At 63.9% G+C, this 56,359-nt stretch carries 49 protein-coding genes, 1 pseudogene and 1 riboswitch; of the genes and pseudogenes, 28 read left to right on the forward strand and 22 right to left on the reverse strand.

Going from position 1 to position 56,359, the window contains the following annotated elements; genetic code table 11:
• Nucleotides 1-250: 250 nt before the first annotated feature.
• The 6 genes from OO306_RS17415 (at nt 251) to OO306_RS17440 (ending at nt 6,369) form a co-directional block, all read left to right on the forward strand.
• A complete protein-coding gene (locus OO306_RS17415) occupies nt 251-1,417 on the forward strand; it encodes a DUF1624 domain-containing protein (RefSeq protein WP_265969452.1) in 1,167 nt (388 codons plus the stop codon).
• A 28-nt stretch (nt 1,418-1,445) separates the two neighbouring features.
• A riboswitch (cobalamin riboswitch) is annotated at nt 1,446-1,645 on the forward strand.
• Between the two features lie 126 nt (nt 1,646-1,771).
• Nucleotides 1,772-2,782 (forward strand): ABC transporter substrate-binding protein, encoded by a 1,011-nt coding sequence (locus tag OO306_RS17420; protein ID WP_265969453.1) that lies wholly within the window; start codon nt 1,772-1,774, stop codon nt 2,780-2,782.
• Nucleotides 2,782-3,798 carry an iron ABC transporter permease gene (locus OO306_RS17425; protein WP_265969454.1) on the forward strand — a complete coding sequence of 339 codons (1,017 nt, stop codon included), beginning with the start codon at nt 2,782-2,784 and terminating at the stop codon, nt 3,796-3,798. The genes OO306_RS17420 and OO306_RS17425 overlap by 1 nt, the downstream gene beginning before the upstream one ends.
• Entirely contained in the window at nt 3,795-4,583 is a 789-nt protein-coding gene (locus OO306_RS17430; protein ID WP_252823472.1) for an ABC transporter ATP-binding protein, read from the forward strand. Before OO306_RS17425 ends, OO306_RS17430 begins: the two co-directional genes overlap by 4 nt.
• Before the next feature lie 17 nt (nt 4,584-4,600).
• Nucleotides 4,601-5,035: a pseudoazurin gene (locus OO306_RS17435; protein ID WP_099453542.1), complete on the forward strand. Its 435-nt coding sequence runs from the start codon at nt 4,601-4,603 to the stop codon at nt 5,033-5,035.
• Nucleotides 5,032-6,369: an OprD family porin gene (locus OO306_RS17440; protein WP_265969455.1), complete on the forward strand. Its 1,338-nt coding sequence runs from the start codon at nt 5,032-5,034 to the stop codon at nt 6,367-6,369. Before OO306_RS17435 ends, OO306_RS17440 begins: the two co-directional genes overlap by 4 nt.
• Nucleotides 6,370-6,435: 66 nt before the next feature.
• Here the strand turns inward: OO306_RS17440 and OO306_RS17445 are convergent, their stop codons facing one another.
• Complete coding sequence (locus tag OO306_RS17445) at nt 6,436-6,759, reverse strand: hypothetical protein (RefSeq protein ID WP_238217782.1); 324 nt, start codon at nt 6,757-6,759, stop codon at nt 6,436-6,438.
• Between the two features lie 132 nt (nt 6,760-6,891).
• A complete protein-coding gene (locus OO306_RS17450) occupies nt 6,892-7,389 on the reverse strand; it encodes a GNAT family N-acetyltransferase (RefSeq protein WP_238217784.1) in 498 nt (165 codons plus the stop codon).
• A gap of 128 nt (nt 7,390-7,517) precedes the next feature.
• Between OO306_RS17450 and OO306_RS17455 the strand changes: the two genes are divergently transcribed.
• The 3 genes from OO306_RS17455 (at nt 7,518) to OO306_RS17465 (ending at nt 10,574) form a co-directional block, all read left to right on the forward strand.
• Nucleotides 7,518-7,997, forward strand: coding sequence for a hypothetical protein (locus OO306_RS17455; protein WP_265969456.1), 480 nt, complete (start codon nt 7,518-7,520; stop codon nt 7,995-7,997).
• 87 nt (nt 7,998-8,084) lie between these two features.
• Nucleotides 8,085-9,668 (forward strand): sensor domain-containing diguanylate cyclase, encoded by a 1,584-nt coding sequence (locus tag OO306_RS17460; RefSeq protein WP_265969457.1) that lies wholly within the window; start codon nt 8,085-8,087, stop codon nt 9,666-9,668.
• Between the two features lie 129 nt (nt 9,669-9,797).
• Entirely contained in the window at nt 9,798-10,574 is a 777-nt protein-coding gene (locus OO306_RS17465; protein ID WP_265969458.1) for a ParA family protein, read from the forward strand.
• Nucleotides 10,575-10,675: 101 nt separating this feature from the next.
• Here OO306_RS17465 and OO306_RS17470 read toward each other — a convergent pair whose 3' ends face one another.
• Together OO306_RS17470 and OO306_RS17475 are read right to left on the reverse strand one after the other, a co-directional pair.
• A complete protein-coding gene (locus OO306_RS17470) occupies nt 10,676-10,981 on the reverse strand; it encodes a Txe/YoeB family addiction module toxin (protein WP_265969459.1) in 306 nt (101 codons plus the stop codon).
• Complete coding sequence (locus OO306_RS17475) at nt 10,959-11,231, reverse strand: type II toxin-antitoxin system Phd/YefM family antitoxin (protein WP_238217793.1); 273 nt, start codon at nt 11,229-11,231, stop codon at nt 10,959-10,961. Before OO306_RS17475 ends, OO306_RS17470 begins: the two co-directional genes overlap by 23 nt.
• A gap of 423 nt (nt 11,232-11,654) precedes the next feature.
• Between OO306_RS17475 and OO306_RS17480 the strand changes: the two genes are divergently transcribed.
• The 4 genes from OO306_RS17480 (at nt 11,655) to OO306_RS17495 (ending at nt 16,653) form a co-directional block, all read left to right on the forward strand.
• The gene (locus OO306_RS17480) at nt 11,655-12,062 is read left to right on the forward strand and encodes a DUF2946 family protein (protein WP_085273260.1); all 408 of its coding nucleotides are present in this window, start codon (nt 11,655-11,657) and stop codon (nt 12,060-12,062) included.
• 66 nt (nt 12,063-12,128) lie between these two features.
• Nucleotides 12,129-14,279 carry a TonB-dependent siderophore receptor gene (locus OO306_RS17485; protein WP_265969460.1) on the forward strand — a complete coding sequence of 717 codons (2,151 nt, stop codon included), beginning with the start codon at nt 12,129-12,131 and terminating at the stop codon, nt 14,277-14,279.
• A 117-nt stretch (nt 14,280-14,396) separates the two neighbouring features.
• Complete coding sequence (locus OO306_RS17490; protein WP_265969461.1) at nt 14,397-15,167, forward strand: hypothetical protein; 771 nt, start codon at nt 14,397-14,399, stop codon at nt 15,165-15,167.
• A 148-nt stretch (nt 15,168-15,315) separates the two neighbouring features.
• Nucleotides 15,316-16,653, forward strand: a complete 1,338-nt coding sequence (locus tag OO306_RS17495) for an MFS transporter (protein WP_265969462.1) — start codon at nt 15,316-15,318, stop codon at nt 16,651-16,653.
• 130 nt (nt 16,654-16,783) lie between these two features.
• Here the strand turns inward: OO306_RS17495 and OO306_RS17500 are convergent, their stop codons facing one another.
• From OO306_RS17500 to OO306_RS17510, 3 genes are all read right to left on the reverse strand, one after another.
• On the reverse strand, nt 16,784-19,930 hold the full coding sequence (locus OO306_RS17500; protein WP_265969463.1) for a CusA/CzcA family heavy metal efflux RND transporter: 3,147 nt from the start codon (nt 19,928-19,930) through the stop codon (nt 16,784-16,786).
• Between the two features lie 16 nt (nt 19,931-19,946).
• The gene (locus tag OO306_RS17505) at nt 19,947-21,146 is read right to left on the reverse strand and encodes an efflux RND transporter periplasmic adaptor subunit (RefSeq protein ID WP_265969464.1); all 1,200 of its coding nucleotides are present in this window, start codon (nt 21,144-21,146) and stop codon (nt 19,947-19,949) included.
• Between the two features lie 158 nt (nt 21,147-21,304).
• Nucleotides 21,305-22,540 carry a TolC family protein gene (locus tag OO306_RS17510; protein WP_265969465.1) on the reverse strand — a complete coding sequence of 412 codons (1,236 nt, stop codon included), beginning with the start codon at nt 22,538-22,540 and terminating at the stop codon, nt 21,305-21,307.
• A gap of 223 nt (nt 22,541-22,763) precedes the next feature.
• Here OO306_RS17510 and aroQ point away from each other — a divergent pair, with 223 nt between their 5' ends.
• Entirely contained in the window at nt 22,764-23,213 is a 450-nt protein-coding gene (aroQ, locus tag OO306_RS17515) for a type II 3-dehydroquinate dehydratase (protein ID WP_027593852.1), read from the forward strand.
• Nucleotides 23,210-24,058, forward strand: a complete 849-nt coding sequence (locus tag OO306_RS17520; protein ID WP_085273256.1) for a shikimate dehydrogenase — start codon at nt 23,210-23,212, stop codon at nt 24,056-24,058. Before aroQ ends, OO306_RS17520 begins: the two co-directional genes overlap by 4 nt.
• Before the next feature lie 54 nt (nt 24,059-24,112).
• On the opposite strand, the gene OO306_RS17525 is transcribed toward OO306_RS17520, so the two are convergent.
• Both OO306_RS17525 and OO306_RS17530 read right to left on the reverse strand, forming a co-directional pair.
• Complete coding sequence (locus tag OO306_RS17525) at nt 24,113-24,628, reverse strand: thioredoxin family protein (protein WP_265969477.1); 516 nt, start codon at nt 24,626-24,628, stop codon at nt 24,113-24,115.
• A gap of 10 nt (nt 24,629-24,638) precedes the next feature.
• A complete protein-coding gene (locus OO306_RS17530) occupies nt 24,639-24,914 on the reverse strand; it encodes a DUF2790 domain-containing protein (protein ID WP_252827350.1) in 276 nt (91 codons plus the stop codon).
• A 219-nt stretch (nt 24,915-25,133) separates the two neighbouring features.
• On the opposite strand from OO306_RS17530, the gene OO306_RS17535 reads away from it, so the two are divergent.
• The 3 genes from OO306_RS17535 to OO306_RS17545 all read left to right on the forward strand — a co-directional run bounded on the left by OO306_RS17535 (nt 25,134) and on the right by OO306_RS17545 (nt 27,832).
• Entirely contained in the window at nt 25,134-25,874 is a 741-nt protein-coding gene (locus OO306_RS17535; RefSeq protein ID WP_099429879.1) for a response regulator, read from the forward strand.
• Nucleotides 25,871-27,157, forward strand: a complete 1,287-nt coding sequence (locus OO306_RS17540) for a HAMP domain-containing sensor histidine kinase (protein ID WP_265969466.1) — start codon at nt 25,871-25,873, stop codon at nt 27,155-27,157. Before OO306_RS17535 ends, OO306_RS17540 begins: the two co-directional genes overlap by 4 nt.
• 165 nt (nt 27,158-27,322) lie before the next feature.
• Nucleotides 27,323-27,832, forward strand: coding sequence for a DoxX family protein (locus OO306_RS17545; protein ID WP_265969467.1), 510 nt, complete (start codon nt 27,323-27,325; stop codon nt 27,830-27,832).
• Nucleotides 27,833-27,885: 53 nt separating this feature from the next.
• On the opposite strand, the gene OO306_RS17550 is transcribed toward OO306_RS17545, so the two are convergent.
• The 7 genes and pseudogenes from OO306_RS17550 to OO306_RS17580 form a co-directional block, all read right to left on the reverse strand.
• Nucleotides 27,886-28,581 (reverse strand): DUF2063 domain-containing protein, encoded by a 696-nt coding sequence (locus OO306_RS17550; protein WP_265969468.1) that lies wholly within the window; start codon nt 28,579-28,581, stop codon nt 27,886-27,888.
• Nucleotides 28,562-29,398, reverse strand: a complete 837-nt coding sequence (locus OO306_RS17555) for a DUF692 domain-containing protein (RefSeq protein ID WP_265969469.1) — start codon at nt 29,396-29,398, stop codon at nt 28,562-28,564. Before OO306_RS17555 ends, OO306_RS17550 begins: the two co-directional genes overlap by 20 nt.
• A 123-nt stretch (nt 29,399-29,521) precedes the next feature.
• Nucleotides 29,522-29,914: pseudogene (locus OO306_RS17560) on the reverse strand (calcium sensor EFh); the annotation flags it as partial.
• 32 nt (nt 29,915-29,946) lie between these two features.
• Nucleotides 29,947-30,507, reverse strand: coding sequence for a DUF4174 domain-containing protein (locus OO306_RS17565; RefSeq protein ID WP_265969470.1), 561 nt, complete (start codon nt 30,505-30,507; stop codon nt 29,947-29,949).
• Nucleotides 30,508-30,735: 228 nt separating this feature from the next.
• Nucleotides 30,736-35,214, reverse strand: a complete 4,479-nt coding sequence (locus OO306_RS17570) for an NEL-type E3 ubiquitin ligase domain-containing protein (protein WP_323055833.1) — start codon at nt 35,212-35,214, stop codon at nt 30,736-30,738.
• 139 nt (nt 35,215-35,353) lie between these two features.
• Entirely contained in the window at nt 35,354-37,714 is a 2,361-nt protein-coding gene (locus OO306_RS17575) for a DNA polymerase II (protein WP_265969472.1), read from the reverse strand.
• A 222-nt stretch (nt 37,715-37,936) separates the two neighbouring features.
• The gene (locus OO306_RS17580) at nt 37,937-39,127 is read right to left on the reverse strand and encodes an MFS transporter (RefSeq protein WP_265969473.1); all 1,191 of its coding nucleotides are present in this window, start codon (nt 39,125-39,127) and stop codon (nt 37,937-37,939) included.
• Nucleotides 39,128-39,246: 119 nt separating this feature from the next.
• Between OO306_RS17580 and OO306_RS17585 the strand changes: the two genes are divergently transcribed.
• Entirely contained in the window at nt 39,247-40,152 is a 906-nt protein-coding gene (locus OO306_RS17585) for a LysR family transcriptional regulator (protein WP_265969474.1), read from the forward strand.
• Here OO306_RS17585 and OO306_RS17590 read toward each other — a convergent pair.
• Nucleotides 40,137-41,057, reverse strand: coding sequence for a LysR substrate-binding domain-containing protein (locus OO306_RS17590; protein ID WP_027593866.1), 921 nt, complete (start codon nt 41,055-41,057; stop codon nt 40,137-40,139). The genes OO306_RS17585 and OO306_RS17590 overlap by 16 nt on opposite strands.
• A gap of 160 nt (nt 41,058-41,217) precedes the next feature.
• Between OO306_RS17590 and OO306_RS17595 the strand changes: the two genes are divergently transcribed.
• The 8 genes from OO306_RS17595 (at nt 41,218) to OO306_RS17630 (ending at nt 46,832) form a co-directional block, all read left to right on the forward strand.
• Entirely contained in the window at nt 41,218-41,994 is a 777-nt protein-coding gene (locus tag OO306_RS17595) for a YqcI/YcgG family protein (RefSeq protein ID WP_027593867.1), read from the forward strand.
• 2 nt (nt 41,995-41,996) lie between these two features.
• Complete coding sequence (locus OO306_RS17600) at nt 41,997-42,623, forward strand: LysE family translocator (protein WP_099429887.1); 627 nt, start codon at nt 41,997-41,999, stop codon at nt 42,621-42,623.
• A 25-nt stretch (nt 42,624-42,648) separates the two neighbouring features.
• Nucleotides 42,649-43,743 carry a hypothetical protein gene (locus OO306_RS17605; protein ID WP_265969475.1) on the forward strand — a complete coding sequence of 365 codons (1,095 nt, stop codon included), beginning with the start codon at nt 42,649-42,651 and terminating at the stop codon, nt 43,741-43,743.
• 156 nt (nt 43,744-43,899) lie between these two features.
• On the forward strand, nt 43,900-44,595 hold the full coding sequence (locus OO306_RS17610; protein WP_027593870.1) for a sel1 repeat family protein: 696 nt from the start codon (nt 43,900-43,902) through the stop codon (nt 44,593-44,595).
• Nucleotides 44,596-44,685: 90 nt separating this feature from the next.
• Nucleotides 44,686-45,387 (forward strand): AzlC family ABC transporter permease, encoded by a 702-nt coding sequence (locus tag OO306_RS17615; RefSeq protein ID WP_027593871.1) that lies wholly within the window; start codon nt 44,686-44,688, stop codon nt 45,385-45,387.
• Entirely contained in the window at nt 45,384-45,698 is a 315-nt protein-coding gene (locus OO306_RS17620; protein WP_099429890.1) for an AzlD domain-containing protein, read from the forward strand. Before OO306_RS17615 ends, OO306_RS17620 begins: the two co-directional genes overlap by 4 nt.
• Nucleotides 45,695-46,528: an AraC family transcriptional regulator gene (locus tag OO306_RS17625; RefSeq protein ID WP_085273250.1), complete on the forward strand. Its 834-nt coding sequence runs from the start codon at nt 45,695-45,697 to the stop codon at nt 46,526-46,528. The genes OO306_RS17620 and OO306_RS17625 overlap by 4 nt, the downstream gene beginning before the upstream one ends.
• A 76-nt stretch (nt 46,529-46,604) precedes the next feature.
• A complete protein-coding gene (locus tag OO306_RS17630) occupies nt 46,605-46,832 on the forward strand; it encodes a hypothetical protein (RefSeq protein ID WP_027593874.1) in 228 nt (75 codons plus the stop codon).
• A gap of 35 nt (nt 46,833-46,867) precedes the next feature.
• On the opposite strand, the gene OO306_RS17635 is transcribed toward OO306_RS17630, so the two are convergent.
• The 5 genes from OO306_RS17635 to OO306_RS17655 all read right to left on the reverse strand — a co-directional run bounded on the left by OO306_RS17635 (nt 46,868) and on the right by OO306_RS17655 (nt 52,401).
• Complete coding sequence (locus OO306_RS17635; protein ID WP_027593875.1) at nt 46,868-47,356, reverse strand: copper chaperone PCu(A)C; 489 nt, start codon at nt 47,354-47,356, stop codon at nt 46,868-46,870.
• On the reverse strand, nt 47,356-47,964 hold the full coding sequence (locus OO306_RS17640; protein WP_027593876.1) for an SCO family protein: 609 nt from the start codon (nt 47,962-47,964) through the stop codon (nt 47,356-47,358). Before OO306_RS17640 ends, OO306_RS17635 begins: the two co-directional genes overlap by 1 nt.
• 214 nt (nt 47,965-48,178) lie before the next feature.
• Nucleotides 48,179-48,763, reverse strand: a complete 585-nt coding sequence (gene nfuA / locus OO306_RS17645) for a Fe-S biogenesis protein NfuA (protein WP_012271640.1) — start codon at nt 48,761-48,763, stop codon at nt 48,179-48,181.
• A gap of 58 nt (nt 48,764-48,821) precedes the next feature.
• Entirely contained in the window at nt 48,822-49,856 is a 1,035-nt protein-coding gene (locus OO306_RS17650; protein WP_265969476.1) for an acyltransferase, read from the reverse strand.
• Nucleotides 49,857-50,091: 235 nt separating this feature from the next.
• The gene (locus tag OO306_RS17655; RefSeq protein WP_027593878.1) at nt 50,092-52,401 is read right to left on the reverse strand and encodes a fatty acid cis/trans isomerase; all 2,310 of its coding nucleotides are present in this window, start codon (nt 52,399-52,401) and stop codon (nt 50,092-50,094) included.
• Nucleotides 52,402-52,567: 166 nt separating this feature from the next.
• Between OO306_RS17655 and metH the strand changes: the two genes are divergently transcribed.
• Nucleotides 52,568-56,275 (forward strand): methionine synthase, encoded by a 3,708-nt coding sequence (gene metH, locus OO306_RS17660; protein ID WP_258703897.1) that lies wholly within the window; start codon nt 52,568-52,570, stop codon nt 56,273-56,275.
• Nucleotides 56,276-56,359: the final 84 nt, after the last annotated feature.

A 56,359-nucleotide genomic window follows, 5' to 3' on the forward strand; every position in this document is an offset into this window, starting at 1 on the left:
CGCGGCCCCTTGGTGCCCACCTTGATATCGCGTCGGACCAACAAGGCGGTCGCGCGCGCAGGCACAGGCGTTACTGGCCCGAAACAACTGTAGGAGCAGCCTTGTGCTGCGAAGCGCCGCGCGGGCGGCGCTCGATCTCATAGGCCCCCCCCTCACGCCATACACCCCCTCCAAATCCCCATTGCTGACCACCCAATTTAAGTTATAAGATAACGTTTCATTTGACACCCATTCCTACCAGCGACCTTCCATGACTAGCGCCAGCGCCACCCCCACCCTGCTTACCCAGCGCCTGCAGAGCATCGATGCCCTGCGCGGCCTGGTCATCCTGTTCATGCTCCTGGACCACGTCCGCGAGACCTTCTTTCTGCACCGCCAGGTCAGCGACCCGATGGCCATCGACGTCACCGACCCGTCATTGTTCTTCAGCCGTACCCTGGCCCACCTGTGCGCGCCGGTGTTTGTCCTGTTGACGGGCCTTTCGGCCTGGCTGTATGGCGAGAAGTACCAGGGCCGTAGCGATGTCTCGGCCTTTCTGTTCAAACGCGGGCTGTTCCTGGTGGCACTGGAGTTCACCCTGGTCAACTTCGCCTGGACCTTCCAACTGCCCCCCAGCGTGATCTACCTGCAGGTGATCTGGGCCATTGGCGTGAGCATGATCGCCCTGTCGCTGCTGGTGTGGTTGCCACGGGCGGTACTGATCGCCCTGGGTGCAATCATCGTCGCCGGGCACAACCTGCTCGACAGCCTGCACTTCGGCGCTGAGTCGGCCCTGCACGTGCCGTGGGCAATCCTGCACGACCGTGGCTGGCTGGCATTCTCCGACCACCTGCGCCTGCGCACCTCCTACCCGGTGCTGCCGTGGATAGGCGTCATCGCCTTGGGCTACGGCCTTGGCCCCTGGTTCGCCCGTGGCAGCGACGCAGGCCAACGCCAGCACCGCCTGCTGCTGGCCGGGGTGATCGCACTGCTTGGTTTTGTCGTGCTGCGCATGCTCAACGGCTACGGCGAGGCACCCTGGAGCGGGTACCCGACGTTGACGCAAACGCTGATGAGCTTCTTCAACATCACCAAGTATCCGCCGTCCTTGCTGTTCCTGGCTCTCACCCTGGGCTGTGGCCTGCTGCTGTTGCGCGCCTTCGAGCGTGCCGGCCAGGCCCGCTGGATCAACGCCCTGGCGGTTTACGGCGCAGCACCGATGTTTTTCTACCTGCTGCACCTGTATGTGCTGAAGCTGCTTTACCTGGCCTGCGTCGCGCTGTTCGGCCACAACCAGGGGGATTACTTTGGCTTCGACGGCATCGGCGCCGTGTGGCTGGGCGCCGCCTTGCTCGCCGTGTCGCTGTACCTGCCGGTACGTAGCTTCGCCCGGCTGAAGGCGCGTCGGCGTGACATCACCTGGCTCAAGTACTTCTGAAAAGCGTTTTCACCCGGCTGCCTGATGGTCTACCATGCCGGCCGCCGGTTTCCACCACGGAATTAATAGGGAATCCCAAGCCCGCTAACGCGGGCCAAACGGAACTGCCCCCGCAACTGTAGGTGCCGAGCCTGCTCCATCGATGCCACTGGATAACCTTGTCCGGGAAGGCTGGAGCTGGGCCATGACGCACCAGTCAGGAGACCTGCCGGCGCAAAAACACCAACCGGCGGGGTGTCCGGGATGGCCATCTCCACCCTTTTCTGGGTGCTGCCCCCTGCCGCGTGCACGGGGCTCGGCGATGCCTGTCCATGCGTTCATTCCGTGAACCCTTCGATAGGAGATCGTCCCCTCATGCTGCCTCGTCTTGCCGCTTTGATCGCCGGCCTCGGCCTCACCAGCCTGGCCCAGGCTGCCGCCACCCACTACCCGCTCACGGTCGACAACTGCGGCATGCCGCAGACCTTCGCCCACGCGCCCGAGCGTGCAGTGACCATTGGCCAGGCCGGCACCGAGATGCTCTACGCACTGGGGCTGGGCGACAAGCTGGCCGGTACCTCGCTGTGGTTCAACAACGTGCTGCCCGAGTACAAGGCGCTGAACGACAAGGTCGAGCGCCTGGCCGACAACGACCCCAGTTTCGAGGCGGTGGTCGGCAAGCGTCCGCAACTGGTGGCCGTACAGTTTGAATGGATGGTCGGCGCACAAGGCGTGGTCGGCACCCGCGAGCAGTTCGACGAGCTGAAGATCCCGACCTACCTGCTGCCGTCGGACTGCGAAGGCAAGGACAACCTGGTGGGCGCCGACGGCACCCGCCTGCAGGCGTTCCAGGTCGAGAGCATCTACAAGAGCGTCAACCAGCTGGCCGAAATCTTCGACGTGCAAGACCGCGGCACCGCGTTGAACGCCGACCTCAAGGGCCGCCTGGACAGCGCCAAGGCACAGTTGGCTGGCAAGGATTTGTCGAACACCTCGGCACTGTTCTGGTTCTCTAGCGCCGACTTGGATATCGACCCCTACGTCGCCGGCCGCCAAGGGGTGGCTGACTTCATGCTGCGTACCCTGGGGGCGCGCAATGTGGTGGAGTCCACCGAAGAATGGCCGACCGTGGGCTGGGAAACCCTGGCCAAGGCCAACCCAACCTGGTTGATCATCGCCCGCATGGACCGTCGCCGCTTCCCGGCAGACGACTACCAGAAAAAACTCGAATTCCTGCGCAACGACCCGGTTACCCGCAACATGGACGCAGTGAAGAACGACCGCATCATCGTCCTCGACGCCGACGCCATGCAGGCTGGCATCCGCCTGTTCCGTGGCCTGCAGACGCTGTCGACGGCGTTCGCCAGCGGTAAAGCAGCCCAGTGATGAGCCGCCTGTTGCCCTACAGCGCCCTGGCCCTGGCAGCCCTGTGTGTCGCGCTGGTGGCCGGCACGGCGATCGGCGAGAGCAACCTGGCGCCGAACGTGGTCTACCAAGTGCTGGCCAATCACCTGTGGCAGGCCGGTTACCCGGTCGACCCGATCGATGCCGGTATCGTCTGGAACTACCGCCTGACCCGCACCCTGGTCGCCGCCGCCTGTGGCGCCGGGCTGGCCACGTGTGGCGTGATCCTGCAGGCGCTGCTGCGCAACCCGCTGGCCGAGCCCTACCTGTTGGGGTTGTCGGCCGGTGCCTCGACCGGCGCGGTGATGGTGGGCCTGCTGGGGCTGGGCAGCGTCGCCCTGAGCATGTCCGGGGGTGCCTTCATCGGCGCGTTGGCGGCGTTTGCGCTGGTGCTGGTGCTGGCACGCGCCGCCGGGCCGAGCAGCAACAACGCCCAGGTGATACTCGCCGGCATCGCTGGCTCGCAACTGTTCACTGCGCTGACCGCGTTCCTCATCACCAAGTCGGCCACTGCCGAGCAGGCGCGCGGCATTCTGTTCTGGCTGCTGGGCAACCTCAGTGGCGTGCGCTGGCCGTCCGTGTGGCTGGCCCTGCCCGTGGCACTGTTCGGGCTGGTGGTGTGCCTGTGGCATCGCCGCGCGCTGGATGCCTTTACCTTCGGCGCCGACTCGGCCGCGTCGCTGGGGATCCCGGTGCGGAGCACTCAGTTGTTGCTGATCAGTTGTGCCGCCCTGGTGACGGCGGTGATGGTGTCCATCGTCGGCGCCATCGGTTTTGTCGGGCTGGTCATCCCCCACGCCCTGCGCCTGCTGCTGGGGCCCGGGCATAGCCGCCTGCTGCCGGCCAGTGCGCTGGGCGGCGCACTGTTTCTGATCAGCGCCGATATCTTGTCGCGCACGCTGATCCCAGGCCAGGTGATCCCGGTGGGCGTGGTGACCGCGCTGATCGGCGCGCCAGTGTTCGCGCTGATTCTGGTCAGCAGAAGGGGGCGCCCATGACCGTCATGGCCAACGTGAAGATTGCTCCCTTGGCCTGCCAGGGCTTAGGGCTGCAACTGGGCGGCAACCCTGTACTGCGCGACATCGAGCTAACCGTTATCCCCGGCGAAACGCTGGGCATCGTCGGCCCTAACGGCTCGGGCAAGTCGTCTTTGCTCAAACTGCTGGCGGGCCTGCGCAAGCCTGATAGTGGCCGTGTCGAGCTGCTGGGCGAGCCGCTCACGCAACTGCCACGCCGGCGCATTGCCCAGGCCCTGGCGCTGGTCGAGCAGCAGGCCGATACCGCTGACGCCATCAGCGTGTATGACGCCGTTGCCCTGGGCCGCACGCCCTGGCTGTCGGCCCTGGCGCCGTTCAGCAAAGCAGACCGCGCCATCGTCGAGCAGGCCTTGGCCGACCTGGATGCCCTGCACCTGCGCACGCGGCTTTGGCATTCGCTTTCAGGTGGTGAACGCCAACGCGTGCACATTGCCCGCGCCCTGGCGCAACGCCCCCAGGTGTTGTTGCTCGACGAGCCGACCAACCACCTGGACATCCAGCACCAGCTGAGCCTGCTGCAACAGGTGCAGGGGCTGCCGGTTACCACGCTGGTGGCCCTGCATGACCTCAACCAGGCGCTGACCTGCGACCGCCTCGCGGTGCTCGACAAAGGCTGCCTGGTCGCCCTCGGCAAGCCGCTCGACGTCCTCACCCCAGAGCGCCTGCTGAGCACCTTCGGCGTACACGCCCACTACCTTACCGACCCCTTCGACGGCGCACGCATTCTGCGTTTTCGCGCCCCCTGAACCAGGAAGTTCCCACCATGCTGTTGCGCCCTGTCGCCCTGCTGCTCGCCAGCACCCTGTTTGCCCCTGCCGCGCTGGCAGACGTGCATGAAGTGAAGATGCTCAACCGCGGTACGCAGGGCGCGATGGTCTACGAGCCGGACCACTTGCGCATCGCACCCGGCGATACCGTGCGCTTTGTGCCGACCATGAGTGGGCACAACGCAGCCAGTGTGCCGGGGTTGCTGCCGCAGGGCGCTGAGGCGTTCAAGAGCAAGCTCAACCAGCCCTACGAGCACACCTTCAGCGTACCCGGCATGTACGGTATCCAGTGCATTCCGCACTTGGCGATGGGCATGGTGATGGTGATCCAGGTGGGTGACGCGGCGCCGGCCACAGTGCCTGCCAGCCTGCCTGCACGGGCGAAAACCCGTTTCGAAGCGCAACTGCAGAAGCTGGGGGCCGGGCAATGAGCCGGCTGTTGCTGGCCCTGCCTCTGCTCGGGCTTACCCCGCTCGCATTGGCTGACTCCGCTCAGTCCCAGAGCAACGGTTTGGTAGAAGACGCCAGCTGGAGCATCCTCAACCGCAGCGTGTTCGACCAGCGCGACTACAAGCATGGCGGGCGCAACAGCAGTGCGCGCAATGCCTACAAGCCACGCGACGAACGTAGCGGCAAAGCTGAGGAATGGGCCTACGGTTTGATGGGGACCTTGCAGTCTGGCTTTACCCAAGGCCTGATCGGCGTCGGTATCGATGCCCACGCTTATCTGGGCGTACAGCTCGACAGCGGCGGTGGCCGAGCCGGCAAGGCGCGCTTGCTGGGCATCGACAACGACGGGCACCCGAAAAACGAATACAGCCGAGCAGGCGCAGCCTTGAAGATGCGGGTGTCGAACACGGTGCTGTCCTACGGCGAGCAGCGGGTGAAAACCCCGGTCTTCAGTTCGTCCGACAGCCGCTTGCTGCCCGAGACCGCGACGGGGTTTTTCCTCACCAGCAACGAGATCGACACGCTTCGGCTGGTGGCCGGCCACTTCAATGAAAACGCGGATCGCAACGCTTCAAGCCACGATCAAGGGTTCGTGGTGAACTATTCCAATGGCCGCCAGGGCAATGCCTTCGACCTGGCCGGCGTGGTCTGGAACCCCGGCGCGGCCTTCAGCGGCAGCCTGTATACCTCGCGCTACGAGGACAGCTGGAACCAGCACTACCTGGGCAGCACCCTGACCCACGCCCTGGATGACCGGCGCAGCTTGAGCCTGGACCTCAACCTGTACCGCACCACCGACACCGGCAAGGCGCTGTCCGGGCGCATCGACAACACCACCTGGAGCCTGGTGTCGCGTTACAACCAGGGGCCGCACGGGTTCAGCCTGGGCTGGCAGCAGGTAGACGGCAATACACCGTTCGACTATGTGACGCGGGGCGCGATCTATATCGCCAACGCCGTGCAGATGTCGGACTTCAACGCACCGAACGAGAAGTCATGGCAGGCGCGCTATGACCTGAACATGGGCGCCTACGGTGTGCCCGGGTTGAACCTGACGGCGCTGTACGTGCGCGGGTTCGATATCGATGGCACGCATGTCGACCCCACCGGCGGCTACGCGTACCTGGGGTATGGCAAGGGTGGCAAGCACTGGGAGCGCGACCTGGAAGCGCGCTATGTGGTGCAGAGTGGCAAGGCCAAGGGCACCACGTTCTCGGTACGGCATAACGCGCACCGCGGGAACACGGCGCAGGCGGAACTGGATGGTGACCAGATCCGCCTGGCGGTCGAATGGCCGCTGGGCGGCGGGTTCTGATCATCGTTCAGGGACCCAGGCTTCGCACCAACGTGCCGGTGACGGGCTGCGCAGCAGCCCCCCGGTTCAAGACGCTGCAGCGGATAGCGGCTGCAAGCCCCATTCGGCTTTTTCCTGCGAGGTCATCGCAGCAACCACTTCCATAAACGTCTGCTCCAATTCTGCGCTGACATTGCCGAACGCCTTGTAGTTGGTCAGCAGGTAGCGCTTCACGGTATTGGGCCAACGCCCTTCCTTGTGCGCCGCATTGATGATGCCCTTGGCGTCGTGGCGCGTGGCACCCCGCCACAAATCCATCAGCCTGTTTTCGAAGTGGCCGAACGACCACGGGTCTCTGCAGTCTTCGAATTCGTCCAGCAGCTTGAGCTTGTACAGGGCCATGTGTGGCATCGGTGAGTCTCCCTTGGGGGCGTTGGGTAAGCCTTGAGGGAGACGGTAAGCAAGCAGATGCGTTATGGAAATGAACGCGTTGAACACGCCACAACAACAGCTGTAGGCGGTTTCTGACCGATTACGGCGACGTCATGCCAGCGTCAGCTGCATATGGGTGGTCTGCCAGACGGGGTCCTGCTCCACATCGATCACCGCGAACCCCTGGCGTTCCCAGAAGGCAATCGCGCCCGGGAGGAACGGGTGGGTGTGCAGGTACAGGCATTCGACACCCGCCTGTTCGGCCGCACCGCGCAAGGCGGCGAACAAGGCGGCGGCGAGGCCATGGCGTCGATAGGCCGGCAACACGAACAAGCGCACCACCTCGACCACGCACACCCGCTGATAGTCGAGTTGTGCGAAGCGATGGTCATAGGGCACATAGCCGATCACGGCCACCAAACGGCCCTGATCGCGGGCTTCGAGAAACACGCCTTCGCCGTCTAGGTAAGTCTCGGCGAAGCGAGCCAAGTCAGGGGGCAACGGTGCGTCGGCAAGCTGCGGGAAAAGTTCGCGGCGGGCGCTGTCGACAAAAACGACCACCTCGTCGATGGCGTCACGCGGGACGGGTTGGATGATCCAGTTCGGCATGTGGGCTACAGGCAATGAGTCGAGGGCAAAGGTTCTACCCCAGCGCGCCGCCCATGGCAAATTCTGGGCTCATCGCGATCAAGACCCCGGTATAATCGCAGGCCTAGACCGCCCAACCAGGCCACCCCATGCCCCGCCTCCAGACGTTGCTACTGCCCCTGCTGCTGATCACCGCCCTCGCCGCCTGCGACCAGCAACCCTCCCGCGAAGCGCAGATTCTGGCCAAGCTGCCGCTGCAGGACGCCTATGAGCACAACATCGACCGCATGGCGTCGTTGCTGGCCCCAGCCCACCCGCAGGTGCCCGAGGCGCGCATCCGTGAGGTGCTGCGCAAACACCTGACGGTCGAAGACCAGCGCCAGGACTTGTTCAAGCTCTACAGCGAAACGAATTTCAGCGACGCTGAATTCGCCAGCATCGTCGAAGCCATGCAGGACCCGGCCAAGGCCCGCGCACTTGAAGAGACTGAGGCCGGCAAGCGCCTGAGCGAAAAACTGACCGCGCTGATGCGCGAAACCGCCCGCGACACCCAGGTGCAGGCTTTGGCCGAGCAGCGCATGCAGCAGGTCGAAGATGAGCTGGCTGAACTGGAAAAAGCAGGTTCCTGATCGACGTAACTCACCGCTACGGCGACAATAACGCACTACACCTACAAGCAGCAGGGTTACTCCCTTTTCGTACCAGTGAGGTCAGGATTGCCACACCCCAAGCACGGATTGCGCCTGGATTTACGCTCGCTCATTCTGATTCTCTGCGCCCTCACCGCGCTGCTGATGCTGTGCGCCAGTTATTTCGCCAGCTACCGGGTTCAGCGTCAGTTGCTGATCGACCACGCCCTGGAGGCCAACCGGGTGTACGCGGCGAAGCTGGCGTCGATCACCGAGACCTTCATCGCCAGTGCCTTGCAGCAGTTGTCGTTCAGTGCCGGCGTACAAGCCCACCAGTTGGCTGATGCCGCCGCGCTGCAGGCGGAGACCGACCGCGTGCTGCACCAGGGCCTGGCCTTCAACTCGACGTTCGTGGTCGATGCCGACGGGATCCTGCGGGCAATCTCCCCTGCCTCATTGCGCCACTACCTCAATACCAAGGTGCAGTCGCCCGGGGTTCAGGAGGCCTTGCAAGGGCGCAAGGCGCTGGTGTCGACGCCCTACCTGTCCACCGCCAACAACCTGGTGGTGGCACTGTCGCAGCCGATCTTCGATGCCACTGGGCGTTACCTGGGCTACGTCGGTGGCAGCCTGTACCTGCGCGAGCGCAACATCCTCAACAGCCTGCTGGGCGAGCACTTCTACAAGGACGGCTCGTACCTCTATGTGGTCGACCGCAACCGCCGCCTGCTCTATCACCCGGACAACCAGCGAGTGGGCACGGTGGTGGAAGGCAACCCGCTGATCGATCAACTGGCGACCCTGGACAGCGGCACCCGCCAGCTGACCAACAGCCAGGGCGTGGAAATGCTAGCAGGGTTTGCCACGGTGCCGAGCGCTGGCTGGGGTGTGGTGGCGCAGCAGCCGCTGGCGCAGACCGTGGCGCCCTTGAGCCACCTTGTGCTCAACGTTATCGGCACCTCGGCCCCGCTGGCGCTGGTGGGCAGCCTGGTGCTGTGGTGGCTGGCGATGACCATCGCTCGGCCACTCTGGCAATTGGCGGCCGGGGCCAGGTCGATGGACCGCGCAGGCACCGCCGAGCGCCTGCATCGGGTGCCGGCTTGGTACTTCGAGGCGGCCGAGCTCAAGCGTGCCCTGCTATTTGGGTTCAACCTGCTTCAGGAGCGCATCGGCCGGCTGAACCACGATGCCCAGACCGACCCACTGACCGGGCTGGGCAACCGCCGCAACCTGGAATTCAGCCTGTCGTTGCTGCAGGCCGAAGGGCGGGCTTTTTCGGCCATCGTGCTCGATATCGACCACTTCAAGCGGGTAAACGACGGCCATGGGCATGAGGTGGGCGATCAGGTACTGCAGCGGCTGGCCGAGCTGATGCGCCGCTGTTGCCGAGAGGGCGACCTGCTATGCCGTACCGGGGGCGAGGAGTTTCTCATGCTGCTGCCGGGGGCTAGCTTGGCGGTCGCGGCAGCGGTTGCAGAGCGGCTACGGGTAACGGTGCAGGATACGCCGGTGGAACCCGTGGGCGCGGTGACGATTTCGCTGGGGGTTGCGCATTGGCCGGGCGGCACCGGCAGCGAGCCTGGCGATGCATTGAGCGAGGCGGACCGGGCGCTGTACGCGGCCAAACAGAATGGGCGCAATCGGGTGTGTGTCGCGCGGGTTCAGCCCTGAAAACCCGCGCAGACCGTCACGGCCAGGCCCTTCGCAAAAGTTGTTACAAGCCTTGTCATAAAACTGTCGTGTTTCAGTCATAGGATTGACCCCAACCTGACATTTTCACTCTTCATGGATGAGCGTCTCATGCGTCGTGTGGTTTTCAATCAGAAAGGTGGCGTCGGCAAGTCGAGCATCGCCTGCAACCTGGCTGCCGCCAGTGCCGCTGAAGGCTATCGGACCTTGCTCGTCGACCTCGACCCGCAGGCCAATGCCACCTACTACCTGACCGGCCTGGTCAATGACGCCATCCCCTCGGGCATTGCCGACTTCTTCCGCCAGACCTTGTCTTCCGCCACCGCGTACGGCAAAAAGCCCCGTGTGGCAATTACCGAGACCCGCTACAGCAACCTGCACCTGATCACCGCCAGCCCCGACCTCAGCGACCTGCAAAGCAAGCTGGAAAGCAAGTTCAAGATCAACAAGCTGCGCAAGCTGCTGGTGGAATTGGCTGAAGACTACGAGCGGATCTACATCGACACGCCGCCGGCGCTGAACTTCTACACCTTCAGCGCCCTGGTGGCCGCCGAACGGCTGTTGATTCCGTTCGACTGCGACAGCTTCTCGCGCCATGCGCTGCACAGCGTCATGGCCGAAGTGGAGGAGCTACGCCAGGACCACAACCCAGCGCTGCAGGTGGAGGGCGTGGTCGTCAACCAGTTCGCCGGGCGCACGGCACTGCACCAGACACTGGTCGATCAGCTGCGCGCTGAAGGGGTTCCGGTGCTGCCGGTGTACCTGAGCAGCTCGATCAAGATGCGCGAGTCGCACCAGGCGTCAGTGCCGCTGGTGCACATGGCACCGCGGCACAAGTTGGCGTTGGAGTTTGCCGACCTACTGGACGTGCTGGAGCGCGCGGCCTGAGCCAAGCGGGGTGGACATAGAGGGAGAATTTGAGTCCTCTGGCGAACGCTCCGCAGCCGAACGCTGGCAGCATGGCTGCGCTCACGACGCGGCGCTACAACTTAGTCATCGTAGTGGTAGCGGCATTGCAGGATGGTGAGTACGTCAGCCTCGAAGAAATAGACTAGGCGGTGCTCTTTGGTGATACGACGTGACCAGAAACCAGTCAGATCGCCCTTGAGGGCTTCTGGCTTGCCAGTTCCAGTGAAGGGCGTGCGGCGACACTGAGTGATAAGCGAGTTGATGTTGTTCAGGATTTTGGCGTCGGCCTGCTGCCAGTGGCAGTAGTCTTCCCATGCTTCATCCGTAAACTTCACCCCTGCGATGGTGCGCGCACTGTCTTTATTACTCTGTTTGTTCTTGCTCATTTGTTGTCAATTCCTTGGTTACGGCTTTGCCGGCCCGGAGCTGAGCAATGGATGAGCGGAGGCGCGAGGCGTTCTTCGACGATCCCAGCAGGTGCAAGGTCTCGTTGATGCCGTTGTAATCCTCAAGAGAGAGCATCACGACAGGTTCGCCACGCTGGCGCGTGATTATGGCGGGCTCGTGGTCCCGGCAAACATCATCCATTGTCTGCTTCAGGTCGGCGCGAGCCTGGCTAAAAGTCAGTACGTGCATAAGTAATCCTCGCTGGGATAACCCCAGACCAGGTTGTTTCCCGAGAGCGCCATCGTGTGTGGCAGGTCCGGGAAGGGTCTCTCCAATGGTCATTAGCCCGCGTCATGGACATGTCCGGGTGACCTGTGAGTGCTAGTGCTACTCCATCAAGAATTCTGGACCAAACGCCGATCCGGCATTTACCAAAAGGCCCAGAAAACGTTACCGATTCGTACCGGCAGCAAGGGAATGGTACAAAACGTTGTACAATCTTGTCAATTCTCAGGTCAGTTCGAACCTTGACATCGTCATCGCTGAGGCCAAGACACTAACCTCGTTGTAGCTCTCTGCGCTTCCGGACAACCAAATCCAGGTGCTTTGCACCCCAGCATTTTGCGTTACCAGGGCTACCCGATCACGCATTCGGGTGATAGATTCGCCGCCATGAAAACCACCCGGCAGACCCGCACGCTGACCGCCTGGACGCTTTATGCCAGCGTCCTGTTCAGCCTATTGCTGTGCGGCCTGCATCACGGCCAGATGAGTGGCCTGCGCCTGGCGGGCCTCGAGGGTGGTTTCTGTTCGATCAGCAGTGACCACGGCCCGGCCATCAACCTGGACAACGCCGGTGGCGACCAGCACATGGCTCAGCTCGACTGCCCTGTGTGCTCCTCGTTCGGCCTGGCAGTGCCGCTTGCCCACACCGGCTGGGCGTTCCTGCCGCCCCAGTCCGGGGCCACCTCGCCCATTGTCGTGCGCAGCTGGGCACAACCGCCCCCGCGCTACTTGCGCCCTGCCCTCAACCCCCGCGCCTCCCCCGCCGCGCTTCCCGCAGCCCTTCTGTTCGCCTGACCTCAAGCGGGTGCGCCTGTGCGCGCTCGCGGTCAGCCATGACTTTTGCGTGGAAGACACGACAACATGATCCGCAAGACCTCCCTGGTGCTCCTCATGGGCACTTGCACCTTCGCCTGGGCCGACACTGCCCCGGTCGAACTCAACGCCACCACCATCGATGGCGAACGCGACGCCCCCTCCGGTGTGCAACTGGACGAGCCGATCCAAACCGGTTCGCGCCTGGGCCTCACCGCACGGGAAACCCCGGCATCGGTCAGTGTCTCGGACCGCCGCCTGATCGAGGCGCACGGCGCCAAGGACAGCCAGGACGTGATCAACGCCATGACCGGCGTCAACGCCTCGGCCAACCCCGGTTATGGCGGCTTCGTCGCCTACCGGGGCTTCACCCAGAACCAGGTCACCCAGCTCTACAACGGCATCAACCTGGGCTACAGCAGTGCCACCCGGCCCGTGGATGCCTGGGTACTCGACCGGGTCGAACTGATCGGCGGGCCGTCCTCTTTCCTGCATGGCGCGGGGGCCGTGGGCGGCTCGATCAACTACATCACCAAGCTTGCCAGCCGCGATCAGCAGATCATCGACGGCCGCCTGCGCTACGGCAGTTTCGATGACTCAGAAGTGGCCTTCGGCATCAATCAGGCGCTGGCCAGCAACCCCGCCGACGCCCGCCACTTCATGCGCCTGGACTTCAGCCGGGGCCAGGGCAACGGCTACATCGACCGTAACCAGCGCAACACCGACAGCCTCGCGTTTTCGGTACTCAGCGACCTAGCGCCCAACCTCACCCACACCCTCGCGCTGGAGTACCAGGAAGACCGCGAAGACAGCCCGTACTGGGGTTCGCCGATCCTGCCGGGCCGCAGCACGATGAAGATCGACAAAAGCCGCCGCTTCGAAAACTACAACGTCGCGGACGGCCGCTACGAACAGCGGGTACGCTGGCTGCGTTCGATCCTCGACTACCAGCTCAGCGACAGCACCAGCGTGCAGAACACGCTGTACCACTACAACGCCCAGCGCGACTACCGCAACGTTGAACGCTACAGCTACACCGCCAATGGCAATGTGCAGCGCAGCAGCCCCTACCTGCAAAGCCACGACCAGAACCTGTTGGGCGATCGCATCGAGTTGCGCCATGACAACACACTGTTCGGCTTCGCCAGCCAATGGTCGCTAGGGCTGGAATACTCGCGCATGCGCCAGACCCTTTACCCGACGTCGAGCAGCTGGAGCGACGTCGTCGACCCCGACCATTTCGACCCTGGCAGTTTCGACGACATCCCCGTGGTGAATGCCGGCCTGACCAAGCAGCGTCGTCACGAAGTCACCAACCGCGCGGTGTTTGCCGAAAACCGCCTGCAACTGACCGATCGCCTGGCCTTGCTGACGGCCCTGCGCTATGACTACCTGGACATGCAAGTGACCAACTACGGAACGGTCTCGCCCACCTCGCCGGCGTTTTTCGAGCGCCGCTGGGAGCCGCTTTCCGGGCGCATCGGCCTGACCTACGCGCTGACGCCCAGTGCCAGTGTGTACGCGCAGTACAGCAGCTCGGCCGATCTGCCAGCCGGCTCACTGGCAGCGGCGACCTACTCCAACGTCGGCCTGTTCGACCTGTCCAAGGGCGAGCAATGGGAGGTCGGCAGCAAGTTCGACTTCCTCGACGGCCGCGGCGCCGCCACGCTGGCGCTGTACCAGATCGTGCGCAAGGACTTTGCCGTGCGTGACTCCAACGATGCCAACCAGACGGTGCAGGCCGGGCAGCAGACCTCGCGCGGCGTCGAGCTGTCAGGGCGGCTGCAGGTCACGCCGAAACTGCTGGCCGAGGCCAACTACGCCTACGTCGATGCGCAGTACGACACGTTCAACGAAGCGGTCAACGGGGTATCGGTGTCACGCAAGGGCAATACGCCGGTCAACGTACCGGCCAGCGTCGCTAACCTGTGGCTGACCTACAGCTTCACGTCCGCGTGGTCGGCGGGGGTCGATGGGCGCTACGTGGGCTCGGTGTATGCCGACAATGCCAATACCCTCAAGGCACCGGCCTACACGCTGTTCGGTGCCTTCGCCCGCTACCGGCTGGATGAGCACACCACAGTGACCGGGCGGGTGCGCAACCTGACCGACGAGGTGTATGCCAAGCAGGCCTACAGCTCCCAGTACTACATGGGTGCTCCGCGTACCTTCGAGGTGGCGCTGGACATGCGCTTCTGATCGAACAGCGCTGCCACGGGGGTTATCCCGTGGCAGCGCTGCCAGTGATAAGCTGCCACGTTCATGACCCGCCGGCTCACGAAGACACCCGGCTACCGTTTCAGCAAGGAAGTTCACGTGTTCAAAACTCTGCCCCCCGCGCTCCTGAGCGCGGCTCTGATTGCCCTGGCTGGCTGCCAAGCGTCCCCGTCCACGGACACTCAGGCAGCCGCCGATGCGCAGGCGTTCAAAACCTTCACTGTCGAGATGCAGCGCGCCTTGGAGCGCAGCATTGCCCTGGCCCCAACCGGCGAGCAGCTGGGCGCCGTCACCCTGCAGGTCACCTTCGACCGGCACAGCGCCCCAGTCGCCTGCAAGGCCAGCAAGGCCCCGTTCAAATACGGCGCGCTGCTGCCCGCCGACGTCATGCCCTCCGACCATCAGGCGTTGGCCAACCTGGTCGAGGCACTGTGCTGGAAGACCATTTACCCGGTCGTGCCTGCGTCGCTGTTCGGCGGCGAGGCAACGCTCGACGTACGCGCACCGATCATCGTCCAGCTGCCCGCGTCTATCCAGGCCCCCGGCAGTGCGCGCCAACGCGCCAACGCCCAGCGCGAGTACTTCTGGCAACAGCTGCTGCGCGATCAGCCGGTCACCAGCATCGGCAAGGCGACGGTGTTCTACCAGGCCAATGCCCAAGGCAAGGTCGAGGGTTGCCTGGTGCAGCTTTCCCCAACCCGCCTGCGTGAAGCGGCCTTCCGCCTGGACGGCAACCTGCAGGCGCAGCTCAACAGCCGTTGCATGAAGCTCGACCTGAGCACGATGCCGGGCTTCAGCACCAATGAGCAAGGCACAGCCGAAGGCTACAGCGAACTCGACTACGCCCCGTGGAAGGTTGGCCGGCAGTAGCCTGCCTGGTTGAAACAGACATCCCAGTGTCGCCCTCGACGAAGCCCCCGCAGGCGCTCATCGATCTACTGGCAAGCACAACAATGATGACGCGGCCCGACCGCGTCACGTTCATTCAGGCTGCCAATGGAAACCGGAGAGCTCCCACATGTCCGCACCTCATGAGGTATCCCCCGCCACCCTGCGCCGGGTGATCGCCGCCTCTGCCATCGGCAACTTCGTCGAGTGGTTCGACTTTGCCGTCTATGGCTTTCTCGCCACGCTGATTGCCAGCCAGTTCTTCGCCAGTGAAGATGCCAGCGTGGCTTTGCTCAAGACCTTCGCCGTGTTTGCCGTGGCATTTGCCCTGCGCCCGCTCGGCGGTATCGTGTTCGGCGCACTGGGTGACCGCCTGGGGCGCAAGCGCATCCTGTCGCTGACCATCTTGCTGATGGCCGGCTCCACCACCTTGATCGGCTTGCTGCCGACCTATGCCAGCATTGGCCTGGCGGCCCCCGTGCTGTTGACCCTGGCCCGTTGCCTGCAAGGCTTCTCGGCGGGTGGCGAGTACGCCGGTGCCTGCGCCTACCTGATGGAGCATGCGCCCAACGACAAGCGCGCGTTCTACGGCAGCTTCGTGCCGGTCTCGACCTTTTCTGCCTTTGCCTGCGCGGCGGTGATCGCCTACGGCCTGGAAGCGAACCTGACGGCCGAGGCGATGAACGCCTGGGGCTGGCGCGTGCCTTTCCTGATCGCCGCCCCGTTGGGCCTGGTTGGCCTGTACTTGCGCTGGCGCATGGAAGAAACCCCGGCGTTCCGCGAAGCCGTGGCCCAGGGCAAAGAACACGAGCACTCGCCGCTCAAGGAGACCCTGCGCAACCATGGCCGGGCCATCCGCAACCTGGGGGCGTTCATCTCGCTGACGGCGCTGTCGTTCTATATGTTCACCACCTACTTTGCCACCTACCTGCAACTGGTCGGCAACCTCACCCGTGCGCAGTCGCTGCTGGTGACCACGGTGGCGTTGTTGTTCGCTGCCATCGGCTGTCCGCTGGCTGGGGCGTTTTCTGACCGGGTGGGGCGGCGCAAGACCATTGGTTTCACCTGCCTGTGGGTAATGGTCTGTGTGTTCCCGGCGTATTGGCTGGCCAGTTCCGGCTCACTGTCCGGGGCGCTGCTGGGGGTGATTCTGCTGGCCGTGGGCGCGCTGTGCAGCGGCGTGGTGACTGCGGCATTGCTGTCGGAAAGCTTCCCGACACGGACCCGCTATACCGCGTCGGCGATTACCTACAACGTGGCCTATACGCTGTTCGGTGGCACTGCGCCGTTGGTGGCGACCTGGTTGATCGGGCAGACGGGTAGCAGCCTGGCACCGGCGTTTTACCTGGTGGTGATTGCGCTGGTGGCTTTGGTGGGAGGGTTGGCATTGCCGGAGACGTCGCGCATTTCGTTGCATGATGAGGCCGGCGTCGATAGCGTGCGGCCTGGGGTGCGGAGCAGCGTTTGAGATTTTTGGGGCTGCTTTGCAGCCCATCGCCGGCAAGCCAGCGCCTACAGGTAGTGCGCCAGCCAGAAAAGGCGCGGTACCTGTAGGCGCTGGCTTGCCGGCGATGGGCCGCACAGCGGCCCCGGCATTATCAGCCTTCCGCCACCTCTTCGCGCCGATACGCCCATTGGTACAACGCCGGCAACACCAGCAACGTCAACGCCGTGGACGACAGGATCCCGCCAATCACCACGGTCGCCAGCGGCCGTTGCACTTCGGCCCCGGTGCCGGTCGCCAACGCCATCGGGATGAACCCCAGCGAGGCCACCAACGCGGTCATCAGCACTGGCCGCAAGCGCGTCAACGCGCCCTCCTCGACCGCCACCCGCAACGTGCGCCCTTCCTCGCGCAGGCTGCGGATAAAGGCAATCATCACCAGGCCATTGAGCACCGCCACCCCCGACAGCGCGATGAAGCCCACCCCTGCGGAAATAGACAATGGAATATCCCGCAACCACAGCGCCAGTACCCCACCGGTCAAGGCAAACGGAATACCGGTGAACACCAGCAAGCCATCCTTGAGGTTGTTGAACATCATCAGCAGCAAGGCCAGCACCAACAGCAAGGCCACCGGCACTACCACCTGCAGACGCTCGGCGGCCGACTGCAACTGCTCGAACTGGCCGCCCCAGCGCGTCCAGTAACCGGGCGGTATCTGCACCTGCTCGATCAGGGCCTGCTCGGCCTGCTGCACGAACGAGCCAAGGTCGCGGCCACGCACGTTGGCACTCACCACCACCACGCGCTTGCCATCCTCACGGCTGACCTGGTTAGGCCCCAGTTGCAGGTTCAACGTCGCGACCTGCGACAGCGGGATGAAACCGATCTGGGCAGCGCCGGCTGCACTGCTCGCCGGTACCGGTATCAGCAGGCTGGAAAGCCCGTCGACATCGGTACGCACAGTCTCGGGCAGGCGCACCACCATGTCGAAACGTCGGTCGCCCTCATACAGCGTGCCTGCCGTACGCCCCCCCACGGCAATGGCGATGGCGTCTTGCACGTCGCCGACATTGAGGCCATGGCGGGCGGCCTTGTCACGGTCGATATCAATGGTCAGCACCGGCAGGCCTGTGGTCTGCTCGACCTTGACCTCCGAGGCGCCCGGCACACGCTGCAGGCTGCTGGCGATTTGCGCGGCGGTCTGGTTGAGCACGTCCATGTCGTCCCCAAACACTTTGACGGCCACATCACTGCGCACACCCGAGATCAGTTCGTTGAAGCGCAACTGGATCGGTTGCGACAGCTCGTAATTGCTGCCCGGCACACTGGCCGCGGCGCGCTGCACTTCGGCAATCAGCGCCTCACGTGGCTTGCTCGGGTCGGCCCATTGCGCGGGCGGACGCAGCATTACGTAGGCGTCAGAGATGTTCGGCGGCATCGGGTCCGAGGCGATTTCGGCAGTGCCGGTGCGGGCGAACACGCGCTCCACTTCCGGCACCTGGGCAATGATCGCCCGCTCCAGGCGCTGCTGCATGTCTACCGACTGCGTCAGGCTGGTGCCTGGCACGCGCAGCGCCTGCAGGGCAAAGTCGCCCTCGCTGAGGCTGGGGATAAACTCGCTGCCCATGCGGCTGGCCATCACCCCGGACAACACCACCAGCGCTGCCGCCCCGGCGAACGCCAGCTTGCGCCGGCCCAACACCCAGCCCAGCACCGGTGCATAGCGCTGGCGCGCGGTGCGCATGACCAAGCCTTCTTCTTCCTTGACCTTGCCGGTCACGAACAGCGCCAGCGCCGCCGGCACGAAGGTCACCGAGAGGATCATGGCACCCAGCAGGGCGATCACGACGGTGAAGGCCATGGGGTGGAACATCTTGCCCTCGACCCCGGTCAGGGCAAAGATCGGCAGGTACACCACCATGATGATCAACTGCCCGTAGATCAGCGGGCGCCGTGCTTCACGGGCGGCGGCAAACACTTCATGGAAGCGCTCGGCGCGGGTCAGCATGCGGCCATGGCGCTGCTGGGCGTGAGCCAGGCGGCGAATGGCGTTCTCGACGATCACCACCGCGCCATCGACAATGATGCCGAAGTCCAGCGCGCCGAGGCTCATGAGGTTGGCACTGACCTTGTTGCTGAACATGCCGGTGAAGGTAAACAGCATCGACAACGGGATGACCATGGCGGTAATGACCGCAGCGCGGATGTTGCCCAGGAACAGGAACAACACGGCGATGACCAGGATCGCGCCCTCGATCAGGTTTTTCTTCACCGTGGCGATGGCTTTTTCGACCAGGTTGGTACGGTCATACACCGTCACCGCGACCACGCCCTTGGGCAGGTTGCGGTTGATCTCGACCAGCTTGGCCGCCACCGCCTGGGAGACCGTGCGGCTGTTCTCGCCGATCAGCATGAACACAGTGCCCAGCACTACCTCACGGCCATTTTCAGTCGCAGCCCCAGAGCGCAGCTCTTGGCCCAGGCCAACCTGGGCGACATGGCTGACGCGTATCGGAGTGCCGTCGACGCTGGCGATGACGATGTTGGCGATGTCCTCGGCGGAGTCCAACTGGCCCGGTGCGCGGATCAGCAACTGCTCGCCATTGCGCTCGATGTAGCCGGCCCCCACGTTGGCGTTGTTGCGCTCCAGTGCCGCGATCAAGTCATTGAGGGTGAGCTTGTAGGCCGCCAGGCGCTTGGGCTCCGGTGCGATCAAGTACTGCTTGGCATGGCCGCCAATGCTGTTGACCTCGGCCACCCCCGGCACATTGCGCAACTGCGGCTTGATGATCCAGTCCTGGATCACCCGCAGGTCGGTCTGGGTGTAGGGCGTACCGTCGTCCTTGAGCGCGCCCTCCTCGGCCTCGACGGTCCACAAGAAGATCTCGCCCAGCCCTGTGGAAATCGGCCCCATGCCCGCCTCGATGCCGTCGGGCAACTGTTCACGGGCCACCTGCAGGCGCTCGTTGACCAATTGACGGGCGAAGAACAGGTCGGTGCCGTCATCGAAGATCACCGTGACCTGGGACAAGCCCGAGCGGGACAGCGAACGGGTCTGCTTGAGGCCTGGCAGGCCGGCCATGGCCGTTTCGATGGCGAAGGTGATGCGCTGCTCGGTCTCCAATGGCGAGTAACCGGGTGCGGCGGTGTTGATTTGCACCTGGACGTTGGTGATGTCCGGCACGGCATCGATGGGCAGTTTCTGGTAGCTGTGGATACCCACCGCAGCCATCAGCAGCACGGCAAGCATCACCACCAGGCGCTGCTCGATGGCGAATTGGATCAGGCGTTCGAACATGGCGTCGTCCCCGGTTTCAATGGCTGTGCTCGGCGGAGCCTTTGCCAAGCTCCGACTTGAGGACGAAGCTGCCGGCGGCAGCGACCTGAGTGCCTGCAGGCAGGCCGGCGACGAGTTCTACCTGGCCGGCGTCGCGGCGCCCTGTCGTCACCGGGCGTGCCTCGAAGCCTTGCTCGGTACGCACGAACACCACGGTCTGCTCCTCCCAGGTCTGCAACGCGCTTTCCGGTACCACCACGGCGGCGGTCGACCGCTCGACACTGACCGCAATGTTCACGAACAGCCCAGGGCGCCAGGCGCCGTTGGGGTTGGCCAAGGTGGCGCGCACGGTGGCGGCGCGGTTTTGTTCACCGAGCAGACTGCCGACGTAATTGACCGTGCCCTCAACCTCGGCGCCCAGGTCCGGCGCACTGACCGTGACGCTGCGCCCGGTGACGACCCGGTTCAAGTCGCGTGGGGCGACGGCGAAAGTGGCCCAGACCCGGCTCAGGTCGGACAGTGTGAAGGCGTTGCTGGAGGCGTCGACCACCTCGCCCACGCTCATGTGTTTTTCCACCACCACCGCATCGAAGGGTGCGCGTAACTCATAGCGATTGCCGGCGCCGGCGGGGCCGACTGCCGCAACCTTTTGCCGAGCATTGGCCAGCGCGATCTCGGCCTCCTGCAACACTTGGCGAGCCTGCTGGTAGTCCTGTTCGGCACTGATGCGTTCCTGCCACAGCTGCTGTTCGCGCTGAAAGGTCAGACGCGCCAGTTCCAGGCGGCGCTGGGCTGCCTGTTGTTCGCTGCGCAGGTCAGAAATCTGCTGGCTGGCGATCACTGCCAGCACCTGGCCGCGCTTTACCGCCTGCCCGAGGTCAGCCTGCACCGACTCGACCACGCCCGGTACACGCGGCACGACATGCGCAGTGCGGTCTTCATCGAAACGGATCTCACCCGGGTAGCTGATGGCAGTGCCCAGCTCACGGGGGCCGGCAGCTACCAACTGCACGCCAGCCGCCTCGATCTGGGCGCTGGAAAGGTGCAATTTGCCTTCCTCGTCGGCGTGGCCTTCTTCGGCCTGCTCATCATCGTGGCCGTGGCCGTCTTCGCCATGCGCGTCGTGCTGGGCTTCGCCGCTCGAGGCCTGGCCGAGGTTGCCGGTCCAGGCCAGGCCACCGAGGCCAAGCACGGCCAGAGCGACCGCCAGGAGGGCGATCTTGCGTGGGTTATCCATTGTTGCTCCTGCTGTTCGTGTTTTTGCTCAAGCCAATGGGCCCGCTGCGCGACCCATCGCCGGCAAGCCAGCTCCCACAGGGACGGCACCGTGCATCAATGTGGCGCTTCATTTGTGGGAGCTGGCTTGCCGGCGATGGCCGCGCAGCGGCCCCTGAATCACAAGCCGCCCTCAAGGTCGCCATACAGGCGCTCGACCTGGGCCCGCGCATCAGTCGCCGAGGCCAGGGCTTGCAGATACAAGCCCCGCGCCTCGATCAGCGTGCGCTGGGCATCGAGCACATCAAGGAAGGCGAACTTGCCCATCTCGAAGCCGCGGGTGGCGGTGTCTACCGCTTGCTGCGCCGAGGGCAGGATGGTGCGGTCGTAGGCCTGCACTTCCTGCATGGCCGTGGCCCATTGGCTGAGGGCGCTGCGGGTCTCGCTGCGCAAGCGCAACTCAACGGCATTGCGCAAGTCACGGGCCTGGTCGGCACGTCGCGCAGCCACCAGCACGTTGCCTTGGTTACGGTCGAACAACGGCAGCGGCATCGACAGCCCGACCACGTTGACTCGCTCGCGGTCCTCGCGGCTGTATTGGCTGCCGAGGCTGACGGTGAGGTCGGGTATGCGCTGAGCCTTTTCAGACCCCAACGACGCTTCGCCGCGCTCGACCTGCGCCGCCGCCAAGCGCCACTCGGCGGTCTGTTCGACCCTGGCCAGCAAGGCCTCGACCGCAGGCGCGGCACCCGGCGACAGATCAGTGGCCAGCAGGCGGTCGAAGCGTGCCACCGGGCTGCCCGTCAACCGCGCCAAAGCCTGATAAGCCACACTGCGCTGTGAGGCGGCGCGGCGTACTTGCGCCTGCGCCTGGGCCAGTTGCACCTGGGCCCGCGTGGCCTCTACCGGCGAAGACTGGCCGGCCGTGACGCGCCCCTGTACCACCCGCAGCCCGCGCTCCGTCAGTGCCTGGGACTGTTGCGCCAGCTCCAGCGCCGTTTGCGCACGCAGGGCCGCGTGGAAGGCCTGCACCACATCGGCGCGCAAGCCATTGCGCTGGCGTTCCAGGTCAAGCTGGGCGATGGTCTGGCCGGCACCGGCCACGGCGATGCGCGCTCCCCGCTTGCCGCCCAGCTCCAGTGGCTGGCTCAGGGTGACCGTGGTGGTGCGCGTCTCGCTGCGGGTGTCCTCGACTTCCCAGGACAACTCCGGGTTAGGTATCAACCCCGCTTGGCGCCGCTCGCCTTCGGCAATGCCGATTTCACGGCCCGCGGCAGCGAGTTCCGGGTTTTGCGCAAAGGCAGCGCTAAGCGCTTCGGGCAGGCTCAGGCGGCCACTGGCCTGGGCACTGCCAGTGGCCGCCAGTAACAGGCAAAGCAAGGCGATCTTGCGGGGGATGGCACGGGTGCAGGGCACGAAACAGGTCCTCGTCGGCGAGCGTTGGCGAGGGACTGTAGGGCGGCGTGCTTATCGGGGCGGTGGCGTGAACATTACAATGCTGTAATCAGCGGGGTTCGGTATTGGCGCAAAACGTCCGGTTATCGCCCACTTTCCCGTCTAAGCCCGTTCATGCAATTGACGAAACTAACCAGGTGGTACAAAGATAAGCGCATCCAAAAACAACAAAGTGATGCCTTTCATGAAGCCCCTTATTCTTGTGCTGAACGGCCCTAACCTGAACATGCTGGGCACCCGCGAGCCCACTCAGTACGGCCATGAAACCCTTGCTGACCTGGCCCAAGGCTGCGCCGACAGCGCCCTTGCCAAAGGCCTGGAAATCGAATTCCGCCAGACCAACCACGAAGGCGAACTGATCGACTGGATCCATGCCGCCCGTGGCCGCTGTGCTGGCATCCTGATCAACCCGGGCGCCTGGACCCACACCTCCGTGGCCATCCGCGACGCCCTGGTGGCCAGTGAACTGCCCGTCATCGAGGTGCACCTGTCCAACGTGCACAAACGCGAGCCCTTCCGCCACCTGTCGTTCGTCTCGTCGATTGCCGTCGGCGTGATCTGCGGCCTGGGCAGCCATGGCTACCGCCTGGCCCTGAGCCACTTCGCGGAAATGTTCCAGGAGCAGACCGCATGAGCCAACAGGCCATCCTCGCCGGCCTCATCGGCCGCGGCATCCAGCTGTCGCGCACCCCTGCGCTGCATGAGCATGAAGGTGACGCGCAATCCCTGCGTTACCTGTATCGCCTGATCGACGCCGATCAGTTGCAGTTGGACGACAGCGCCCTGCCCGGCCTGCTCGATGCCGCACAGCACACCGGGTTCACCGGGCTCAACATCACCTACCCGTTCAAACAGGCGATTCTGCCGCTGCTCGACGAGCTGTCGGATGAAGCCCGTGGGATCGGCGCGGTGAACACCGTGGTGCTCAAGGACGGCAAGCGGGTCGGCCACAATACCGACTGCCTGGGCTTCGCCGAAGGCCTGCGCCGCGGCCTGCCAGATGTGGCACGCCGGCAAGTGGTGCAAATGGGCGCTGGGGGCGCAGGCTCGGCGGTGGCCCATGCGCTGCTGGGCGAAGGGGTCGAACGGCTGGTGCTGTTCGAAGTCGACGCGGCGCGGGCACAAGCGCTGGTCGACAACCTCAACGGGCATTTCGGTGCCGGCCGTGCGGTGCTCGGCACTGACCTGCGCGCAGCATTGGCCGAGGCAGACGGGCTGGTCAACACCACGCCCGTGGGCATGGCCAAGCTGCCGGGGACGCCGCTGCCGGTGGAGTTGCTGCATGAACGGTTGTGGGTGGCAGAGATCATCTACTTCCCGCTGGAAACCGAACTGTTGCGCGCCGCGCGGGCATTGGGTTGCCGCACGCTGGATGGCAGCAACATGGCCGTGTTCCAGGCGGTCAAGGCGTTCGAGCTGTTCAGTGGCCGCGAGGCCGATGCGGCGCGGATGCAGGCGCATTTTGCCAGTTTTAGCTGAGTCGGCACCGGCCCTTTCGCGGGCTTGCCCCGCGAAAGGGCCGGCACAGGCGCATCAACCCTTTTCATCCAGCAAGGCCTTCAACACCTGTTCCTGCCCTGCATAATCCCCCTCGCCAAAATGCACGTGGCGCACTTGCCCTGTGCGGTCGACAAAATAATGCGCCGGCCAGAACTGGTTGCCCCAGGCATTCCACACCTGGTGATCGTTGTCCACTGCCACGGGGTAACCGATCCCCAGCGCAGCTACCTTGTCGCGCAAGGTCGCGACGTCATGCTCGTAGTCATATTCAGGCGTGTGCACGCCCACCACCACCAGCCCCTGGTCGGCGTAACGCCGTGCCCAGTCATTCACATGCGGCAGGCTTCGCTGGCAGTTGATGCAGTCCCAGGTCCAGAAGTCCACCAGCACCACCTTGCCTTTGAGCGCCGGCGCATCCAGTGGCGGCGAATTCAACCACTGGCTGGCCCCCGCCAGCGACGGCATGGCGCCGTAACTGTCGCGGGCCTGCAGATAGCCCGCCAGGCCCAGGCCTGTCAGGGCCAGCGCAATGCCGCCCACCTTCAACATCAGGCGGCGATCAATTCTCATGGCAACCGCCGGTGGCGTACGAGCGGTATTCCACACTCCGATGCTGACCTTTGGAATCGAGGTAGTCCATGCGGGTGTTGACCAAGCCGCAGGTGTTGCCCTGGTCATCCTGCACCGACAGGACTTTCTTCACATCCAGATGATCACCGTAGCGGTACTGCATCACACTGGCATCGTTCATCGCGGTGGTGGCGGCCTGAGCGGCAATGGCGCCGAAACTGAACACGGCAAACAGGCTGACGCTGGCGAAGGCTTTGAGGTTCATGGCAACTCTCCTGTGTAACGCTTTAGGTGGGGAGGGTTACTCCCCGGTCGAGAGCCATTACACGGCCGCCAGGTATCCCATATGTGTCACCCGAGCCTGTGATCTGCTTCCTCCTGTATCTCTGCAAACGCCAGATACACTGCAATACAAAACCCCGCAGGCAAGCGCGATTACGCTCGGTACACTGCGCCAACCCCACCCCATACAGGAACGCTGCGCATGGAACACGTCGATCACATCCTGATCGTCGACGACGACCGCGAGATCCGCGAACTGGTCGGCAACTACCTGAAGAAGAACGGCCTGCGGACCAGCATCGTTGCCGATGGCCGGCAGATGCGCGCCTTTCTCGAAGCCAACAGCGTCGACCTGATCGTCCTCGACATCATGATGCCCGGCGACGATGGCCTGTTGCTGTGCCGTGAACTGCGTGCCGGCAAACACCGCAACACGCCCGTGCTGATGCTGACCGCACGCAACGACGAAACCGACCGCATCATCGGCCTGGAGATGGGCGCCGACGACTACCTGACCAAGCCGTTCTCCGCCCGCGAACTGCTGGCCCGCATCAATGCCGTGCTACGCCGCACGCGCATGCTGCCGCCGAACCTGACCATCAGTGAAAGCAGCCGCTTGCTGGCCTTCGGCCAATGGCGCCTGGACACCACCGCACGGCACCTGCTCGACAGTGAAGACACCCTGGTGGCCCTGAGCGGCGCCGAGTACCGGCTGCTGCGGGTATTTCTCGACCACCCGCAGCGGGTGCTCAGCCGCGAGCAACTGCTCAACCTGACTCAAGGGCGCGAAGCAGACATCTTCGACCGCTCCATCGACCTGCTGGTCAGCCGCCTGCGCCAGCGCCTGGGTGATGACGCCCGCGAACCCAGCTGCATCAAGACCGTGCGCAGCGAAGGCTACGTGTTCTCGCTGCCGGTGCAATTGCTCGGGTCGCCCTCATGAAATGGCCCCGCACCCTGGCCTCGCGCCTGGCATTGATTTTCTTCACCGGCCTGGTACTGGCCTATGGGTTGTCGTTCGGCCTGCAAGCCTACGAGCGTTACATCAGCAGCCGCTCGATGATGCTCAGCAACCTGGAACAGGACGTTGCCACTTCCGTCGCCATCCTCGACCGCCTGCCCGCCGCCGAACGTACCGCCTGGCTGCCGCGCCTGGAGCGGCGTACCTACCGCTACCACCTTGACCAGGGCCAGGATGGCCAGGCGATGCCGACCAGCGACCCGCCCATGGCCGCCGAGTCGATCGTCAAAGCCATTGGCGACGACTTTCGCCTGACCTTCCAGGAGATCCCCGGCCCCAATGCGCATTTTCAGGTGCACTTGAACCTGGCAGATGGCGCGCCCCTGACCATCGACGTTACCCCGACCCCCGTACCGATCGCCCGCTGGCTGCCGGTGGTTTTGCTGATTCAGCTGGCCGTGCTGTTGCTGTGCACCTGGCTGGCAGTGCGCCTGGCCATCGGCCCGCTCACCCGCCTGTCGCAGGCCGTGGACAACCTCGACCCGGACAAACCCGGTGTGCAACTGGACGAGAGCGGCCCGCGCGAGGTGAAGTACGCCGCCGTTGCCTTCAATGCCTTGCAGGCACGCATCGCGGCCTACCTCAAGGAGCGCATGCAGTTGCTGGCGGCGATCTCCCACGACCTGCAAACCCCCATCACCCGCATGAAATTGCGGGTCGAAGTGATGGACGAGGGGGTCGAGAAAGCCAAGCTGTGGCACGACTTGGATGCCATGGAGCACCTGGTACGCGAAGGTGTGGCCTATGCCCGCAGCATGGACATCAACACCGAAGCCCCATGCCGAATCAACCTGGATGCCTTCCTCGACAGCCTGGTGTTCGACTACCAGGACAGCGGCGCCCAGGTCGAACGCCACGGCAACGCCGACGGCCTGCTGGAAACCCGCCCGCATGCGCTGCGCAGGGTGTTGGTCAACCTGGTGGACAACGCCTTGAAGTTCGCGGGTAAAGCACAGCTGGAGGTCAGCCGTGAACCAGGATGCACCCGGATTCGGATACTCGACGACGGCCCGGGGATTCCGGAAGATGAGCTCAATGAAGTGCTCAAGCCTTTTTACCGGGTAGAAAGCTCGCGTAACCGCAGTACCGGAGGCACGGGCTTGGGGCTGGCGATCGCGCAGCAACTGACCCAGGCCATGGGTGGGCGCTTGACCCTGAGCAATCGCCAAGGCGGCGGGTTGTGTGCACAGATCGAGTTGAAGTGAGTGCCACCGGCATGTCGCCCCTCCAGGTCTTACGCGTGATAGCGATGCCGCCTTACGCAACCGATCGCTACAGTCCGATACACACTGTCGCCTCCGCCGACACACTGTCGATACGCCACCGCTCCACACTCCCGGCCACACATTGGCACGCCAGGAGTTAAACCGATGACACGTCCAAACATGACGGCATTTACCCACCCCTTCAGCCACATTGACCGGATCGGAAACTGGAGCGCCGACGTGCCGCTGCGGCTGTTTCTGGCCTGGGAGTTTTTCGAGTCTGGTCTGGAAAAATACAACGGCACCAACTGGTTCGGCGACCTGCAGTCCAGCTTCCCCTTCCCGTTCAGTGCACTGCCAGCAGCGCTGAACTGGCAACTGTCGATGTGGGCCGAGCTGGTGCTGCCTTTACTGCTGTTGCTTGGCCTGGGCACACGGCTGGCCTCGGCCGGGCTCATGGTCATCACTGTGGTGGCCATTGCTGCGGTGCATTGGCCAGCACAGTGGTCGAGCCTGGCGGAGCTGGCGCAGGGTTATGCCATCACCGACCAGGGTTTCGGCAACTTCAAGTTGCCGCTGATCTACCTGGTGGCACTGCTGCCACTGCTGCTCAAGGGGGCCGGCCGCCTGAGCCTTGACCACTGGCTCAACGCGCGGCTCGCAGCCAGGGCATGACGCGTAAATAGCAACGGGCTCGGGGCCAGTAGGCGCCGAGCCCGTTTTTTATCTCAGGCTGTACCGATGACAATGCCTTGCGCGCGCAGGCTCTCCAGCAGTGCCAAGCCTTGCTCCTGATCCCCACCCAATGCGTGCAGACGCGCCAGCCCAGTACCCCTCACCTCTGTGAGCAAGCGGTAAGCCATGGGTGCCAGGCGAGCGAAGCGTACCTGCAGCCCGGCGTCGCGGTAGACCAGCAGCAAGGTGGGTTCAGGTGCCTCCTGCGGTTGATAATCCGGGCCGATACGGTCAACTGGCCAACGGTAGGCCAATACCCTGGCCGTGCACGACAGCAGCGGCTCCCCCTGCAGCAGGTCACCCTGTGGGTCATGAGCCGGGTCTTCGGCATCGCTGAGGTACAGCTGGGCCTCGATCCACTCGTAGTGGGCAAGCTCCAGTTGCCACGGAGCATCCAGTTCGATGCCCTGGAGGTAGTCGATGAACGCTTCGGCGATCTCGGTGAACAAGGGTGTCTGGCTGCGGTAGTTGGCATAAAAATCCCGCACGCGGGCATGCCAGCGCGGCTCGCCCAAGGTTTGCCGCAGCACCGGAAAGCTGCCGGCCAGCAGGCCTTCGATGGCGCCATAGAACAGTTCACGGTAAACCTTCAGCCGGCGTGCCTCGATGCCAGGCGGTGGGGCATGCCGCAGCGGATCTCGCAGATGCCGCGCCAGCGAGAACTGCTGTTCACGCAACAATTCGCTCATGCGACACCTCCCGCTGCACCGTGCGAATGCGGTCAGTCTCTTCGAGCAGCTCGGCCAAGGGCGGGTAGTTGAAGTCTCGCTCGAGCGTTGTCGGCTGTGCGCCAAAATGCTTGCAGGCCATCGCGAACAACGACCAGACATCCTCCTTTACGGGTGCGCCATGGGTATCCACCTTGAGGTCCGGGGCCTCGTCGTAATGACCCGCCACATGCATGGCGACGACGCGTGCCGGCGGCAGCCCCTGAAGGAAGGCCTGCGCATCGTAGCCATGGTTGCAGGCGTTGACGAACACATTGTTGACGTCCAGAAGCAGGTCGCAGTCGGCCTCGTCGAGCACGGCGCGAATGAAGTCCAGCTCGCTCATCGCCTGGTACGGGGCGGCGTAATAGCTGATGTTTTCCACGGCGATACGCCGCTGCAAGTGGTCCTGGGCCTGACGAATCCTGGCGGCGACGTGATGCACAGCTTCTTGCGTGAAGGGGATCGGCATCAGGTCGTAGAGGTGACCGTCATCGCTGCAATAGCTCAGGTGTTCGCTGTACAGGCGTACCTGATGGCGATCGAGAAAGCGCCGGGTCTGGTCCAGCAAACCCCGGTCCAGCGGCAGGCTGCCGCCCAAGGACAAGGACAGCCCATGGCAGGCCAGCGCAAACCGTTCGGTCAATTGCGCCAGGCCTTTGCCATAGGCGCCTCCGACCCCAATCCAGTTTTCTGGCGCACACTCCAGAAAATCCACGGCACCGTCTTCCAGCGTAAGCAATTCAGCCATCAGGCCACGGCGCAGGCCAAGGCCGACAAGCAAGGGTGTGGTCGTCATCGATAAGTCTCCACAACATGCAAAACGCCCCGCCTGACCAGCAGGAGGGGCGTTGTGTCATTCCAAGGGTTTAACTCAGGACTTACCGGTCACTTCGCTGGACGAGGCTTCTGCTGCCTTGCCAGCGCCGCCACATTTACCTTCACCGCACTTGCCTTCGCCATGGCTGGCCTTCTTGTCGCCACCGCACTTGCCCTCACCCTGGGTGGCCTTGCCGCTGCCACCGCACTTGCCTTCACCGCATTTGCCTTCGCCAGGCACCTTGGCCGAAGCCAACTGATACCCCTGGGACAGCGGCTCGACAGCGAACGCGCTGCTGCCAAAGGCCATGCTGCCGATCAGGGCGGCGCCGAGCAGGCCGAGGGTGTTGCGTGCATGAGTCATGGTGTAGCTCCACTGTGGTTGGAAAGTGGAGCCATTAGGCCGGGTGGGTGTGTCGGGGTTGTATCGCCGAAATCGGCATTTTGTACATGAATCGGTCTGTAGGCCTGCAGGATACAGTGTGATACAGAGCACCCGCCCCTGCGGCCAGTGGCGGGTGAAGGCTGTCAGTCTTCCAGCGGCTTGGGCGGCGCTGCGGGCTTGGCAGGTTTGACGGGTTTGGCCGGTTTGCTGTCCTTGCCCTTGGTTTCAGGTGCCGCCGCGACAGGCTCTGGCGCAGTCACGGCCTTCTCGCTCGCCGGCAGCTCATCGACCGCCTTGAGGATGGCCTGCGGGTCGATTGGCTCGCCCGTGGCGTCATCCTTGAGCATGTGCCGTTCACCGTCCTTGCCCACCAGGATCACCTTGGTACCCACGCTCGCGCCAAGCTTGAGTTCACGGATCAGGGCCATGGTGGTCTGCTGCTCGAGGTTCTTGTCCTCGCGCTTGCCGACCATCTTGGCAACGCTGTACAGCACCAGGCTGCGCTCCTTGAAGGCTTTTTGAATTTCCGGGTCTTCCAAGGCTTTGTTCAACCCACGTAATGTCGGGTCGGCAGAACTGGGAGCAATGATCACCAGAGGCCGTGCCTTGCCCAGCTCCTTGGCCAGTGGAGCGTCGCTGTCGGCGGCGAACAGTGGGCCGGTGACGGCGAGCAAGGTAGCGAGGGTCAGTGACCGGACGAGCATACACATCTCCTTAATGTCTCGATAAACCAATGACTACAGATCACGGAGAAAAATCCGACCTGGAGCCTAAACCACTTCAAAAGCTGCGTGGCGAAGGAAAAGTAACTGACAATTTCCAGGCATGCGTCAGATCAGGATGACGGACTTTGCCGAAAAGGCCGCCTCCTGACTGAGCATAGCCCAAAGCCACTGCTGGCAAGGCTGCGCTACGCCACACACGCGGTGTTGTTACACGTCGATGCCAGCGCCCGGAGGCCCGGCCTCCAATGCCGCCAGCGTCATGTCGAGCATCAACCCGCGCCGGGCAGCGCGCTGCGCGGCAAGAATCGCATCCGACTCAGCCTGCCTGGCCTCGTCGGTCAACGCCTCATCGTCGAGCACGCGATCGAGGCGGCGCCGGAACGGCCTGTCCACTTGCGCGAAGCGTTCAGGGTGAGCACGTTCCAGGTGCCCCTGCCAGAACGTTCGGTCCACCAGTGAACGCGCGATTTCCTCCTGCGTCTCTGCCTCGAGCACTTGCGCTTGCGCCCGTGCAAGGTGCGCCTCAGTGACCCCTGCCAGGGGGCGAAAACTCATGTCGGCTACTGCAATGGGCAAGTTCAGGCGATCGCGCAACCCGAGGCGATAGGCAAGCCCCACTTCGCTTTCATCTGGGTTGCCGCCGCGATTCAGGATGTCCAGCACAGCCAGCCGATCGACCTCATCCAGGCGCCACAAACGCCGCCCCAACGCAATCAAGGCCTGCTCGGTATTGCCTGGCTCATCGGTCCGGGCACGCCACACCAGCACGTTCAGTTCAAGGTTACTGAGGCACCAGGTCGCGCCGTCCTGGCAACCCCACTCGTCGTTGGCGATGTCCATCAAGGCTTCGCGCAGGGCCGGCTCCCGGGCCATCGCCTGCAGCACGGCCAGTACCCGCTGGGCGAGGGCTTCAGCATTGATGTGGAAATCCGCGGACTGCAGCAACTGCTGCAGGACGCGAAAGAAGCGATCGGCAGGCTCCCCTATGTCTACCGACTCCCAAGCCGCCATCAGCAGGCCCCGATAACGCGGCCCGACAGCATCCCCCCAAACGGCACGGGCACGCTCGAGTTGTTCGTAAAGCAGCACCTCGTCCGTCGGCATGGCCGGCCCCATCAGCGCCGCCTGCAGGCGAATCAGCTCGGCGTTCTCAAACGGGTTTCCGGCCAACCTGATGCGCCGCCGAAAGCCAGGTGCCAGTTGATAGAACCACTCTGGAATCCGCGTCAGGCGGTTCTCGCGCATGTCCATGTACACCAGGCTTGAGCGGCTCTCCACGCCGTGCGGAAACTGCGTCAGCCCCGTATTGCGCAAGTTCAGCCAGCGAAGAACGGTGAGCCCATTCAAGGTGAAGGCGCGACCCAGTGGGTTATGGGACAGGTCGAGGTACTCGAGGCTTGTGGCACTTGCCAACGTAGCGGCCTGGCTGGTGTTCAACACGATCTGGTTATTGGTCAGGGTCAACTGACGCAAGTGCTGCATTTGCAGCAACGGCTGCGGCAAGCGGGTCAGCAAATTCCCCCCCAGGTCCAGTAACCGTGCACGCGGGAAAGCGAGCAGGAAGCTCGCTGGAATTTCCTGCAGCTCCATGCGCAGCAGTGATACATCGGAAACATGAGCAAAGCTGACCTGTGCTGGCATTTCCGGCAGCTCCCCAGGCCGCATGTTGTACAAGACCATGCGGTAGTTGTGGTCGGTGTCGAGGTGCGCTTGCCCTCCGTCGGTGGTGCGCCGCCAGCAATCGAGCAGCGTGTTGCGCATGCAGGTACGGTCTTCCCTCTCAGCACCTTGGGCCTCCCCGACCCACCCTTCCAAGCTGTTGCGCAGCACCCTGTACTCTGCACGCAATTGGGCCAATACCGCTTCCACTTGGCGCCCCGAACGCCGCACATTGTCGGTCCATGTCGCCACCTGTTCGTCACTGAACGAGGGAAACAGGTCACGCACCGACGCTGCCAGTGCCAGCGCCCGCTCTGGCCTTCCAGGGCCACCCGAGTTACGGCCACCCAAGGGGTAACCCAGGCGGCCATCGGCCAAACGCAGGGGTGGGCGGAACATTCCCGGGGGCTGCACACCCAGCAGCCCTTCAAGTTCGGCACGACGTCGTAGGGCCTCACGCGCCAGCACGACCCTGAGGTTATGGGCGAAGGGCTCCGCTACCTGCATCGCCTCCCGCTGGGACGGTGAATAGGCTGCGGCCATCACCTCGAACAGCTCGCCCGCCTCGCCTTGCGGCACCGCTTGAGCATCCTGCAATTGGAACGTGCCCGCGTGGTGCAGCAAATCGAATGCCTGCGCGCCGTCCTCGGTTGATGCCAGCAGCGGCCCACCGCGATGGCCTTCGAACAAGCGCCAACGCACGCCTTGGCCAGTGCCAGGCAAGTGCTTGAGCAGCCCCAGTGCGACACGCGCCAAGTCGGCATTCTGTGGGGTATCCAGGCTCAACGCTTCAAGTACCCTGACCTTGCGAATGGTCGCCACAGCGCGCCTGGCCGCTTCGGCCAGGTTCAATGGCACGCGGCCAGTCTGCAGCAACCGCCGTCGGTCATCCCCATTGGCCGCCGTCAGCAGCGCCTGCGCGGCCCGCGGGTGCAAACCCGAAAACACGTTGCGCAGCAAGGCACTGCCCGGGCTGTCGCTGACCTGCACAGCGTCATACACATGCCCCAATAAAAGGCGCCGCTGGGCCCAGGCGAGCTCGGCCAGCTGCGGGTCCGACGCACCGGCTGCACCCGGCAAGCGCTGGGCATGCTGCAACACGGTGGCATCCTCGACCGGCTCACCCGTCCGCAAGCAGCTGATCACCTGGCGAATCCGTTGGTCGATCCTGCAACGCTCGGCGCTGTCGAGCATGCCGGCCTCGGGCGCACGCCCATACACATGCAGGGCCCGCAGCTGATCCGCACCCAGGTCATGAAAGCCCAGCACCTGGTCGATCTGCTCGTCAGTCATGCTGTCCAACGGCGTGCCAAGGCGACGGAACATTCGGTGGGTGTCATCCCATTGCGCAGGTTGCTCGCTCCAGACCCGCCAGGCGCCAGCACCGTTGTGACGCAGCGCAGGCCCATTGCCGCTGCGCGGGCGAAGCTGCCATTGGCCCTCGCTGCCGGGGTCGACCACAGGGTAGTGGTGGCCGTCCATTTCGATCCAGGCCTGCCCGGCATGGCGCCGAATACCCAAGGCATCCTGCGTAGCCGCAGGCCCCGGCGCGACGCTGCGGTAAGGTGCCAAGTCCTGCTGCCAAAGCTTGCTGGTACCGTCCTCCAGCTGTGCAGGCACCATCGCATCGACCACGGCAGAACGCGCCCACAACCGCCGCGCCACCGTAACGCCCGCCACCGTCGCCGCAATCACCGCAAGGTCAGTGGCGACGTGGGTCAAATGGTCGAGTGCCTCCTGGGCTTCACCCGCCTGCAAGGCCTCGATGCCATGGTAAACCTCGCCCAGCAACTCCCAGACAGTCACCGCGAGCATGACCAGGCCCAGGCCCGGGACAAAAAACGACGCCAGGTTCAGCAGCAGCCAGCCTTCGGCAGCCAGGCGCTCGTCATGGGCACGCTGGACATCGCGGTCGAGCCGCGCCACCGGCACCGCGATCATTGCCGCATCCTCTTTGATCTGGCGGATACGCGACTGTGCGAGGCTGTTGAACAGCGGTGGCGGGTAGGCCTGCAAACGGGGGGCGAGGTCATAACTTGCCCAGGCCGGCAGGTCATCAAAAACGGGCGTTACCGTGGCGAAGAACGCCTGGCTGTCGCGCCTGAGCACGAAGCGGCTGAAGAATCGCTGATACGTCTTGACGCGCAAGCGGTGGCCCAGTTCACGGTTGAGGTCACTGAGGCTGCCAAATGCACTCCAGGGTGCCACCGGATCACCCGGCACATACATCAGCAAACGCCGCGTGGTGTTGAACAAAGGGCCTTGATCGATCACCTCCAGCACCACCACCTGCTCAAGCGCATACCCGAGCAGCTTCAGCTGCTTGGCCACCACCAGGTCACCTGCCAGGCGCAGCAGCTTGCCCTCGAGGCACATGCCCACCAGCAATTTCAGCTCGCTGGCATCCAGCAGATTGTCTTGCCGGGCCTTGTAGCCGTCCACCAGCATGGCGTAGCGCACGGCATCGACCAGCAACGTCTCGATGCGTTTTTCGTTATTGGCCGGTTTCAGAATGCTGTCCAGATGCTGCTGGTAGCCCTGCCCCAGGTCGAGCTCGCGGCACAGCGCAGCAAAGGCGATGGCGGTGGGCGGTTTGCGCGCGCCCGAGCGCGGTACCAGCAACCGGTTGCCCGCCGGCTGGCCGCCCGCGCTGGCCTGTTCGGCGGTAAAGTTGCGCAGTGCCACCTCAAGCAGTGGTTTTTCGTCGTACACCACTTCTGTGAGGTGAGCCCCCACCGGCTGGGCGTTGATCACCGGTTCACGGCGCCCTTCGAGAAACTTCAACCGATGCAGGTTGTAGGTAACCCCGTAACGCTCGCTGAGCGCCTTCTCCAGCCGGGAGGCGACGAAGCCATCGATGCCTTCGATGCGCGTCAGCAACGCGCCCAGTTGCTGACGGCTTTCAAGGCTCTTGGCCAAGGCGTGGCTGATCGCAGGCAGTTGGTCAATGGGCGCCTGTCGCAACCAACGGGGCAGGCGCTTGCTGATGAAACCATCCTGAAACGCGTCGCTGTCCTGCTGCAGCATGTCGGGGCGGACGGCGGCATTGCCCCCAGCCTGATCCTCTGGCGAATGTGTAGTGCCCATGCGTAAAGCCTCTTGTGGGTAAAGAGGCCAGCCTAGGCAGCCGCAGTTTGTCGAGGCGCTAGATAGGTAATGCCTGCGCTCAGAACAGCTGTAGCTGGCGGCCGGTCAACGCCGCGAAATCATCCCCGACAAAGGGCAGGATGGCGTCGGCCACCGGTTGCAGTTGGCGGCTCAGGTAATGCTCGTAATCGATGGGTGCCTGCAGGCTCTCCAAGGGTTCAGGGCCGGCCGTGGTGATCAGGTAGCTGATCCAGCCGCCGTTCTGGTACTGCCGGGGTCGGCCAAGGCGGGTGTTGTACTCATCGGCCAGGCGCGCGGCGCGCACATGCGGCGGCACGTTGCGCTGGTAATCGGCCAGCGGACGACGCAAGCGCTTGCGGTACACCATCAACTCATCGAGTTCGCCGGCCAAGGTCTGCTGCACGTACTGGCGCACGTAGTCGCGGTACGGTTGGCCACGGAAGATCCGCCCGTAAAGCGCCTGCTGAAATTCCCGGGCCAGCGGCGACCAGTCGGTGCGTACCGACTCCAGGCCTTTGTAGACCATCTCCTCGCTGCCGTCGGCGCGCTGCACCAGCCCTGCGTAGCGCTTCTTGCTGCCTTCTTCGGTACCGCGGATGGTCGGCATCAGAAAGCGTCGGTAATGGGTTTCGAACTGCAACTCCAGAGCACTTTCCAGGCCCATCGAATCACTCAAGTGCCGGCGCCACCAATGGTTGACCTCGGCCACCAGCTCGCGGCCGATGCGCGCGGCAGCGTCCTCGTCATGGGCGCCTTTGAGCCAGACGAAGGTGGAGTCGGTATCGCCATAGATCACATCGAAACCGCGGGCTTCGATCAGTTCGCGGGTCTGGCGCATGATCTGGTGCCCGCGCATGGTGATCGACGATGCCAGGCGCGGGTCGAAGAACCGGCAGCCACTGGAACCCAGCACACCGTAGAAGGCATTCATGATGATTTTGAGGGCCTGCGACAGCGGCGCGTTGCCCGCGCGCTTGGCCGCCTCCCTGCCCTGCCATACCCGCTCGACAATGGCCGGCAGGCAGTGCTGGCTGCGCGAAAAGCGCCCCCCGCGAAAACCTTCGACCGCGTGCTGCGGGTCGGGCTGACGCAAGCCTTCGACGAGGCCCACTGGGTCGATCAGAAAGGTACGGATGATCGAGGGGTACAGGCTCTTGTAGTCCAGCACCAGCACCGAATCGTAGAGGCCAGGGCGCGAATCCATGACAAAACCGCCGGGGCTGGCTTCGTCCGGGCGGCTGCCGAGGTTGGGCGCGACAAAGCCCAAACGGTGCATCTGCGGCATGTACAAATGGCAGAACGCGGCCACCGAACCGCCGCTTCGGTCCACGGCCAAGCCGGTGACCGAGGCGCGTTCGAGCAGAAACTCGAGCAGCCGGGTGTGGGCGAAGATGCGCGTGACCAGTTCGCAGTCCTTGAGGTTGTAGCGCGCCAGCGACGGTTTGTCTTCGGCGAACATGCGGTTGATTTCATCCATGCGCTGGTATGGCGTGCTGATCGCCTTGCCCTCGCCCAGCAGCGTTTGGGCAACGCTCTCCAGGCTGAACGACGGGAAGCTCCAGGTTGCCGAACGCAAGGCTTCGATGCCGTCGATCAGCAAGCGCCCAGGGGCATCGGCGAACACGTGGCCGCCGCTGGCGTGAGCGCGCAAGGCCATGGGCGCGCCGTTGCGGCCCAGGGCCAAAGGCACCTGCAGGTGCTTGGCATGTTCGTGCAACAGGCGCAGGTCGAACTGCACCAGGTTCCAGCCGATGATCGCATCCGGGTCGTGCCGGGCCATCCATTGGTTGAGGCAATCGAGCAGCGCGGCAGGGTCGTCGCAGTAATGCAGGTCGAAGTCCACCGCGCTGCTGTCGCCGTTGGCCGGGCCGAGCATGTACACCTGGCGCTGGCCGCAGCCTTCGAGGGCGATGCTGTACAGCGCGCCGCGCTCGCTGGTTTCGATATCCAGCGACACCAGGCGCAGCGGCGGTCGGTAGTCTGGCAGTGGTTTGAGCTGGGCGTCGCAGAGCACGCCGTGGGCGTCTGGCTGGCCGGTGAACTGCACCGGGGCCGTGATGAAGCGCTCCATCAGGTAGCGCTCGGGGGGGCGGATATCAGCTTCGTACACCTCGACGCCGGCGTTGCGCAGGCGTTGCTCCAGTTGCATCAACTGGCGATGCTGACGGCAGTACAAGCCCAGCACCGGGCGCTGATCGAAGTCGCGCAGTTGCAAGGGCTTAAGCTCGACACCCGGCTCGTTGGCCAGCAGCACGCGCGCATGTTCGGCCTGCGCCTGCGCGATGAACGCCACCGAGACTTGCGGCGCCAGGCGCAGCTGGCGCGGGCCTTGGTCCGTCGCCAGCCAGAACTCCACGCACGTGCCTTCGGGTGTGTCATGCCAATGCCGGGTCAGGACAAAGCCCTGCTGCAATTCCACCGCGTGGACCTCTGATCGTCTGTTGTGCTGTAAGTGACGATTCTACCCTGTGCAGGGCAATCCAGGGCTGCCATGTCTTGCGTTGTCCTCAGATCCGACCCGGCCTCTGTAGGAGCAGCCTTGTGCTGCGAAGAGGCCGGTAAACCTGGCAGAGTTGCATGGTCAGTACTGGCCTCTTCGCAGCACAAGGCTGCTCCTACAACGACCGCGTAGGCCTGGAAACTATCGGGAGCCGGCCTTGAACCCGCCACGGCGCCCTGCCCAGGCCAGCAGCCACGCCAGGCCAATCAATACCAGCGCCACGGGGCCAAACCAGGCGACGCCCGCCCCGGTCAGCAGCAACCCACCGATAATCCCACCCAAGGCGATGGCGCTGTTCCACACCGTCACCAGCATCGACTGCGCCACGTCACCGCCCTCGCCCGCCGCATCTGCGCAGGCCGTCTGCAACAGTGTTGGCGCGCCGCCGTAGGTCACACCCCACAGCGCGATGCTCAGGTACAGGGCCCACGAGGACGCCTGCCCCAGCATCAGCGTGGCCACGGCAAAACCGGCCAGGCTGAGCAGCACCAGCGTGCGCAGGTGGCGATCGACCAGCAGCCCGACCAGGCCGATGCCCGCCAGCGCCGACAAGCCGAACACCATCAACACCTGGCCGATTTCGGCGGCCATCCCCGCCGCCGCCAGCAACGGCACGATGTAGGTATACAGAATGTTGTGGCCGAGGATCCAGGTCATGATCACCAACAGCACCAACGCCACGCCAGGTGTGCGCAACACCTGCAGCGCCGCCGGTCGCTTGCCGGCGGCCTGCCCCGGGTAGTCCGGCACGGCGCGCAACACCCAGACGACCAGCAGCAGCGCCACCACAGTGACCACGACAAAGGTGGCCCGCCACCCCAACAGTGCCCCTAGCCAGGTACCGATGGGCAAGCCGAGGGACAAGGCTATCGGCTGGCCGAGCATGGCCACCGCCATCGCCCGCCCCTGCAAGGCCACCGGCACCATGCGCCGGGCATGGCCGGCAATCAATCCCCAAGCCAGGCCGGCTGCGGCACCGGTGAAAAAGCGCAGCACCAGGGTAAGGGCATTGGACGACGACAAGGCCGTCAACCCGTTGAACAGCACGAAGCCACCAATCGCCAGCAGCAGTGCACGGCGGCGATACCAGCCTTGGGTCAGGGTCACCAGCGGGATGGCTGTCAGCAGCGAGCCCAATGCGTACGCCGTGACCCACTGCCCGGCCATGGCCTGGCTGATCGCCATGCCGCCGGCGATCTGGTCCAGCAGGCCGGCAGGCAGGGTTTCGCTGAGGATGGCAATGAAGCCGGTCATCGCCAGGGCCAGCAGGCCGCTCAAGGGTAAGCGCTCGGCGCTTTCACCCAGTAGCGGTGCGGAAGAAGTCTGGGACATTGCGGGGTGCCTTGAAGTGGTGATCGAGGCCGGCAGTGTGCATGCCGGGGGTATTGCGGAAAAAGATGGGTACAATGCCGTTCACCCCGGACATTAATGTCCGCAATCAGGAGTGCGCAATGGACAGCCTCAGCGGCTTCGTAGTCTTCAACCGGGTGGCCGAAACCCGCAGTTTCGTGGCTGCAGGCCAGTCGTTGGGCATCAGCGCTTCGGCTGTGGGCAAGCGCGTGGCACGGCTGGAAAGCCGCCTGGGTGTGCGCCTGTTCCACCGCAGCACACGCAGCATCACGTTGACCGCCGAAGGCACGCTGTTTCTTGAACGCAGCCGCCGTATCCTGGCTGAGATCGAGGCCACCGAGCAGGCCCTGTCACAGGCCAGTGAAACCCCGCGCGGTCGCCTGCGTGTGAGCCTGCCCCAGGTCACCGGGCTGGTCATGCCGGCGCTGGCCGACTTCATGGCGTTGTACCCTGAGGTTGAACTGGACCTGGAGTTTACCGACCGCATGGTGGATATCGTCGGTGAAGGGTTCGATGTGGTGATGCGCGGCGGTCAACCCGTGGATTCGCGCCTCAATGCCAAGTTCCTCGGCCACTTCCAGCATCGCCTGGTGGCATCGCCCGAGTACCTGCGCGAACGCGACACGCCCACCCACCCCCGCGACCTGAATGCACACACCTGCCTGCACTACCGCTTCCCCAGCAACGGCAAGCTGGAGACCTGGCCGCTGCGTCAGGAGCACCCCGACCAGGGCTATGACATCCCCATTTCGATGGTGTGCAACCACGTCGAGACACGCATCTGCTTCGCCCTCAACCACCGCGGCATCACCTGCCTGCCAGACTTCAGCGTGCGCCGCGAACTGGCCGCCGGCACGCTGGTGACGGTACTCGACAGTTTCATGGAGCGGCGTGGAAGTTTCTACCTGTTGTGGCCGTCGGGGCGCCAGGTGCCGCCCAAGCTGCGGGTGTTCATCGATTTCATGCTTGAGCGGGTGTTCCCCGGCAGCCCTCAACCGTACAAATAGTTGATGTCCTTGTAGGCCAACGGCGGCACCTGGCTGATCAGAAAATCACGCAGTTTGTGCATCTGCCGGGCCTTGGGGCTGGATTTCAGCCAAGTCATGTAATACCCGTCACCGGTGGCCACCGCGTGCTTGAACGGCGTCACCAGCCGCCCTGCCGACAGGTCGGAGCTGGCCAGCACCAGGTCCACCACCGAGATGCCCAGGCCTTGCTGGGCCGCCGAAATCCCCTGGTCGAGGGTATCGAACACCTGCCCCTGGTCGATGCTGATATCCAGTGCGTCCATCCGCGCCAGCCAACGTCGCCAGTCGCGCCGGTCCGGCGACGGGTGCAGGAACTCGCATTGGCGCAGGTCGGCAAGGTCGGGCTGGGCTTGCGCCATGTAATCGGGGTGGCACACCGGGATCAGCCACTCATCGAACAGCTTGAAGCTCTCAACATCGGCGGGGAAACGGCCGTTGGCCAGCAGGATGGCGCAGTCGTAGGGCTCCGAATAGAAGTCCACGCTGTCGATGTCCATCCACACGCTCGACAGTTGCACGCTGCTGCTGTCATCGAGCTTCTTGAAGCCGTCCAGGGCCCTGAGCAACCAGCGCATGGTGAGCGTGGATGGCGCCTTCAGACGCACACCGTAGCGGTCCTGACGCAGCAGCGCGCAGGCGTTTTCGATGATCTTGAAGCCGACCTTGAGCTCTTGTGACAGCAAACGCCCGTGCTCGGTCAGGCTCAGTTTCGGCCCACGACGCTCGAACAGGTCGCAGCCGAACATGGCCTCGAGGGTCTTGATGTGGTGGCTGACCGCCCCTTGGGTCAGCGCCAACTCCTCCGCCGCACGGGTAAAGGAGCCATAACGAGAGGCCACCTCGAAAGCACGCAGGGCGTGCAAGGCCTGAATCCGTTCCGACATGGCGACGTCCGAAGCATGAGTGAGACTAATAGTAGGTCATAGTTCCACGCGTTTTACAACGTTAAGTCTGTCTCAGAAAATGCGGGTAAATAATAAAGATTACCAACGATTCTGCCTGCATATGACTGGAACGTTACTTAATTAGATGCCTGGGGAAATCATGTTTACGGGTTATGGAAACTGCTATCGCCTGGATGCGCTAGAGCTGGCCGCTGAACATGTGCGGAACACGCAACATTGGACGTACAAAACCATACAACATTTTCGCAGCATTCTCGCCAACCCCGAATTCCCCTGCCTGTTTGGCCGCAAGGCAGTCGCCAGCGAGACCTGCCACATCCTCTTCGCCCGCGCCGAACAACTGGCCGACGACATCGCCCAGGGCCTGGCTGACTACGTGCGCACCATCACACCGATCCCGCTCAAGCAGCGCATCGGCAGCCCATTGGTGGTGTTTCTCGAAACCGCCAGCGAATACACCCTTGCCGAGCAACAGGCGCTGGCCTGGAAAGTTTTGCAGGGCGTACACGCGCGCGACCCGCACCCCTGGCCGCAGGCGATGCCGACCGACCCTCACGACACGGGCTGGTCGTTCTGCTACGCCGGCATGCCGCTGTTCATCAACATGAACTTCCCCGGCCACCAACAGATGAAAAGCCGCAACCTGGGGCCGCACATCACCTTCGTCATCAACCCGCGGGAAAACTTCGACGAAGTGGCCAACGCCAGCACCGAAAGTGGCAAGCGTATCCGTGCCCGCATCCGCGAGCGGGTACAGCATTACAACAACGGCATCATGCCCGACACCCTTGGCGCGTTCGGCGATGCCGACAACTACGAGTGGAAGCAGTACCAGCTACAGGAGGCGGGTTCGCTCAACCCGTCGCGCTGCCCGTTCCACGCCCATGTAACAGCCGACACACTGATCGAGAATTGACCGTGAATACCGCACTCACCGCCACCTATGCCCTGACTGTCCTGCTACTGATCGCCACCCCTGGCCCAGTGGTGGCACTGATCGTCAACACCGCTGCCGCCTCCGGGTCGCGCAAAGCCATGTTCACTGCCGTGGGGACCAACTGGGCGTCCCTGGTACTGATTGGCGCGGCGGCCTGGATCATCCTGACCAGCGCGGCCATCGACAAGGCCTGGCTCAGCGGCATGAGCCTGCTGGGCTGCCTGTTCATCGGCTACATCGCCGTGGGCACCCTCAAGGAAGCCCTGCAGGCGCCCACCCCAGAGTCGGCGAACGAAGCGCCTGGGCCTGGGCGTGGCGGCCTGCTGCAAGGGTTCATGGTGGGTATCTCCAACCCCAAGGACATCATCTTCTTCATCGCCTTCTTCCCTCAGTTCATCCAGATCACCGAGTCGTTCGGCAAGAGCATGGTGGTGCTGTCGCTGTTGTGGGTGGCCATCGATTTTGCCGTGCTCAGCCTGTACATCTTCGCCATCGGCAAGATCGCTTCGCAGCGCAGCAATCGCGTCATCAGCCTGGCCTCGGGCGTTGCCCTGCTGCTGATCGCGGCCGGCGGCCTGCTGTACAACCTCAAGGAACTGGCGGCCTGAGCCGGATGCCTCGCAAGGAGTGCCCATGAGATCGACCGACACGTGCACAGATGTTTTGGGCCTTCCTTCGCCGCTGCAACAGGACTACCAGCGCTTTCTGCAACTGGGCAGCCGCCGTGCGCCACACGCACTGCACATCCACGAGAGCGGCTACCGCTCGGGCACCATCAACACCGATGCGCTCGGCCTGCGCTACAGCCACTGTGCCGGCAAGCGCTTCTCGGCGGCCGAGCGCGGCACGGCGCCGCGCATCAACCTGTTGGTGGGGGGCTCCACCGCCTTGGGCGTCGGTGCCAGCAGCGATGAGCACACGGTGGCTTCGCACCTGTCGATGCTGACCGGCGAGGTCTGGCTGAGCCTGGCAGGCTGTGGGCTCAATGCTGGCCAAGAGCTGCTGATGTTCCTCACTCACCAGCACCGCCTCGGCCAGCTCGGCCACGTGGTGGTGCTCAGCGGCCTCAATACCTTGGCCCATGAGGCCCTCTACGAAATCCTCGCCAGCCCCCGCGAGGCGCATCACGTCACAGGTTTTCAGGAAGCCTTGAACAGTTTCAGCGATGGCATGCCGCCTGCCGCAGCCCCCCGCCGACAATCGCTTTGGCGGCGCATCGGCCAAGCCTTGGCCGCGCCCCCTCCCGCGCCTCCAGCCGCCCAGCCGCTTTCGCCCCCAGAGAAGCGCCTGGCCCGCGCGGCCGACAGCATCGGCCGCACCCTGCGCCAGTGGGAGCGGCTGCTGGCAGACAGCCACGCCACCCTCACTTTCATTCTTCAGCCGCTGCTGCCCTGGTGCCGAGAAACCCTGCCAGCGGGCGAGCAAGCCATGCTGGCGGCGTTGGCGCGCCAGCCCGCGAACTTCGAACGGCTGCTGGACGGGGTCTTCGACAGCCACTTGCACTCGGCCTTCTTTCGCCGCATCAAAGACCAGGCCGACCCGGTAGCCTGCTATGACATGAACAGCATGCTCAGCAGCTCGCCCGTGTTTGGCGCCGACCTGTTCGTCGACCGCCTGCACCTCAACGACCTGGGCAACAACGCACTGGCCAAAGTCATTACCGCCAAGCTTGGCCTGGCCCAGGAAAAACACGCTCAGCGCAAGGTCACGCCTATCAAGCTCGTCTGACAGTTGCCCGCCGGTCTTCCGGCGAGGCCCCTTGGGTGGCTAGAATACGTCGTCGTTCCGATTCGCCCGAGGCGTACCTGTACCTGTGATGAACATCCAAGCCGTGCATCAACCACTGGCCGCCTGTCGTGACTGCCCGTCCCACGAGGCCTGCCTGTGAGTCGTGTGGCAACCCTGTCGCCGCTGGTGATCGCCTTGATGCCACTGGCCGCGCAAGCGCTCGACGTGCGCATCGACCCGCATGCCGACTTGCTCTACCGCCAGGCCCTGCCCTTGCTCGAGCAGGCCGACAGCCAGGACGACGGCGCCAGCTCACTGCGCACTGCCGTGGGCAGCGACCCGGAGCTCACCCGCCAAGGCCAGGCCCTGGCGCACACCTTGCCCACCGCCGTGGCACTGCTGAAAAAGTCGGTGGAGCTTGGCCACCCCGTGGCCCAGTACCGGCTGGCGCTGTACTACATGACCTACCTGCCGGTGGCCCAGATCCCGGACGCTGCCTGCCCTTTGCTGGAGGCGAGCCTCAAGCAAGGCTTCGCGCCCCCGGCACCGGCCATTGCCACCTGGTGCCCGCCCTACAACGCCAGCGCAGACTATCGCGCTGCGCTGGAGGCGATCCCAAGCATGGCCCCCCAATACGCCCCCTACTACCCACAGCCCACCACACGACTGGCCTGCAACCGCAGCCAGCCGCAAGGCCTGAACATGCAGTGGGGGCGCCAGCGTGACTACCAGGCCGAGGTGTACCGGGTGCTGGCCGACCTTGACCCAGGGCATCGCCAGGCCTTGCTGCAGAAGGCCGTGGACATCAACGGATGCTCGACTGCGCAGCGCTGGTTGACCAGCCATCGATAGCGGCCAGTCGACAAACCAGCAAGATCGTTCAAGCCATGGCCCGCTTCACTCTGGCATGCTGCCCAACCGAGTACACGCGTTGCAGCCACCATGCCCCACAGCCCACACATCGCTCGCCAAGCCTTTGTTCATGGCGCCATCGCCATCCTCCCGCTTTCCCTGGCCGTCGCCCCCTGGGGCCTGCTGGCCGGCTCCATGGCCATCGAGGCCAACCTCAGCGCCTGGCAAGGCCAGGGGCTGTCGGCCATCGTCTTTGCCGGTGCCGCACAACTGGTGGCGATCGGCATGCTCAAGGGCGGTGCCAACCTGGCGTCGATCCTGCTCACCACCTTGCTGCTGACATCGCAGCACCTGCTGTACGGCTTATCCATGCGCCCGGTGCTGTCGAACCAGCCGCTGCGCTGGCGATTGGGCCTGGGCTTTTTGCTAACCGACGAGTTCTTTGCCCTGACCAGCCATTATGACCAGCAGCAGTTCAATCGCTGGTATGCGCTAGGCGTGGGCCTGACCTTCTACATCGCCTGGAACCTGTTCACCTTGGCAGGCATCGTCCTTGGCCAGAACATCCCGCACCTCGACCAATTGGGCCTGGACTTCTCGATTGTCGCCACCTTCGTCGCCCTGATCGCGCCACTGGTGCGCAACCTGGCCACGGTGGTGTGCGTGGCCGTTTCGCTGTTCTGCTCGGTCCTGTTCAGTGCCTGGCACTGGGAAACCGCCCTGGTGGCCGCGGGCCTGCTCGGCATGGGCGCCGGCTTCATTTGCCAAAAGTGCTTTGGAGGCCGCGCATGACTTGGTTACTGATTTTCGCCATGGGCGCCATCGTGTTTCTCAATCGCTATGCGTTTCTTGAACCACGCCTGCCCTTGCGCCTGAGTTCCAATGCCCGGCAGTTTCTGGGCTTCGCGGTGCCGGGCATGCTCACCGCCATCTGCGGGCCGATCATCTTCATGCCTGACCACCAGCTGAACCTGAGCCTGCTCAACCCTTATCTGCTGGGCTCGGTGGTGGCCGTCATCTTGGTGCTGTTGACCCGCAGCGTGTTGCTGAGCATGCTGGTGAGCATGTTGATCTTCTTCCTCCTGCGCAGCTGGCTGGCATGACCACGCCCCTGCGCGAGCAGACGCACCTGTGGCAGGCGCCGGCGTTGGGCGACGTCGAAATGCTGCACGCGCGATATTTCCAACAGCGCTTCGCCCCGCACGTGCATGAAGGCTACGTGTTCACCGTGATCGAGTCGGGCGCCCAGCGCTTCTGGCATCGCGGCAGCGAACACCTGGCCCCGGTGGGCAGCATGGTGTTGATCAACCCCGACGAACTGCACACCGGCGCCACGGCCCACGAAGCCGGCTGGCGCTACCGCGGTTTCTACCCAGAACATGAGCGGGTAACGGGCGTGCTGGAGGAGCTGGAACTGGGCCGCCACGGCATGCCCACCTTCAAGGACAGTGTGATCCAGGACCCGGCCCTGGCGCTCGCCTTCAGCCAGCTGCACCAGTTGTCCGAAGGCGCAGCCAGTGCCCTGGAACAGCAGACCGCCTGGCGCCATGCCGTGCTGGCCCTGGTGCAACGCCATGGGCAATGCGCCGAACCCGCTGCACCGGGCCATGAGCCGCAGGCGGTGGCCCGCGCCCGTGAACTGCTGGAGAGTCAGCTGGCCGACCCGCCATCGCTTGAAGCCCTGGCGGCGGCGGTCAACCTGTCACCCTTCCACTTCGCCCGGGTGTTTCGCCAGGCCACCGGCCTGCCGCCCCATGCCTGGCTCAAGCAACGGCGCCTGGCCCGTGCCCGTGAGTTTTTGAAACGCGGCCAGGCGGCTTCGGAGGTGGCGTTTGCGCTTGGGTTTGCCGACCAGAGCCACTTGAGCCGGCAGTTCAAGCAGGCCTATGGGGTGACCCCAGGCGCATACCGCAGCGCCTGCCTGCCAAGCTGACGCCCTGCGACACCCGGCCCCAGGCAAGCTTGCTGGCCACTGCTACACTGACAGGGCTGAATTGGAGGATCCTGCCATGTCCGAAAGAGAGCTCACCACCCTCATATCGCTGATGAACCAGCGTCAGGCCTGCCTGAGCAGTGCCTGCAAGGAGATTGCCGACTGGATCGACCGGCAGGGCGATGTGCCCGCCGCCGGCAAGATCCGCGCGAGTCTAAAGGCCCTGGAGGCCGACGAAGCCCAGGTACGCAAGACCTTGACCTCGCTGACCCTCGACAGGCCATTGCCGCGTTTTCGTAGCTGAATGAATTGGGGCCGCTATGCGCGGCCCCAGATCAATCAGTGTTTCATGTGCATGTGGTCATGCCCACCGCCTGCCTCGGCGTTGAGCGGACGCACTGGCGCTTGCACCTGCAGCGTTTCCTTGCCGCCCTTGGCATCTTCGATGACCAGGGTCAGTGGCACCTGCTCGCCTTCTTTCACCTGCTGGTTCAACCCCATCAGCATCACGTGCAGGCCGTTCGGGTCCAGGGTGACTGCTTTGCCAGCCGGCAACTCGACGGCCTTGACCTCGCGCATGCCCATCACGTCGCCGTTCATGGTCATTTCATGCACTTGCACGGTCTTGGCCACAGGCGATTCAACGCCAACCAGCTTGCTGTCGCTGCTGGCCGTGAGGGTCATGAAGGCACCGGTGGACTGCTGCTGCGGCACGCTGGCGCGGACCCAGGCATCACTCACGGTGGTCTGGGCCAGGGCAGGCAGGGCAAGGCCCAGCAGGGCGATGGCGGCCAGGCCGCGTTTGATCGGTTGCAGTGAAACAGCCATTAGCAAATCTCCATCAGGGTGACCAGGTCTTCAGCGCATTCCTTGGCATTCAGGGAATGGCCCAGGCTCAGGCGCAGGGTGCCACGCGTATCGTAGACGTAGCTGGTGGACGAATGAGAGATGGTGTAGGTATCACCGGCCGGGACCTTCTCGTAGAACACCTTGAACTCTTTGGCCACCTCGGCGATTTCTTCGGGGGTGCCCGTCAGCGCGGTGAACGAGGGGTCGAACGCTTTGACGTAGGCGTCGAGCACTTCGGGGGTGTCGCGCTCCGGGTCCAGGGTGATGAATACCACCTGGAACAAGTCACGGTCGCGGCCCCTGAGCAACTGCCTGATTTGCGCCGCCCGCGCCAGCGTGGTCGGGCAGACCGCCGGGCACTGGGTGAAGCCGAAGAAAATCATCGGCATGCTGCCGTAAAAGCTCGACAGGGTACGCGGGTTGCCTTGGGGGTCCTTGAGGTTGAACTTGCGCCCAAGGATTTCGTTGCTCATGTTCTTGCCGTACTTGAACTCAAGACCCCGGGCCGGGCTGCAGCCAGCCAGCAGGCCAAGCCCGAGAACGCCCATCCCGGCGACAACCGCGCGCCGGGTATACAGATCATTCATGGAACTATCCTTTACAGGCCATCCTTTACAGGAAAGGTACCGGCCCTTGGGACGGGCCAGCCGAAAAACCGGGGCATTCTTACATGACACCCCAAGTGCTTCTACCCGACGAAGGCGCAGATGGCCTGCAGCCCTTTGAATACGGGCTGCGGCCTGTTGTCGCAGGGGTTGAACTCGTAACAGTTTGTTGCTAAGGAAGCGGCGAACCCTGGTATCAGTAGTACGCGTTTTCCTTCTGGGTGTGGTCGGTCACGTCGCGCACACCTTTGAGCTCCGGAATCCGCTCGAGCAGGGTGCGCTCGATGCCTTCCTTCAGGGTCACGTCGGCCTGGCCGCAGCCCTGGCAACCGCCGCCGAACTGCAGCACAGCGATGCCGTCGTCGACCACGTCCACCAAGCTTACCTGGCCGCCATGGCTGGCCAGGCCCGGGTTGATCTCAGTCTGCAGGTAGTAGTTGATACGCTCGTTGATCGGGCTGTCTTCGTTGACCATCGGCACCTTGGCATTCGGCGCCTTGATGGTCAGCTGGCCGCCCATGCGGTCAGTGGCGTAGTCGACCAGCGCGTCTTCAAGGAAGGGTACGCTGACTGCATCGAGGTAAGCGGTGAAGCTCTTCAGACCCACGGCGGTGTCGTCAGGCTTCTCTTCGCCCGGCTTGCAGTAGGCAATGCACGTCTCTGCGTACTGGGTGCCTGGCTGGGTGATGAAAATGCGGATGCCGATGCCGGGCGTATTCTGCTTGGAGAGCAGATCGGCCAGGTAATCATGGGCGGCGTCGGTAATGGTTATAGCGCTCATGGAAGTTCCTCACAGACTTGCGGCCAAGTGTACGCCAACCTGGCCCTTGTACAAAGTCCTAGTATTTGACTCGGGAAAGCGCATACGCCGGCGCCTGCCCCCGTGGCGCCGCCAGCCAGGCCTGCATCCGCCGATACAGGCCGCGCTCCAGCCACTGGTAGCTGAACCACGACATTAGTCCAATGGACGGCACGCACAGGGCAAACACCAGGTACGGGTTCAGGTGCAGCCGCTGGCTGGCGAACCAGCCGGCATACAGCACCAGCACGTGAATCAGGTAGACCGAATACGAACAGTCGCCCAGCGCCTTGAGCAGCCGGTTACCCGCGAACAACGGCTCCAGGGAGACAAAGGCCAGCACCACCAGCGCGCTCGGCAGGCCCCAGTGCAGCAGGCGCTGGGAGGCGTCGAGGTGGTAGATGGCATACCCCGCCACCGCGAGCAACGCCAGGGGCGTCCAGATGCCCTGGCGGATCACACCGCGCCGATACAGCACACCCAGGCCGATGCCGAGCAGGAACTCATAAATGATGTCGTTGTTGTAGAAGCGGCTGAGCACACCCAGCCGCCCCAGCACTTCACTCACCAGCAGCAGCGCGACAGTGACCAGCAGCAACTGATGACGTTGGCGGACCAGGAATGCCAGGCCGAACAGCAGGTAGAAGAACATCTCGAAGTTCAGCGTCCAGCCCACGTTCAAGGTCGGATAAAGGCCATACCCGCCGGGGTTTTCCGCAGGCACGAACAGCAGCGACAACAGCAGGTGGTGCCAGTCGAATTCCTGGTGCGGCATCCAGCGGCTGGCCGCCAGCAGCAGGCCCGCCATGACCAAGGTGTAGAACCAGTACGCCGGGACGATGCGCAGTACCCGGTTGAGCAGGAACTGGCGGGGTTCGATGGTTTTGTCGCGGGTGGAGAGGTAGATAACCAGGCCGCTGATGACGAAGAAGATGTCGACGCCGACAGCGCCCCGGTCGGTGAGCAGTTGGCCGATGGGCCCACTGGCCTTGAAGTCGAAGAAGATCTGCATGAAATGGTGGCAGACCACCACCCAGGCGGCGAACGCCCGCAGTGCCTGAAGCGAATACAGCATGAAATACCCTGCGATTGCCGGTGCATTGAGGCCGCTGGCCGAATGCAGAGGCGAGCGCTACGCGCTCGTTCGCGGGTAAACCCGCTCCCACAGGTACTGCACCGGTCAAGAGGCCAGCGCTTTCCCTGTGGGAGCGGGTTCACCCGCGAAGGGCTGCAAAGCAGCCCCCCTGCAATCGATCAAGACCACCCAACCTTTCCGACCGCAGTTGTTTCGGAAAGGTCAGGTTGACCGATCAGAGGTTCTCGTAGCGGTTCATGTCCAGCACACCCGCTTCCACCGGCTGGGTCTCCTTGATGTAGCTATTGAGGTCGTGGAAGTACTGCCAGAACTGCGGATGGCTGCGGCGCACGCCCCAGCGCATGACGATGCGCTCGAATTTGTCGGCATCATCACGCGCATACTCCATGTCCTCGACAAACTCGGGCACGTCCTCGGCCGGAATGTTGAAGATGAAGTTCGGGTAACTGCTGAGCACGCCTGGGTACAAGGTCAGGGTGTCCAGCCCAGGCTGATAGCGGTAGGCCTCACCCAGTAGGAAGGCAACGTTGCTGTGCGCACGGTTGCGCAGCAGGCTGTACACCTGGCGCTGGCCGCCCTGCCCTTCGATACGCAGCATCGTCGCCTCAGGCAGCTGGTTGATGACTTTGAGCCCGGCAGCCGGGCGCGACACCAGGCGGCTGAGCGACTGCTCGACATTGCGGAACGCTTCGTTCATCTGCGGCCGCGAGCAGTAAGCCCCCTGGCAGCGGTTGATCGGGTCAGGTGCTGCATTCAGGCTGCCGGTACGCTGCACCAGCTTGAGCCCAAAGTCGCGTTTTGGGTTCGCCGGGTCCAGCTTGATACCGCTTGGGGTGTCAGTGTCGATGTCCTCGTAATCGAGCCACATCTTCACCTTGCCGCTGTTCTGGTACCAGTCGCTGAGGATCGCGCCACGCTGGTCGGCCGGCATCAGGCGCAGGAAGTTGACCTCCGCGCCATTGCGGATCAGGTCGAAGTACAGGCGGGTCTGCAACTGGTGCGAAACGTTGCCGAACACATCGAAGTTGACGGCCAATTGGTAGTAGGTGCGCTCGAACAAGGGGTAGTCGAACAGCCACACGGTGAGCGGCACATCTCCGATCAGGCCCTTGGTCACCGAGGCGCTGTCGAAGTGACGGAAGATGCTCAGCAGTGCATTGTCGTTACCGGCCCACAGCGTCGACCAACCCGGCGCCGGCATTTCGGCATAGGCTTCGCGGCGCAGTTTTTCGTATTCGTTGCGCTTGTCGCGGTAGGCATGCCAGAGGCCCAGCACACTGCCCACGTCGTCGATCTGGCCCGGCATGGCCAGCAGCGGCGTGGCCTCGCCACGGTACTGGGCATCGGTGATGTAGCGGTCGTGGGCCGGCTCCTGGAACAGCGCCCAGAAGTTGTCGCGGATCACGTCGGTTGCAATCTGCCCACGGCACACCGGGCCACGGATGAAGGTGCGCACGAAGTACTCAGCGTTATCCAGCATGAACTGGTAACGCGCCACCGCCGGGATCGCCTCGAAGGTCTCGAACGGGTTGGCCCGGTGGCGCGGGCCATAGCCTGGCAGCGCCGAGGCATGCCAGTCACCCGCGTAGAACAGTTGCTTGACCCGCTTGAGCTTCTGCGGCCCCATTGGGTAGGTGATGTGCGTCTTGTGCACGATCACACCCTGCACCGGCATCAGCCGGTAGTAGAAGTCGGTGCCTGGCGGGTCGTTGGGGCGTCGGGTCGCGATCACGTCGACCGGCTGGCCACTGGGCGTGCGGGAACGCACCCACTGGAAGAAGTGGCCCTGCTCGCCGCCGACGAAGTAGATGTGCGCAAGGAACAGGTGCTCGTAAAGCCAGCGGCCAACCAGCGCCTCGGTCGAACCCGGGCGGTTGAGCAACTCTTCCCAGTCGGCGATCTGCTTGGCCTCGACCGCACTCGGCTGAATCGGCTGGTACTCCACCGGCGCGCCAGCTGCCAGCCAGCGTTGCAGGGTGGTGTACTCCTGGTCGGTCAGGCCGGTAACCGCCAGCGGCATGCCTTCTTTGGGGTGCGCGCCGGCGTAGGCGTCGAACTCATGGGGCAAAGGGCACATGTTGTTGCGGTTGATGCCCAGAACGATGTCCTCGGGCAGCTTGGCATTGGGCGTAAGCGGCGTCTTGTGCCCCAGCTCGAGCATGCGCGCCATCAGCGCGGCCTGGCTGCCCTGGCCGTCAAGCACCGAGTAGAAGCCCTTCTTGCGCCACTCGCCCTCGCTGTGGGCGTCGTAGAACAGCCGCGTGGTCGGCACCGCCGCGCTGCGGTCACCTTGGTACACCGGCACCTTGGTTGCCCCCCGCACCGCGCCCTCAGGGCTTTCCAGCTTGAGCTGGCAGGCCGCGTCGTTGCAGGCATGGCAGGCCACGCACTTCTCGGTGAAAATCGGCTGGATATCCCGGGTGTAGGAAATAGCCGGGCTCGATTGGGCAGCCTGCCCGAAGGTCGCGCCACTGATGAGCAAGGCGAAAACGCCCGCCCAAGCACGAATACAACGATGCACCATGTGCGGAAAGTCCTGGTTCTTGAAAGCCATCACGATTGCCTGGTCGTCCTTGGGTGCTTGTGTGCCAACATGAGCTAAATTCATGCAAATGGGCAGTGCGCCTAAAAACCGCGCAGCTTTGTTATGATTCGGCACCTTCTGATATTCGCCCGACCAGGTAGTTCCTATGTCCGACCGCAGCGCTCGTCTCCAAGCACTCCAGCACGCACTCAAAGAGCGCATCCTGATCCTCGACGGCGGCATGGGTACTATGATCCAAAGTTATCGCCTCGAGGAACACGACTATCGTGGCACGCGCTTTGCCGATTGGCCAAGCGATGTGAAAGGTAACAACGACTTGTTGCTGCTCAGCCGCCCCGATGTCATCGCCGCGATCGAGAAAGCCTACCTGGACGCTGGCGCCGATATTCTCGAAACCAACACCTTCAACGCCACGCAGATTTCCCAGGCCGACTACGGCATGGAGTCGCTGGTCTACGAGCTGAACGTCGAAGGCGCGCGCATCGCCCGCCAGGTGGCCGACGCCAAGACCCTGGAGACGCCGGACAAACCGCGCTTCGTCGCCGGCGTGCTGGGCCCGACCAGCCGCACCTGCTCGATTTCCCCGGACGTCAACGACCCCGGCTACCGCAACGTCACCTTCGACGAGTTGGTAGAAAACTACATCGAGGCCACCCGCGGCCTGATCGAGGGCGGCGCCGACCTGATCCTGATCGAAACCATCTTCGACACCCTCAATGCCAAGGCGGCGATCTTCGCCGTGCAACAGGTGTTCGAGGATGACAACGTCGAACTGCCGATCATGATTTCCGGCACCATCACCGACGCCTCGGGCCGCACCCTGTCGGGCCAGACCACCGAAGCCTTCTGGAACTCGGTGCGCCACGCCAAGCCGATTTCCGTCGGCCTCAACTGCGCCCTCGGCGCCAAGGACCTGCGCCCGTACCTGGAAGAGCTGTCGACCAAGGCCGACACCCACGTCTCTGCGCACCCCAACGCCGGCCTGCCCAACGCCTTCGGTGAGTACGACGAAACCCCGGCCGAAATGGCCGCGGTGGTCGAGGAGTTCGCTGCCAGCGGCTTCCTTAACATCATCGGCGGCTGCTGCGGCACTACCCCGGGCCACATCCAGGCCATCGCCGAGGCGGTTGCCAAGTACAAGCCACGTGAGATCCCGGAGATCGCCAAGGCCTGCCGCCTGTCGGGCCTGGAGCCGTTCACCATCGACCGCCAGTCGCTGTTCGTCAACGTGGGCGAGCGCACCAACATCACCGGTTCCGCCAAGTTCGCCCGGCTGATCCGCGAAGAGAACTACACCGAAGCCCTGGAAGTGGCCCTGCAACAGGTCGAGGCCGGCGCCCAGGTGATCGACATCAACATGGACGAAGGGATGCTCGACTCCCAGGCCGCCATGGTCCGCTTCCTCAACATGATCGCCGGCGAACCGGACATCTCCCGCGTGCCGATCATGATCGACTCCTCCAAGTGGGAAGTGATCGAGGCGGGCCTCAAGTGCATCCAGGGCAAGGGCATCGTCAACTCGATTTCCATGAAGGAAGGCGTCGAGCAGTTCAAGCACCACGCCCGCCTGTGCAAGCGCTACGGCGCCGCCGTGGTGGTGATGGCCTTCGACGAGGTCGGCCAGGCAGACACCGCCGCGCGCAAGAAGGAAATCTGCAAGCGCAGCTACGACATCCTGGTCAACGAAGTCGGCTTCCCGCCGGAAGACATCATCTTCGACCCGAACATCTTCGCCGTCGCCACCGGCATCGAAGAACACAACAACTACGCTGTCGACTTCATCGAAGCCTGCGCCTACATCCGCGACCACCTGCCCCACGCCTTGAGCTCGGGTGGTGTGTCCAACGTGTCGTTCTCGTTCCGCGGCAACAACCCGGTGCGTGAAGCGATCCACTCGGTGTTTCTGTTCCACGCCATCCGCAACGGCCTGACCATGGGTATCGTCAACGCCGGCCAGCTGGAAATCTACGACGAGATCCCGGCCGACCTGCGCAACAAGGTCGAGGACGTGGTGCTCAACCGCACCCCGGAAGGCACCGATGCCCTGCTGGCCATCGCCGACGACTACAAAGGCGGCGGCGCCACCAAGGAAGTCGAAAACGAAGCCTGGCGCTCGCTGCCAGTCGGCAAACGCCTGGAACATGCCCTGGTCAAAGGCATCACCGCACACATCGTCGAAGACACCGAGGAGTGCCGCCAGCAGTGCGCGCGCCCGATCGAAGTCATCGAAGGCCCGCTGATGAGCGGCATGAACGTGGTCGGCGACCTGTTCGGTGCCGGCAAGATGTTCTTGCCGCAGGTGGTCAAGTCGGCGCGCGTGATGAAGCAGGCCGTGGCACACCTGATCCCGTTCATCGAAGCCGAAAAAGGCGACAAGCCCGAAGCCAAGGGCAAGATCCTGATGGCCACGGTCAAGGGCGACGTGCACGACATCGGCAAGAACATCGTCGGCGTGGTGCTGGGCTGTAACGGCTACGACATCGTCGACCTGGGCGTGATGGTGCCGGCCGAGAAAATCCTGCAGACCGCACGCGACGAGAAATGCGACATCATCGGCTTGTCCGGCCTGATCACCCCGTCGCTGGACGAGATGGTCCACGTTGCCCGCGAAATGCAGCGTCAGGGTTTCAACCTGCCGCTGATGATCGGTGGCGCGACCACCTCCAAGGCGCACACGGCGGTGAAGATCGAACCCAAGTACAGCAACGACGCGGTGATCTACGTCACCGACGCTTCGCGCGCCGTCGGCGTCGCGACCCAATTGTTGTCCAAGGAGCTCAAGCCCGGCTTCGTCGAGAAGACCCGCCAGGATTACGTTGAAGTGCGCGAGCGCACCGCCAACCGCAGTGCCCGCACCGAGCGCCTGAGCTACGCCAAGGCCATCGCGGCCAAGCCGCAGTATGACTGGGCAAGCTACCAGCCAGCCGTGCCTACCTTCACCGGTGTGAAGGTGCTGGAAGACATAGACCTGCGCACCCTGGCCGAGTACATCGACTGGACGCCGTTCTTCATCTCCTGGGACCTGGCCGGCAAATTCCCGCGCATCCTCACCGACGAAGTGGTCGGCGAGGCCGCGACGTCCCTGTACAAGGACGCCCGCGAGATGCTCGACAAACTGATCGACGAGAAGCTGATCAGTGCCCGCGCCGTGTTCGGCTTCTGGCCAGCCAACCAGGTCGCCGATGACGACATCGAGGTCTATGGCGATGACGGCCAGCCCCTGGCCACCTTGCACCACCTGCGCCAGCAGACCATCAAGCCTGACAACAAGCCAAACTGGTCGCTGGCCGACTTCGTCGCACCCAAAGACAGCGGCATCACCGACTATGTCGGCGGCTTCATCACCACCGCGGGCATCGGCGCCGAGGAAGTGGCCAAGGCCTACCAGGACAAGGGCGATGACTACAGCTCAATCATGGTCAAGGCCTTGGCCGACCGCCTGGCCGAAGCCTGCGCCGAATGGCTGCACGAGCAGGTGCGTAAAGAGCACTGGGGTTACGCCCGCGACGAGCACCTGGACAACGAAGCGTTGATCAAGGAGCAGTACAGCGGCATCCGCCCTGCCCCCGGCTACCCGGCCTGCCCGGACCACACCGAGAAAGAAACCCTGTTCCGCCTGCTCGATGGCACGGCCATTGGCGAGACAGGCCCAAGCGGCGTGTTCCTGACCGAACACTTTGCGATGTTCCCGGCGGCGGCGGTCAGCGGCTGGTACTTTGCCCACCCGCAGGCGCAGTACTTTGCCGTGGGCAAGGTCGACAAGGACCAGATCGACAGCTACAGCGCGCGTAAAGGCCAGGAGGTGAGCGTGAGTGAGCGTTGGTTGGCGCCAAACCTTGGGTACGACAGCTAAGACCGTTCTAGCCTGACTGGCCTCTTCGCGGGCAAGCCCGCTCCTACAGGGATTTGCGCGCCCTTCCTGTGGGAGCGGGCTTGC

Origin of the sequence: Pseudomonas sp. DCB_AW, assembly GCF_026240895.1 — a bacterium.
In the GTDB taxonomy this organism is placed as follows: domain Bacteria; phylum Pseudomonadota; class Gammaproteobacteria; order Pseudomonadales; family Pseudomonadaceae; genus Aquipseudomonas; species Aquipseudomonas kermanshahensis.

What these genes read in the sequence shown, in the direction of transcription:
- OO306_RS17475 (WP_238217793.1), bottom strand. Translation starts at nt 11,231, where the DNA reads ATGCACGTACTGACTTTTAGCCAGGCTCGCGCCGACCTGAAGCAGACA.
- OO306_RS17625 (WP_085273250.1), top strand. Translation starts at nt 45,695, where the DNA reads ATGACCACGCCCCTGCGCGAGCAGACGCACCTGTGGCAGGCGCCGGCG.
- metH (WP_258703897.1), top strand. Translation starts at nt 52,568, where the DNA reads ATGTCCGACCGCAGCGCTCGTCTCCAAGCACTCCAGCACGCACTCAAA.
- nfuA (WP_012271640.1), bottom strand. Translation starts at nt 48,763, where the DNA reads ATGAGCGCTATAACCATTACCGACGCCGCCCATGATTACCTGGCCGAT.
- OO306_RS17580 (WP_265969473.1), bottom strand. Translation starts at nt 39,127, where the DNA reads ATGTCCCAGACTTCTTCCGCACCGCTACTGGGTGAAAGCGCCGAGCGC.
- OO306_RS17545 (WP_265969467.1), top strand. Translation starts at nt 27,323, where the DNA reads ATGACACGTCCAAACATGACGGCATTTACCCACCCCTTCAGCCACATT.
- OO306_RS17635 (WP_027593875.1), bottom strand. Translation starts at nt 47,356, where the DNA reads ATGGCTGTTTCACTGCAACCGATCAAACGCGGCCTGGCCGCCATCGCC.
- OO306_RS17530 (WP_252827350.1), bottom strand. Translation starts at nt 24,914, where the DNA reads ATGAACCTCAAAGCCTTCGCCAGCGTCAGCCTGTTTGCCGTGTTCAGT.
- OO306_RS17620 (WP_099429890.1), top strand. Translation starts at nt 45,384, where the DNA reads ATGACTTGGTTACTGATTTTCGCCATGGGCGCCATCGTGTTTCTCAAT.
- OO306_RS17570 (WP_323055833.1), bottom strand. Translation starts at nt 35,214, where the DNA reads ATGCTGCAGCAGGACAGCGACGCGTTTCAGGATGGTTTCATCAGCAAG.
- OO306_RS17470 (WP_265969459.1), bottom strand. Translation starts at nt 10,981, where the DNA reads ATGAGCAAGAACAAACAGAGTAATAAAGACAGTGCGCGCACCATCGCA.
- OO306_RS17535 (WP_099429879.1), top strand. Translation starts at nt 25,134, where the DNA reads ATGGAACACGTCGATCACATCCTGATCGTCGACGACGACCGCGAGATC.
- OO306_RS17630 (WP_027593874.1), top strand. Translation starts at nt 46,605, where the DNA reads ATGTCCGAAAGAGAGCTCACCACCCTCATATCGCTGATGAACCAGCGT.
- OO306_RS17605 (WP_265969475.1), top strand. Translation starts at nt 42,649, where the DNA reads ATGAGATCGACCGACACGTGCACAGATGTTTTGGGCCTTCCTTCGCCG.
- OO306_RS17445 (WP_238217782.1), bottom strand. Translation starts at nt 6,759, where the DNA reads ATGCCACACATGGCCCTGTACAAGCTCAAGCTGCTGGACGAATTCGAA.
- OO306_RS17615 (WP_027593871.1), top strand. Translation starts at nt 44,686, where the DNA reads ATGCCCCACAGCCCACACATCGCTCGCCAAGCCTTTGTTCATGGCGCC.
- OO306_RS17465 (WP_265969458.1), top strand. Translation starts at nt 9,798, where the DNA reads ATGCGTCGTGTGGTTTTCAATCAGAAAGGTGGCGTCGGCAAGTCGAGC.
- OO306_RS17415 (WP_265969452.1), top strand. Translation starts at nt 251, where the DNA reads ATGACTAGCGCCAGCGCCACCCCCACCCTGCTTACCCAGCGCCTGCAG.
- OO306_RS17495 (WP_265969462.1), top strand. Translation starts at nt 15,316, where the DNA reads ATGTCCGCACCTCATGAGGTATCCCCCGCCACCCTGCGCCGGGTGATC.
- OO306_RS17480 (WP_085273260.1), top strand. Translation starts at nt 11,655, where the DNA reads ATGAAAACCACCCGGCAGACCCGCACGCTGACCGCCTGGACGCTTTAT.
- OO306_RS17485 (WP_265969460.1), top strand. Translation starts at nt 12,129, where the DNA reads ATGATCCGCAAGACCTCCCTGGTGCTCCTCATGGGCACTTGCACCTTC.
- OO306_RS17430 (WP_252823472.1), top strand. Translation starts at nt 3,795, where the DNA reads ATGACCGTCATGGCCAACGTGAAGATTGCTCCCTTGGCCTGCCAGGGC.
- OO306_RS17585 (WP_265969474.1), top strand. Translation starts at nt 39,247, where the DNA reads ATGGACAGCCTCAGCGGCTTCGTAGTCTTCAACCGGGTGGCCGAAACC.
- OO306_RS17640 (WP_027593876.1), bottom strand. Translation starts at nt 47,964, where the DNA reads ATGAATGATCTGTATACCCGGCGCGCGGTTGTCGCCGGGATGGGCGTT.
- OO306_RS17455 (WP_265969456.1), top strand. Translation starts at nt 7,518, where the DNA reads ATGCCCCGCCTCCAGACGTTGCTACTGCCCCTGCTGCTGATCACCGCC.
- OO306_RS17550 (WP_265969468.1), bottom strand. Translation starts at nt 28,581, where the DNA reads ATGAGCGAATTGTTGCGTGAACAGCAGTTCTCGCTGGCGCGGCATCTG.
- OO306_RS17565 (WP_265969470.1), bottom strand. Translation starts at nt 30,507, where the DNA reads ATGCTCGTCCGGTCACTGACCCTCGCTACCTTGCTCGCCGTCACCGGC.
- OO306_RS17505 (WP_265969464.1), bottom strand. Translation starts at nt 21,146, where the DNA reads ATGGATAACCCACGCAAGATCGCCCTCCTGGCGGTCGCTCTGGCCGTG.
- OO306_RS17450 (WP_238217784.1), bottom strand. Translation starts at nt 7,389, where the DNA reads ATGCCGAACTGGATCATCCAACCCGTCCCGCGTGACGCCATCGACGAG.
- OO306_RS17500 (WP_265969463.1), bottom strand. Translation starts at nt 19,930, where the DNA reads ATGTTCGAACGCCTGATCCAATTCGCCATCGAGCAGCGCCTGGTGGTG.
- OO306_RS17420 (WP_265969453.1), top strand. Translation starts at nt 1,772, where the DNA reads ATGCTGCCTCGTCTTGCCGCTTTGATCGCCGGCCTCGGCCTCACCAGC.
- OO306_RS17520 (WP_085273256.1), top strand. Translation starts at nt 23,210, where the DNA reads ATGAGCCAACAGGCCATCCTCGCCGGCCTCATCGGCCGCGGCATCCAG.
- OO306_RS17650 (WP_265969476.1), bottom strand. Translation starts at nt 49,856, where the DNA reads ATGCTGTATTCGCTTCAGGCACTGCGGGCGTTCGCCGCCTGGGTGGTG.
- OO306_RS17540 (WP_265969466.1), top strand. Translation starts at nt 25,871, where the DNA reads ATGAAATGGCCCCGCACCCTGGCCTCGCGCCTGGCATTGATTTTCTTC.
- OO306_RS17440 (WP_265969455.1), top strand. Translation starts at nt 5,032, where the DNA reads ATGAGCCGGCTGTTGCTGGCCCTGCCTCTGCTCGGGCTTACCCCGCTC.
- OO306_RS17525 (WP_265969477.1), bottom strand. Translation starts at nt 24,628, where the DNA reads ATGTTGAAGGTGGGCGGCATTGCGCTGGCCCTGACAGGCCTGGGCCTG.
- OO306_RS17425 (WP_265969454.1), top strand. Translation starts at nt 2,782, where the DNA reads ATGAGCCGCCTGTTGCCCTACAGCGCCCTGGCCCTGGCAGCCCTGTGT.
- OO306_RS17435 (WP_099453542.1), top strand. Translation starts at nt 4,601, where the DNA reads ATGCTGTTGCGCCCTGTCGCCCTGCTGCTCGCCAGCACCCTGTTTGCC.
- aroQ (WP_027593852.1), top strand. Translation starts at nt 22,764, where the DNA reads ATGAAGCCCCTTATTCTTGTGCTGAACGGCCCTAACCTGAACATGCTG.
- OO306_RS17655 (WP_027593878.1), bottom strand. Translation starts at nt 52,401, where the DNA reads ATGGTGCATCGTTGTATTCGTGCTTGGGCGGGCGTTTTCGCCTTGCTC.
- OO306_RS17595 (WP_027593867.1), top strand. Translation starts at nt 41,218, where the DNA reads ATGTTTACGGGTTATGGAAACTGCTATCGCCTGGATGCGCTAGAGCTG.
- OO306_RS17590 (WP_027593866.1), bottom strand. Translation starts at nt 41,057, where the DNA reads ATGTCGGAACGGATTCAGGCCTTGCACGCCCTGCGTGCTTTCGAGGTG.
- OO306_RS17555 (WP_265969469.1), bottom strand. Translation starts at nt 29,398, where the DNA reads ATGACGACCACACCCTTGCTTGTCGGCCTTGGCCTGCGCCGTGGCCTG.